Annotated in this window: 48 protein-coding genes and 1 other RNA gene (1 of these 49 cut by a window edge); 17 read left to right on the forward strand and 32 right to left on the reverse strand. The window is 69.9% G+C overall.

Annotated features, from left to right (window positions below; translation table 11 throughout):
- Positions 1–476: 476 nt before the first annotated feature.
- Positions 477–2,201, reverse strand: a complete 1,725-nt coding sequence (locus tag LXT21_RS23950) for an AgmX/PglI C-terminal domain-containing protein (RefSeq protein WP_254040503.1) — start codon at positions 2,199–2,201, stop codon at positions 477–479.
- 152 nt (positions 2,202–2,353) lie between these two features.
- Here LXT21_RS23950 and LXT21_RS23955 point away from each other — a divergent pair, with 152 nt between their 5' ends.
- The gene (locus tag LXT21_RS23955; RefSeq protein ID WP_254040504.1) at positions 2,354–2,644 is read left to right on the forward strand and encodes a TIGR02300 family protein; all 291 of its coding nucleotides are present in this window, start codon (positions 2,354–2,356) and stop codon (positions 2,642–2,644) included.
- 138 nt (positions 2,645–2,782) lie between these two features.
- Here LXT21_RS23955 and LXT21_RS23960 read toward each other — a convergent pair whose 3' ends face one another.
- Positions 2,783–2,947, reverse strand: coding sequence for a hypothetical protein (locus LXT21_RS23960; RefSeq protein WP_254040505.1), 165 nt, complete (start codon positions 2,945–2,947; stop codon positions 2,783–2,785).
- 153 nt (positions 2,948–3,100) lie between these two features.
- Positions 3,101–3,886, reverse strand: coding sequence for a cupredoxin domain-containing protein (locus LXT21_RS23965; RefSeq protein ID WP_254040506.1), 786 nt, complete (start codon positions 3,884–3,886; stop codon positions 3,101–3,103).
- Positions 3,887–4,049: 163 nt separating this feature from the next.
- Between LXT21_RS23965 and LXT21_RS23970 the strand changes: the two genes are divergently transcribed.
- From LXT21_RS23970 to rnpB, 4 genes are all read left to right on the forward strand, one after another.
- The gene (locus LXT21_RS23970) at positions 4,050–4,781 is read left to right on the forward strand and encodes a zinc ribbon domain-containing protein (RefSeq protein ID WP_254040507.1); all 732 of its coding nucleotides are present in this window, start codon (positions 4,050–4,052) and stop codon (positions 4,779–4,781) included.
- Between the two features lie 9 nt (positions 4,782–4,790).
- Complete coding sequence (locus tag LXT21_RS23975; RefSeq protein WP_254040508.1) at positions 4,791–5,411, forward strand: ribonuclease HI family protein; 621 nt, start codon at positions 4,791–4,793, stop codon at positions 5,409–5,411.
- 9 nt (positions 5,412–5,420) lie between these two features.
- Positions 5,421–5,900, forward strand: coding sequence for a WapI family immunity protein (locus tag LXT21_RS23980; RefSeq protein WP_254040509.1), 480 nt, complete (start codon positions 5,421–5,423; stop codon positions 5,898–5,900).
- A 55-nt stretch (positions 5,901–5,955) separates the two neighbouring features.
- Positions 5,956–6,351, forward strand: an RNA gene (rnpB, locus tag LXT21_RS23985) — RNase P RNA component class A.
- A 16-nt stretch (positions 6,352–6,367) separates the two neighbouring features.
- Here the strand turns inward: rnpB and LXT21_RS23990 are convergent.
- A complete protein-coding gene (locus LXT21_RS23990; protein WP_254040510.1) occupies positions 6,368–6,925 on the reverse strand; it encodes a hypothetical protein in 558 nt (185 codons plus the stop codon).
- Positions 6,926–6,994: 69 nt separating this feature from the next.
- Here LXT21_RS23990 and ftsY point away from each other — a divergent pair, with 69 nt between their 5' ends.
- Complete coding sequence (gene ftsY / locus LXT21_RS23995) at positions 6,995–8,563, forward strand: signal recognition particle-docking protein FtsY (RefSeq protein WP_254040511.1); 1,569 nt, start codon at positions 6,995–6,997, stop codon at positions 8,561–8,563.
- A 21-nt stretch (positions 8,564–8,584) separates the two neighbouring features.
- On the opposite strand, the gene LXT21_RS24000 is transcribed toward ftsY, so the two are convergent.
- Positions 8,585–10,366: a M1 family aminopeptidase gene (locus LXT21_RS24000; RefSeq protein ID WP_254040512.1), complete on the reverse strand. Its 1,782-nt coding sequence runs from the start codon at positions 10,364–10,366 to the stop codon at positions 8,585–8,587.
- A 53-nt stretch (positions 10,367–10,419) separates the two neighbouring features.
- Between LXT21_RS24000 and LXT21_RS24005 the strand changes: the two genes are divergently transcribed.
- The gene (locus LXT21_RS24005) at positions 10,420–11,010 is read left to right on the forward strand and encodes a hypothetical protein (protein ID WP_254040513.1); all 591 of its coding nucleotides are present in this window, start codon (positions 10,420–10,422) and stop codon (positions 11,008–11,010) included.
- Positions 11,011–11,065: 55 nt separating this feature from the next.
- Here the strand turns inward: LXT21_RS24005 and LXT21_RS24010 are convergent, their stop codons facing one another.
- Complete coding sequence (locus LXT21_RS24010; RefSeq protein WP_254040514.1) at positions 11,066–12,139, reverse strand: PEGA domain-containing protein; 1,074 nt, start codon at positions 12,137–12,139, stop codon at positions 11,066–11,068.
- An 83-nt stretch (positions 12,140–12,222) separates the two neighbouring features.
- Here LXT21_RS24010 and LXT21_RS24015 point away from each other — a divergent pair, with 83 nt between their 5' ends.
- A complete protein-coding gene (locus LXT21_RS24015; RefSeq protein WP_254040515.1) occupies positions 12,223–12,753 on the forward strand; it encodes a hypothetical protein in 531 nt (176 codons plus the stop codon).
- 70 nt (positions 12,754–12,823) lie between these two features.
- Here the strand turns inward: LXT21_RS24015 and LXT21_RS24020 are convergent, their stop codons facing one another.
- From LXT21_RS24020 to ftsE, 9 genes are all read right to left on the reverse strand, one after another.
- Complete coding sequence (locus tag LXT21_RS24020) at positions 12,824–14,347, reverse strand: cellulose synthase family protein (protein WP_254040516.1); 1,524 nt, start codon at positions 14,345–14,347, stop codon at positions 12,824–12,826.
- A gap of 329 nt (positions 14,348–14,676) precedes the next feature.
- Complete coding sequence (locus LXT21_RS24025; protein WP_254040517.1) at positions 14,677–15,657, reverse strand: D-alanine--D-alanine ligase; 981 nt, start codon at positions 15,655–15,657, stop codon at positions 14,677–14,679.
- Between the two features lie 218 nt (positions 15,658–15,875).
- Positions 15,876–16,169 (reverse strand): hypothetical protein, encoded by a 294-nt coding sequence (locus tag LXT21_RS24030; protein ID WP_254040518.1) that lies wholly within the window; start codon positions 16,167–16,169, stop codon positions 15,876–15,878.
- A 2-nt stretch (positions 16,170–16,171) separates the two neighbouring features.
- Complete coding sequence (locus tag LXT21_RS24035) at positions 16,172–18,055, reverse strand: PEGA domain-containing protein (RefSeq protein ID WP_254040519.1); 1,884 nt, start codon at positions 18,053–18,055, stop codon at positions 16,172–16,174.
- A 70-nt stretch (positions 18,056–18,125) separates the two neighbouring features.
- Positions 18,126–19,502 carry a S41 family peptidase gene (locus LXT21_RS24040; RefSeq protein WP_254040520.1) on the reverse strand — a complete coding sequence of 459 codons (1,377 nt, stop codon included), beginning with the start codon at positions 19,500–19,502 and terminating at the stop codon, positions 18,126–18,128.
- A gap of 58 nt (positions 19,503–19,560) precedes the next feature.
- Positions 19,561–20,421 carry an alpha/beta fold hydrolase gene (locus tag LXT21_RS24045; RefSeq protein ID WP_254040521.1) on the reverse strand — a complete coding sequence of 287 codons (861 nt, stop codon included), beginning with the start codon at positions 20,419–20,421 and terminating at the stop codon, positions 19,561–19,563.
- Between the two features lie 75 nt (positions 20,422–20,496).
- On the reverse strand, positions 20,497–21,621 hold the full coding sequence (locus tag LXT21_RS24050) for a murein hydrolase activator EnvC family protein (RefSeq protein WP_254040522.1): 1,125 nt from the start codon (positions 21,619–21,621) through the stop codon (positions 20,497–20,499).
- Complete coding sequence (locus tag LXT21_RS24055) at positions 21,618–22,520, reverse strand: cell division protein FtsX (RefSeq protein WP_254040523.1); 903 nt, start codon at positions 22,518–22,520, stop codon at positions 21,618–21,620. The genes LXT21_RS24050 and LXT21_RS24055 overlap by 4 nt, the downstream gene beginning before the upstream one ends.
- Positions 22,517–23,209: a cell division ATP-binding protein FtsE gene (gene ftsE / locus LXT21_RS24060; RefSeq protein WP_141323758.1), complete on the reverse strand. Its 693-nt coding sequence runs from the start codon at positions 23,207–23,209 to the stop codon at positions 22,517–22,519. The genes LXT21_RS24055 and ftsE overlap by 4 nt, the downstream gene beginning before the upstream one ends.
- Positions 23,210–23,376: 167 nt before the next feature.
- Here ftsE and LXT21_RS24065 point away from each other — a divergent pair, with 167 nt between their 5' ends.
- Positions 23,377–24,807: an SLC13 family permease gene (locus LXT21_RS24065; protein WP_254040524.1), complete on the forward strand. Its 1,431-nt coding sequence runs from the start codon at positions 23,377–23,379 to the stop codon at positions 24,805–24,807.
- A gap of 81 nt (positions 24,808–24,888) precedes the next feature.
- On the opposite strand, the gene LXT21_RS24070 is transcribed toward LXT21_RS24065, so the two are convergent.
- Positions 24,889–25,449 carry a hypothetical protein gene (locus tag LXT21_RS24070; RefSeq protein ID WP_254040525.1) on the reverse strand — a complete coding sequence of 187 codons (561 nt, stop codon included), beginning with the start codon at positions 25,447–25,449 and terminating at the stop codon, positions 24,889–24,891.
- Between the two features lie 246 nt (positions 25,450–25,695).
- Here LXT21_RS24070 and carF point away from each other — a divergent pair, with 246 nt between their 5' ends.
- Positions 25,696–26,565 carry a plasmanylethanolamine desaturase gene (gene carF, locus LXT21_RS24075; RefSeq protein ID WP_254040526.1) on the forward strand — a complete coding sequence of 290 codons (870 nt, stop codon included), beginning with the start codon at positions 25,696–25,698 and terminating at the stop codon, positions 26,563–26,565.
- 30 nt (positions 26,566–26,595) lie between these two features.
- Here carF and murI read toward each other — a convergent pair whose 3' ends face one another.
- Together murI and LXT21_RS24085 are read right to left on the reverse strand one after the other, a co-directional pair.
- On the reverse strand, positions 26,596–27,414 hold the full coding sequence (gene murI / locus LXT21_RS24080; RefSeq protein ID WP_254040527.1) for a glutamate racemase: 819 nt from the start codon (positions 27,412–27,414) through the stop codon (positions 26,596–26,598).
- A 114-nt stretch (positions 27,415–27,528) separates the two neighbouring features.
- Positions 27,529–28,809: a hypothetical protein gene (locus LXT21_RS24085; protein WP_254040528.1), complete on the reverse strand. Its 1,281-nt coding sequence runs from the start codon at positions 28,807–28,809 to the stop codon at positions 27,529–27,531.
- A 163-nt stretch (positions 28,810–28,972) separates the two neighbouring features.
- Here LXT21_RS24085 and LXT21_RS24090 point away from each other — a divergent pair, with 163 nt between their 5' ends.
- From LXT21_RS24090 to LXT21_RS24120, 7 genes are read left to right on the forward strand one after another with little or no spacing between them, the layout of a single operon-like run.
- Positions 28,973–29,683: a MotA/TolQ/ExbB proton channel family protein gene (locus tag LXT21_RS24090; RefSeq protein WP_046715628.1), complete on the forward strand. Its 711-nt coding sequence runs from the start codon at positions 28,973–28,975 to the stop codon at positions 29,681–29,683.
- Positions 29,684–29,696: 13 nt separating this feature from the next.
- Entirely contained in the window at positions 29,697–30,170 is a 474-nt protein-coding gene (gene tolR, locus LXT21_RS24095; RefSeq protein ID WP_254040529.1) for a protein TolR, read from the forward strand.
- A gap of 3 nt (positions 30,171–30,173) precedes the next feature.
- Positions 30,174–30,956 carry a TonB family protein gene (locus LXT21_RS24100; protein WP_254040530.1) on the forward strand — a complete coding sequence of 261 codons (783 nt, stop codon included), beginning with the start codon at positions 30,174–30,176 and terminating at the stop codon, positions 30,954–30,956.
- Positions 30,953–32,248, forward strand: coding sequence for an LpqB family beta-propeller domain-containing protein (locus LXT21_RS24105; protein WP_254040531.1), 1,296 nt, complete (start codon positions 30,953–30,955; stop codon positions 32,246–32,248). The genes LXT21_RS24100 and LXT21_RS24105 overlap by 4 nt, the downstream gene beginning before the upstream one ends.
- Positions 32,249–32,298: 50 nt before the next feature.
- A complete protein-coding gene (locus tag LXT21_RS24110) occupies positions 32,299–33,483 on the forward strand; it encodes an aminotransferase class V-fold PLP-dependent enzyme (RefSeq protein WP_254040532.1) in 1,185 nt (394 codons plus the stop codon).
- A 17-nt stretch (positions 33,484–33,500) separates the two neighbouring features.
- On the forward strand, positions 33,501–34,436 hold the full coding sequence (locus LXT21_RS24115; protein WP_254040533.1) for a Ppx/GppA phosphatase family protein: 936 nt from the start codon (positions 33,501–33,503) through the stop codon (positions 34,434–34,436).
- Positions 34,433–35,734, forward strand: a complete 1,302-nt coding sequence (locus tag LXT21_RS24120) for a spinster family MFS transporter (protein ID WP_254040534.1) — start codon at positions 34,433–34,435, stop codon at positions 35,732–35,734. Before LXT21_RS24115 ends, LXT21_RS24120 begins: the two co-directional genes overlap by 4 nt.
- Positions 35,735–35,816: 82 nt before the next feature.
- Here the strand turns inward: LXT21_RS24120 and LXT21_RS24125 are convergent, their stop codons facing one another.
- From LXT21_RS24125 to LXT21_RS24190, 14 genes are all read right to left on the reverse strand, one after another.
- Positions 35,817–37,133, reverse strand: coding sequence for a lysophospholipid acyltransferase family protein (locus LXT21_RS24125; protein ID WP_254040535.1), 1,317 nt, complete (start codon positions 37,131–37,133; stop codon positions 35,817–35,819).
- 35 nt (positions 37,134–37,168) lie between these two features.
- Positions 37,169–37,690 carry a hypothetical protein gene (locus tag LXT21_RS24130; RefSeq protein WP_254040536.1) on the reverse strand — a complete coding sequence of 174 codons (522 nt, stop codon included), beginning with the start codon at positions 37,688–37,690 and terminating at the stop codon, positions 37,169–37,171.
- The gene (locus LXT21_RS24135) at positions 37,690–40,776 is read right to left on the reverse strand and encodes a POTRA domain-containing protein (protein ID WP_254040537.1); all 3,087 of its coding nucleotides are present in this window, start codon (positions 40,774–40,776) and stop codon (positions 37,690–37,692) included. The genes LXT21_RS24130 and LXT21_RS24135 overlap by 1 nt, the downstream gene beginning before the upstream one ends.
- Positions 40,777–40,787: 11 nt before the next feature.
- The gene (locus tag LXT21_RS24140) at positions 40,788–44,720 is read right to left on the reverse strand and encodes a translocation/assembly module TamB domain-containing protein (RefSeq protein WP_254040538.1); all 3,933 of its coding nucleotides are present in this window, start codon (positions 44,718–44,720) and stop codon (positions 40,788–40,790) included.
- Between the two features lie 5 nt (positions 44,721–44,725).
- Positions 44,726–45,670 carry an ExeA family protein gene (locus LXT21_RS24145; protein WP_254040539.1) on the reverse strand — a complete coding sequence of 315 codons (945 nt, stop codon included), beginning with the start codon at positions 45,668–45,670 and terminating at the stop codon, positions 44,726–44,728.
- Between the two features lie 24 nt (positions 45,671–45,694).
- A complete protein-coding gene (sgmX, locus tag LXT21_RS24150; RefSeq protein ID WP_254040540.1) occupies positions 45,695–48,868 on the reverse strand; it encodes a type IV pili formation protein SgmX in 3,174 nt (1,057 codons plus the stop codon).
- 188 nt (positions 48,869–49,056) lie between these two features.
- Complete coding sequence (gene accC, locus LXT21_RS24155) at positions 49,057–50,442, reverse strand: acetyl-CoA carboxylase biotin carboxylase subunit (protein ID WP_254040541.1); 1,386 nt, start codon at positions 50,440–50,442, stop codon at positions 49,057–49,059.
- Between the two features lie 70 nt (positions 50,443–50,512).
- Entirely contained in the window at positions 50,513–51,109 is a 597-nt protein-coding gene (accB, locus tag LXT21_RS24160; RefSeq protein WP_254040542.1) for an acetyl-CoA carboxylase biotin carboxyl carrier protein, read from the reverse strand.
- A gap of 29 nt (positions 51,110–51,138) precedes the next feature.
- The gene (gene efp, locus LXT21_RS24165; protein ID WP_254040543.1) at positions 51,139–51,720 is read right to left on the reverse strand and encodes an elongation factor P; all 582 of its coding nucleotides are present in this window, start codon (positions 51,718–51,720) and stop codon (positions 51,139–51,141) included.
- A gap of 135 nt (positions 51,721–51,855) precedes the next feature.
- Positions 51,856–52,218 (reverse strand): roadblock/LC7 domain-containing protein, encoded by a 363-nt coding sequence (locus tag LXT21_RS24170; protein ID WP_046715644.1) that lies wholly within the window; start codon positions 52,216–52,218, stop codon positions 51,856–51,858.
- A 32-nt stretch (positions 52,219–52,250) separates the two neighbouring features.
- Positions 52,251–52,889, reverse strand: a complete 639-nt coding sequence (locus tag LXT21_RS24175) for a hypothetical protein (RefSeq protein WP_254040544.1) — start codon at positions 52,887–52,889, stop codon at positions 52,251–52,253.
- A 36-nt stretch (positions 52,890–52,925) separates the two neighbouring features.
- Positions 52,926–55,646, reverse strand: coding sequence for a type IV pilus secretin PilQ (gene pilQ / locus LXT21_RS24180; RefSeq protein WP_254040545.1), 2,721 nt, complete (start codon positions 55,644–55,646; stop codon positions 52,926–52,928).
- A gap of 56 nt (positions 55,647–55,702) precedes the next feature.
- Positions 55,703–56,275, reverse strand: a complete 573-nt coding sequence (locus tag LXT21_RS24185; RefSeq protein ID WP_254040546.1) for a pilus assembly protein PilP — start codon at positions 56,273–56,275, stop codon at positions 55,703–55,705.
- A 43-nt stretch (positions 56,276–56,318) separates the two neighbouring features.
- On the reverse strand, positions 56,319–56,767 hold the 3' portion of the coding sequence (locus LXT21_RS24190) for a type IV pilus inner membrane component PilO (RefSeq protein WP_254040547.1). 136 nt of this gene lie beyond the right edge of the window; only the last 449 of its 585 coding nucleotides appear in the window; the start codon falls outside the window, past its right edge — the gene reads right to left on this strand; it ends in the stop codon at positions 56,319–56,321.

Genomic DNA, 56,767 nt, shown 5'->3' on the forward strand with positions numbered 1-56,767 from the left:
AGGGCCCGCCAGGTTCGCCACGTCACTCCTCGACACGATGGCTCAGGCTTCACGTGTGCGCCCTTCGTCGACGAAGAGACCGCAAGGAGAGGAAGGGCCCGCCAGGTTCGCCACGTCACTCCTCGACGTGTGAGAGCGCGTAGCGGTGGCGTCCCTCCTCGACGGGCGAGGGCTCCGGGGCAGCAGCGTATGCGGGTGCGCGAGCCACGTCGACTGACGACCAAGGCACCTTCAATGGACGCCACCATGACGAGGAAGCAAGCCAGAGAGGTGCGACCCGTCAGGTGCAGCGTCACCGGTTGAAGGACGATGCACGAGCCCAGCGCCGCCGACGGTGCACATAGATGGCCCGATGAGCACCGCGCAACGCACGAGGAAGCCACGCAGCGGGAGCCAGCGCTCCAGTTCACCGTCCGCGGCTCGAAGCCCGTGGCCTCCTCCGAGCTGAGGAGGCCACCTGGGCCGAGACAGACGTGCTACCGACCGGAGAGGACCAGCGGAATCTCCAGCTCGATGTCCTCGCCGGAGAAGCTGGAGAAGCTCATGCGCCGGGCACGCTCACGGATGCACGAACCCACCGCGTTCGCGTTGCCGTTGAGCTCCTTGCGGTCGAACTTCGCCTCCTTCACCGCGCCGGACGTACCCACCGTGGCCGTGAGCGTCGCCTTGCCGCCCTTGTAGGCCGGGTTGCGCTTGAGCTCCTGCTCCACGCAGTCGCGGAACGAGGTCTGCGCCTGCTCCACCACGCGCTCCACCTCTTCGTCCGAAGGCCCCCCGACATCCTCCGAGTCCGCCGCCGCGACCTCCGCGCCCTCGCGAACCTCCGGCGCCACGTCCTTCTTCTCCGCGTCGTTGTAGACCGCCTTCACCTGCTCCTGCGTCGGAGCCGCCGCCCCTTCCGCGCCCGGCGTGGGCTCGGCCTTCGGCTCCGCCGCCTTGGGCTCGGTGGGGACCGGCGCGCCCTGAGGCGGCGCCTTTGGAACCGGAGCGACCGGCGGCGGAGGCGTATTGCCCAACAACTTGTCGCGCAGCGCACCCACGCCCGCGCCGGTGAAGACGGACTGCTCCACCGCCTGTCCCTGCGCGTCCACCGTGGTGACCCGCAGCGGCATCACCCCGAGCGCCTCCGACAACACGTAGGCGACGACCAGCGGCAGCAGGAGCACCAGCAGGACGACGGCGACGTACTTCATCGGCGAGTTGCGCCGCGTCACGCCCGCCTTCTTGGCCACCTGTCGCGTGTTCTCGCGAGGATCACGCTTCGCGGGCGCCTGGGTCTCCTCGCCCCCTTCCTCGCCCTGCGAGTCGTCGTACGGATTGCCGCCCGCATCGTCCTGCTCCCCACCCTTCTCGGGGAGGTCCAGGTCGGAGAACAGCTCGTTGAGCGGCGCGGCGGTCGCGGCCGGCGCGGCGCCCCGACGACCCGCGGGCTGCGGCTGGTTTCGAGGGTCCGGCTCACCGAAGTACGTCGTGTCCGGGTCCTCCTCCGGCACCCACTGACGCGCCGACTGCGGCTCCTCGGGCTCGGGCTGCTGGAAGGCCTGCGGCTCCGGCTCCTGCGGGAACTGCGGCTCCGGCTCGGAGAACACCGGATGCTGGGGCTCCGGCTCACGACGAGCCGGCGCGGCCTTCGCCGTGGCGCGCACGGGCGGCTCCGCCACGGGGGGCGGCGCAGGGGGCGGCGGGGGCGGCTCCGGTGCGGGAGGGGGAACGAACAGGCCGGCGAGCTCCGGCACGTCCGCGCCGCGCTTCCAGTCCGCCATGCCCTGCTGCCAGAAGAAGCTCCGGCCGCTGATGGTGCCCGTGGCGATGAGCTCACGCAGGGCGCCCTCGTCCAACGGGCCCTCCTGCTTGTTCTTCACCATCACGAACCAGGGCGAGCCCGTGGCGCGCAGCGGCGCGGCCCTCGTGGGCTCATCGTCCCAGGGCGTCTGGAGCGCCGCGGGCGGCGCCTTGGCCACGGGCGGCGCGGAGGCCGCCGGCGCGGGGACGCTGACGGATGGGTCGGCCAAGGAGCGCTCTTGCGCTCTGAGCCGCTCCACGTCCGCGAGCGACACCACGCGGGTGCTCTCTTCTTCGGCGGGTCCTTCGACGGTGATGACGTTCTGGCAGTTCTTGCAACGGACCTTGACCGTCTTGCCGCGGACTTTTTCGTCCGCAATGGAGTACCGCTTCTGGCAATTGTCGCAGGTGAAGTTCAAGGGGAGCGTCCGGCTCGCGGGGGGAAAACGAGGTCCCGGATGCTACCGCTAGAAATCTCCCGCGCAAACCAATCGGTTGACTCCGCCGTGCGGCCCAACTATGGAGCCCGCCTCTGCCCCTGTCTTCTCTCGCCTATTTCAGAAGGTGGCGAATGCCGGCGAAGGACCTCGGTTCAAAGTTCATCTGCTTCAAGTGTCAGACGAAGTTCTACGACATGAAGAAGCCTGACCCGCTGTGCCCGAAGTGTGGCGCGGACCAACGGGAAAGCCCTGCACTCAAGCCTCAGCCCGAGGGACGCCGTGGCCGTCTGGCCGCAGCCCCCAAGGTCATCGAGCCCGAGCCCGAGGAGCCAGCCGCCGCGAGCGAGGAGGAGGAGGAAGACCTCGACTCGTTCGACGACGACGAGAGCGCGACCGCCGAGTCTGAGGACGACGACGCCTGATTCAGGGGTGTGCGGGCTTCCTGGCGAGCGCCAGGAGGCCTGCGAGCCTCGGATGTCCTCACGAGGCGGATTGCGTGTACCCGGTGCGCCCTTCGCGGGGCGCGTCCCGGGCCTGCTTCACGACCGACGTGCTTCCGTTCAGGTCCCCGATGCCAGCGCCAGCTCCGTGAGCGCGCGGCGGATCTGCTCGTAGAGGCCGGGTCCCATCTCCTGCATCCCTACCGGACGCGGCTCCTTGCGGGGCGCCTCCACGGTCTGCATCGGGCTCGTCAGTGTGGTCCGCTTCTTGGGCTGCATCGTCATGCCCCCCTCTCGTGTTGAAACCCATCAGCAGTGTAGCAATTTTCCCGTCGCAGCGGAACTGAAATCCGGACGCACACGCCGCACCTCCTAGTACGTGCAGGGGCGAAAACCTTCCGCCCTTTCGCCAAGAAAGCTGGAAACGGCCGGTGCGGGCTACTGCTGGAGGTCCGTGACGGCCCAGTCCTGCTCCACCTGGACGCTCTCGCCGGCGCGGACATTCACCGTCTTCTCTGCCTGGGGCAGCCGCTCGTGCCAGAAGACGAGGGTGTGGGAGCCCTCGGGGACTTCCAGCCGGAAGCGCCCGTCCTGGGAGGTGGTGGCGAAATACAGATGGTCGAACGTCCTCACCACGGCCCGCATCCACGGGTGGATGTCGCAGCGGATGGGGACGACGCCCGGCTCCTCGGGCAGCGGCTTGCGCGTGGTCATCCCCTCCAAGGGCATGGCCACGTTGAAGAAGGAGCGCTTGGTGCTGGAGGAGGCGCGCACGTTGTGGACCAGCGGGTCCGAGTTGCGCAGCGACAGTTGCGAGCCGGCGCGGGCGGCGAGGACCGGTGGATCATAGAGGCACTTCTTCTGGTCCAGCACGGGCTCCGCGGGCGGCTGGGCCGGTGCGGGCAACGCGCTCGCCGACTTCAGGGCCACCACCGTGTAGGCCAGCGCCCCCTCGCTCCCCACGACGAGGGAGCGGTCCTCCGTCTGCTCGCCACACACCGACACCACGGTGCCAATGGTGGGAGACGAGGTGGGGGGCGGCGGGGTACCGGTGAGCCGGACGCGTCCCTCGATGACGCCCCACTTCACGTCGGCGGCGGGACGGGCGGAGACGGGGGCCTGCGCCTGAGGGGCCGCGGGTGGAGACGGGGGCGCGGACGACTCGCGGCAGGCGAAGGCGAGCGCGAACAGGGGCAGCGAGCGAAGAAAGGTGGCGCGGAGCACGTGTTCCCGTCTAACGGGTGCGTGAAGCTCTTTCAAATGGTGGATGGTGCCCCGAGCGCCCGGGGGATGACTCTGGGTCGATTTGGGCGTTGGACCCCCATCATCCTTGTTGGTACAAGAGCGCGCGGCCGTACACGGTGCGGCCCTGTGGGAGGCAGCAACTTTGCGGGAGAAATTGAAGGCGCTGGCGGAGCTTCAGAATGTGGACCTGGAGGTCGCATCGCTCCGGAAGGCCGCGGACATCCACCCCCGTCAGATTGCCGAGTTGGAGCGGGAGCTGGGTGTGGCTCGCAGCGCCATCGAGGCCGAGCGCGCACGGGTCGCCGACATGGAGCGGCAGAAGACCCAGGTCGAGCAGAACATCACGGACGAGAAGGACAAGGTGAAGAAGTGGGAGGCGCGCCTGGCAGAACAGCGCTCCACCCGCGAGTACTCCGCCCTGGCCCGTGAAATCGACATCGCCAAGAAGGCCAATCTGACGATGGCCGAGGAGCAGGTGGAGCTGACGAAGCAGCTCGGCCAGGCTCGCGAGGCGCTCAAGGGCAAGGAGGCGGAGTTCGCCACGAAGCAGCAGGGCCTGTCCGCGAGGATGGGTGAGCTGCGCGGCAAGCTGGGCGAGTCCGAGGCGCAGGTGAAGGCGCTCGAGGGCCGTCGCGCGGGTGTCTCGGAGGGCGTGGACGCCACGCTGCTGCGGCGCTACGAGGTGGTGCGCAAGAAGAAGCTGCCCGCGCTGGTCGGCGTGGTGGCTGGCACCTGCCAGGGCTGCAACATGAACGTGCCCCCGCAGCTGTACAACAACCTGCGCACCTCGCTCGGCACGGACATCTGCCCGTCCTGCAACCGCATCATCTACGCGGTGGAAGCGCTCCAGGAAACGCCCGCGGCGGCGAAGTAGGCCGCACGGATGCCCGCGCCGTCGTTGGTCGACATCCTCCGCCACATCGCGCGCGAGGAGCCGCTCTCGTCGACGGTGCGAGCCTTCCGCGGCCTCACGCGGGAGCACCTGGGTCAGCTCATCGACGAGGCCGCCACCCGCCTGGACCCGTCCCCGCCGCTCGGGGACGTGGTGGCGCGGGCGCCCGCCGCCGAGGCCGTGGCCCCTACCCCGCCCTCCGAGCCATTGCCCCACGTGCGCGTCTATTCAGACGGCGCCGCCAGGGGCAACCCCGGGCCCGCCGGCGCGGGCGCGGTGGTGACGGACGCCGAGGGACAGGTGGTCGCCCGGCTGGGCCGCTTCCTCGGAACGCAGACGAACAACCACGCCGAGTACATGGGCCTGTTGTTGGGCCTGAAGCACGCGAAGGTGCTGGGCGCGCGCGAGGTGGACGTCTTCGCGGACAGCGAGCTGCTCATCCGGCAGCTGGGCGGTCAGTACCAGGTGAAGAGCGCCACGCTGCGGCCGCTGTTCGACGAGGCGAAGAAGCTCCTGTCGGGCTTCGCCCGCGTGAAGCTGCACCACATCCCGCGCGCGAAGAACGCGGAAGCGGACGTCATGAGCAACCGGGCCATCGACGAGCGGATGTAGACTCTTGGGATGGTGCTCGAGCTGCGGAGCTCCCACGGCCACTCGCTTCGACTGGACATCGTCGGGTACCAGTACCCGGCTGGAACCGTCGACAGCCTGAACTGGCTGCTCATCCGCTTCACGGTCCAGGTGCCAGGACAGGCCCCCTGGACCAAGGTCGACCCCAGCCTCGAGACAGGGGAACTGCTCTCACTCGCACGCTGGTTCGAGGCCATGGGCAGTGTCGACATGCGGGGCCCTCGGCCCGCCTATTTCTTCCTCGAGCCCAACCTCTCCTTCTCCCTCGTGCCGGAGAAAGAGGGGAAGCGGCGGCTTCGCGTCCACTTCGATGCCGAGTCACGGCCCCCATGGGCACACCCACGTGGCCAAGGCGCATTCAGCAACGCCTGGGTTGAGTTCCCTCTCGAGGAGGTGGACCCGAAGGCCATGGCACAGTGGGCGCGTGAGGAGCACGCCCGCTTCCCTCCCAGGGAGCCCCCATGGAGCTGACCCTCGGCCCCTGGAGTGGACCGCCCTCCCGGGCCTGTTGTAAGGGGCAGGAGTCGGAGTGGTCCAGATGAACGCCGGCCACTGCATTCATGGGTGGCGGGAGGAAAGTCCGGGCTCCATAGGGCAGGGTGCTGGCTAACGGCCAGTCGAGGCGACTCGCAGGAAAGTGCCACAGAAAACAGACCGCCCGTTCCCGCAAGGGGCGGGTAAGGGTGAAACGGTGCGGTAAGAGCGCACCGCGTCCGGGGTGACTCGGACGGCTCGGTAAACCCCACCTGGAGCAAGAGCCAATAGGAGCGCGTCCCCGCTGTCCGGGGGACAGGGGTTGCCCGCCCCATGCGTTCGGGTTGCTCGCTGATGAGGCCCCTGGGCAACCAGGGCCCTAGATGAATGTTCATCGCCCGTCCCGAAAGGGGCGGGAACAGAACCCGGCTTACGGCCCACTCCGACGCTTTTTCCCCGCCGCCTCAGCGCGCCACGGGCACTTGCGCGACCAGCAGGCGGTTCTTCCCGTCGTTGCGCACCGCGTCCGGGTTGGTCAGCGTCAGGCGCGCGTCCGTGCGGGGGTCCCACAGCCCCAGCCAGATGTTGAGCGCCTTCGGGTTCGCGTCCGCGGGCAGGTAGATGGAGAACTCGTCCTTCACCGTCTCGCCCGGCTTCCACTGGGACGTGGGCAACAAGCCGTTGGCCGGCTTGTGGTCCAGGTTCATCCGCTCCATGCGGCCACCCGCGTCCTCGACGTGGACGAAGATGAGGTAGTCCTCGTCCATCGCCTCGAGCACCTTGAAGTAGAGGGTGACCTGGGCGCGCTCGCCGGGCGTCAGCCGCCCGGGTTGCACGGTGGCCGCCACCAGCTCCACCTTGCCCCCGAGGTTGGCGCCGTTGCGCACGGAGAGCGCTGGAATCTGCGTCACGGTGGCGGCCTTGCGCTGCTCGGCGCTGGCGCCGCCGGGAGCCTCGACGATGCAGGCGCTGGCCAGCAGGAGAACCGACGGGAGCACGACAGTGGGGAGATTGAGGCGCATGGCCCGCTGTTTCTACTCGGCCGGGGGCGCTGCATCCACCGGCGTGTTGGTGTATGCGGAGCCGCGCCCATGAAGACCCCCAATGCCCTCGACGCCCTGACCGCGCAGGTGCCGCCCGCCCCCTCCCCCGCCCCCACCCCGGGCGGGGAAACCACCCAGCCCGGGACGGGCGTGCCCCCCTCGGACGGCCTCACCACGGGCGACGTGGTGGGCATCAGCGGAGCCGCCCTCTTCGCCCTGCTGATGGTGCTGGCGGCCCGCAAGCTCTTCTTCAAGAAGCGCGCGCCCGAGCCCGGCAAGAAGCCCGGCATCCCCATCCCGCAGGACAAGCCCGCGCTGCCCGCCGAGCGGCCGGAGCTGCGCGTCGAGCTGCCGCCCTCGGAGAAGGAGGCCGCCCGGCTGCGCGAGGTGGACGAGGCCCACGTCCGCGCCCAGGAGCTGGCCCGTCAGCGCGAAGAGCTCACCCGCGCCGCCCGGACCACCACGGACGCCGCCGAGCGCGCCCGGCTGGAGGAGCAGGCCCGCGCCCTCAAGGAGCGCGAGGAGGAGGAGAAGCGCGTCGAGTACCGCGCGAAGAAGGCCGCGGACGACGAGGCTCGCGAGCGGCGCAAGCGCGAGCAGGCCGAGGGCCAGCGCCTGTTGGAGGAGGAGCGCGCCCGCGAGGCCGCCGCCGTCGAGGAGGCCCGCCGCGCCGAGGAGGCCGCCGCGCGCGCCAAGGTGGACGCGGAGGCCGGCCGCACGCTGGCCCAGGGCCTGGACAAGACGAAGAGCCAGGGCTTCATGGCCCGCCTCAACGGGCTGTTCGGCTCGCAGCGCCAGGTGGACGAGTCCGTGCTGGCGGAGCTGGAGGAGATTCTCTTCACCGCGGACATCGGCGTGCGCACCGCCAGCACGCTGGTGGACGTGGCGCGCGAGAAGCTCAAGCGCAGCGAACTGAAGGACTCCGAGCGCATCAAGGACCTCATCCGCACGGAGGTGGCGCGCATCGTCGACCTGCCCGTGCCCCGCTCGCTGGAGGGCGGAGGTCCCCCTCACGTCGTCATGGTGGTGGGCGTCAACGGCGCGGGGAAGACGACGACCATCGGCAAGCTGGCCGCGAAGCTCACGGGCGAGGGCAAGAAGGTGGTGCTGGCCGCGGGCGACACGTTCCGCGCGGCGGCCACCGAGCAGCTCGACGTGTGGGCCGAGCGCGCCAAGGCGCAGCTCGTGAAGGGCACCGAGGGCGGAGACCCGGGCTCCGTCATCTTCGACGCCATCAAGAAGGCCCAGGCCGAGGGCGCCGACGTCGTCATCGCCGACACGGCGGGCCGGCTCCACACCAAGGCGCCGCTCATGGAGGAGCTCAAGAAGGTCAAGCGCGTCATGGACAAGGCCATGCCCGGCACGCCGCACGAGGTGCTGCTGGTGCTCGACTCCACCAACGGTCAGAACGCCATCCAACAGGCCAAGCAGTTCCACGAGGCCGTGGGTGTCACCGCCATCGCCCTGACGAAGCTCGACGGCACCGCCAAGGGCGGCGTCATCATCGGCATCTGCGACGAGCTCAAGCTGCCCGTCGTCTGGGTGGGCGTGGGTGAGAAGGTCGCCGACCTGCGCCGCTTCGAGCCGCGCGAGTTCGTGCAAGCGCTCTTCGACTGAGCGACCCGGAGCGCCCTGCCCTCACTGTCCCAACAGCGAGGGCAACAGCTGCTCGAGCAGCTCCTTGGCCTGGGCGTCCAGCGCAGCCGCGTCCAGGCCACTTCCCGCCCCCAGCGTGTCCATCACCGAGTCCAGGTTGGGCAGGCCCAAATCATCGTCACCGCGCGCCTCCTGCCACCAACGCACGCGCAGCCGCTCGAGCGCCTTGGCGTTGCCGGGGCTCGCCTTGGCGAGCTCCTTGGTGAAGCACTCCTTGCACGTCCACTTGAAGCGGTACGTGTCCACGTAGGAGCGCAGGCCCTGGAAGAAGGCCGCGTCCCCCACCAGCTTGCGGGACGCGTGATGCAGCAGCGGCGCCTTGCCGTACACCAGCGCGCCGTACTCCATCTCCCCGTCGAACGCGCCCGTGGGCCGGTCCGCCCGAGCGTCCTCGCCGCCCGACATCCGGTACATGTGGTACGGCGCCACCAGCGCTTCCTTGCGCATCGACTCGGCGGCCTTCTTGCCGTGCTTCCACTCGATGTAGAGCAGCGCCGCGTACTGCGCCAACGACTCGTCCACCACGGGCGCGTTGATGGGGTCCGAGCCCACCAGCCCCGCGAAGTACTGGTGCGCCACCTCGTGCGCGACGGTGAACTCCAGCGTGCGCTCCAACGTCTCGCCCATCTGCGCCATCGGCGCGCCCGCGCCCAAGGGCCCCAGCGCCTCCATCACTTCCTTCAGCTGCTCCAGGTCCACGTGGCCCGCCACCATCTCCATCGGGTCCACCACACCGCGGTACAGCGCCGTCGCCACGGTGATGAGGCCGGGGAACTCCATCCCGCCCGCCCCTCCGGACAACGGCGCCTCCACCACGCGCAAGTGCGTGTACGGCAGGGGCCCCAGCCGCTTCTCGAACTCCGCCAGCGCGGACGTGGCGTACTTGAGCACGCGCTCACCCACGTCCTGGTTGCGCGCGGCGTAGTGACTCTCCACCGTGACGCCGTTCACGGTGGCCGTGGACACCGCGTAGCCCTTGGATACGAGGATGGGGAAGTCGCGCACCGCGGCCGCGGCGAAGGCGTAGCGCACGCGGCCGTCACGCTCGGGCACCTCGCCCATGGCCGCGCCCGTGGCATGCACCGCCCACCCCGACGGCACGGTGATGGACGCGAGGACATGGGCCGGCGCGTACAGCGCCAGATCTCCAATGCCCTGCGGCCCCGCCCACGGCTGGCCCTTGTCGTCCAGCGGCGGCACCTGGGGCACCACGCCCACCAGGCTCACGAAGTCCTCCGTGGCGGAGAAGGCGCCGTGGTCTCCAGGGCCCTTCTTCCCGCCACCCATGCCACCCAGGATTCCCCCGCCCCCCTTCTCTCCCCGGGGCACCACCGCGCGCACGGCCACGTCCAGCACCACCGCCATGCCCACGGGCATGGGCTCCGCGAGGCGGTGGCGGTACAGCGTGGGCTCCGGCTGCTCCAGGACGATGGGCGCGGTGTTCATCCGCGCGTCGGACAGCACCACCCGCTTGCCACCCAGGGCGTTGGGCGTCAGCCGCAGGTAGATTTCCTTGAGGGGCTGCTCACGCGCGAGCACCTCCACCTGCACCCGCCCGGTGACTTCACGCGTCGAGGGGTTCACGTCGAGCTGCACCCGGTAGCGCGGCAGCTCCTCCAGGGGGCCCAGGGCCTTCGCGGCGCGCTCGCGCTCGGCGGGCTTGAGGTGCTGGAGGCTCAACGCCACCTCCGGAGGGATTTCCGCCCGGGCCGGCTGTCCGAAGAGCAGGCACCACGAGAGCAGGCTGAGCAGGGCTGGGCGCATGACGCGCATGCTAATTGACCCGGGCCACCACGGCTCGTCTAGCCTTGCGGGACATGCACTCTCGAACGCTCCTGCTGGCCGCCACCCTGGGGTGGATGGCGTGCGCGCGCAACGTCCCCGCGCCCACCGCCGCCCCGACGACTCCCCGCGCCGTCCGCCTGGTCGCGGACACGCCGCCCCAGGAGACGGAGACCCTGGACAAGGTGCGCGAGGACGTGGAGGTGGACACGGACGAGGGCGAGCGCACGCCCCGCGTCGTCACCTTCGGCGAGACACCGGTGCTCCAGCGCGACGGCATGCGCGCTCGGCTCTACGGCGACGCGAAGGGCACGCTCGGCATCAGCGTGGACAACTTCCTGCTGTTCGAGGTGACGGACGCCAAGGGCCACGTGAAGCGCCGCGCCGTGGTGGGCTTCACCGAGAGCGTCCACCTGGGCAACGAGCAGGTGGACAACGTGGGGCGTCGGGCCTTCACCTTCGAGCCCGGAGAGGTGGACCTCACGGAGTTCCTGCCGGAGTCCGAGCCCTTCAAGGTGCGCACCACCGTGCTGGACACCTGGGGCGTGGGACGCGTGTCGGACGTGTACCTGGTCCTCTCCGCGCCCGAGGCCCGCGCCGTCGAGGACGACCTGCGCGGGGAGTGACACGAAACCTCCGGGGCCGCGCCTCCCGCCCGAGCAAACGCGGCCTCCCGGGAGGCTAGAAGCTCAGCCCGCCGACCGGGGCCAGCTTCTGCGCGCCACCGTTGCCGCGCACCTGGCGGACACCGCCCAGCGTGACGTCGCAGGGGCCGCCGCAAGCCGTCAAGGGGTCCGCCTTGGTGATGCCGGGGTCCTTGGTCGCCATCACCGCGCCCACGGTGCCCGCGGCCACGACAGCGCCCACGCCGGCCCAGACGTACCAACGGCCGTACCAGGGCTTGCTGGAGCCCTCCAGCTCGGCGTCCGGCGACTTCTCGTTGAAGGCCAGGGCCGGGTTGTAGTCATCGCCCTGCGAGGTCGTGGACGGGTCCAGCACCGGGTTGGTGGGCACGTCCTCGCGCGGCGTGTTGCTCGCCACCGCGGTGTCCACCAGGGGGCGCATCTTGCCGACGAGCTCGTAGTTGGTGCCAGCCAGCACGTTGATGCGCTGGATGTCGGGGCGGAAGCCCTCCGCGCGGAACTCGATTTCACGCGAGCCGGGCTTGAGCAGGATGTCGCTCAGGGGCACCGTGCCCAGCTCGACGTCGTCCACCAGGACCTTGGTGCCGGCCACGTCGGACATGGCGCGCGCGAAGCCCATGGTGGCCACCAGCGCGACCTTCACGTCCTGCGTCGAGCCCTCCTTCACCGTGAACCGGCGCGTGTAGTCCTCGTAGCCGGCCTTGCGCACCACGAGCAGGTGGTCGCCGGGCGCCACGGGCACCGTCATCGGCGCGGCCGACAGCGCGCCCGCGTCGCGACCGTCCAGCGTCAGCCGCGCGCCGCGCACGCCGCCGGCGATGGCCACCGCGAGTTCCGTCTTCACCGGGGCCAGGGGCGCCAGCAGGCTGTCATCCGGCGGCGGGATGTTCTTCTTCTTCGAGCCCTTGGCGGTGGCGGCCTTCGGTGGCTTCTTCGCCGCCGCGGCCTTCTCCGCCTTCTTCTTCTTCACCACCTTCGGCTTGGCCGGCTTCTTCGTCGCCGACTTCGACGGCGTGAGTGGAGCGAGCAGGTCGTCGGCCTGAGCGAGCGCGGAGGACGGTGCCGCCAGGACGGCCACCAGCGAAAAGAGGACGAGGCGTCGAATGCTCATGACGGTCCGAAGGTTAGAGAGTCGTCCAAGGGGAATCAAACGAAGTCCCGCTCGCACGTCCATTCAGCCAATATCCGCGCCCCATGCACCGCGCCCTGCCATCGCTGGCCCTCGGCTTCAGTGTTCTCTGCCTCACGGCGTGCCCCGCCAAGGCGCCTCCCACCCTGGAGACGCGCTCCCCACCTCCACCGCCCATCCGCGTGCCGCCCGGCTGTGAAGGCAGCCAGGCGGGCGAGTACCACCACGAGGAGAACCCCGCGTTCCGCTACCGGGGCGAGGAGGACGGAGGCACGCTGACGCTGGCCGTCGTGCGCGCGCTCACGGACACGGACGCGGGCACCCCGGCCAACGACTCGAGCGGGGCGAGCATCGTCCTGCAGCGCACACCGGGCGGCTTCGTCGGAGAGACGCGCGCCACGGGCTTCACGGGCTCGGGCGCCCCCTGCCCCGTCGCGTTCCCCACGGAGCTGGTGGCGTGTGACGACGCGGGCCTCACGCTGCGGGCGGTGGCCAGCACGTCCATCGACGAGGGCTGCCAGCCCTCCCGCACCGGACCTCCGCCGGTGCGCCTCAAGCAGGTGCTGCTGCGGGAGACGCCAGACGCGGGCCCCTGAAGGCCCAGCGGCGGGCTTCGATTCACGCCCCGGAGAGAAGGACTTCCCCCGGGGCGTGGACCGCGTCACCTCAGGCGGCGCGGCGCGCCTGCTCCTCGGCGCCGTTGACGGCGGGAGCGGCGTCACTGAGCTTCACGCGGCCCGCGAACCCCTGCATCAGGCTGGAGACGCCCACATACAGGAAGCCCGCCTGGAACAGGATGATGAAGGGCAGCGACGTGTAGATGCGCGCGTCGATGGCGAACCACAGCGCCCCGGTGAAGTACGCCGCGAAGAGCAGCTCCACCACCGGCATCAGCGTCTTGCTGCCGCGGTACGCCTTCTTCACCGCGACGACCTTCTTGCCCTCGGCGCCGGTCTTCGGCGTGCGGGCGAAGCCCGACTGCTGGTTGAGCAGCGCCTCCGCCACGGCCTTCGCGTTGTTGATGGCCAGGCCGATGCCCAGGCTCATCAGGAACGGCAGGTACTTCACCCGCTCCCAACCCTTCACGCCCCGCTCGCGCTGCGCGGCCACGTAGAAGAAGCACACGCTCGCGGTGGCGGACACGAAGAAGGGCAGGTCCAGGAACAGCGTGCCGTAGAGGCCGTGCTGGAAGCGCACCACCATGCTGATGGGCATCAGCACCGACAGCAGCACCATCAACAGATAGGCCATGTTGTTGGTGAGGTGGAAGAACGCCTCGCGCTTCACCACCAGGGGCAAATCACTCTTGAGGATGGTGGGCAGCAGCTTCTTCGCCGTCTGGATGGAGCCCTTGGCCCAGCGGTGCTGCTGGCTCTTGAAGGCGTTCATGTCCACCGGCACCTCCGCCGGGGAGATGACCTCCGGGAGGAACACGAACTGCCAGCCCTTGAGCTGGGCGCGGTAGCTCAGGTCCAGGTCCTCGGTCAGCGTGTCGTGCTGCCAGCCGCCCGCGTCCGCGATGGTGCCCCGGCGCCAGATGCCAGCGGTGCCATTGAAGTTGAAGAAGCAGCCGGAGCGGTTTCGCGCCGTGTGCTCGATGATGAAGTGGCCGTCGAGGAAGATGCTCTGGGCCTGCGTGAGGATGGAGAACTCACGGTTGAGGTGGCCCCAGCGCACCTGCACCATGCCCACCTTCGCGTCGGAGAAGAACGGCACCGTGCGCAGGAGGAAGTCGGGGCTGGGCACGAAGTCCGCGTCGAACACCGCGACGAACTCGCCGCGGGCCGACTTCAGGCCGTTCTCCAGCGCGCCCGCCTTGAACCCCTCGCGGTTGACGCGGTGGATGTAGACGATGTCATGGCCCTTCTGGCGGTGACGCTCCACGCACGCCCGGGCGATGCCACACGTCTCGTCCGTCGAATCGTCGAGGACCTGGATCTCCAGGTGGTCGCGCGGGTAGTCGATGCGGCACACCGACTCCACCAGGCGCTCCACGACGTACATCTCGTTGAAGATGGGCAGCTGGATGGTGACGCGAGGCAGCTCCTTCAGAGAGCCCTTGGGCGTCGGCAGCTTGAACTTGTGCCGGTAGTACAGGAACGCCATCCGGTACCTGTGCGAGCCGTAGACCGCCAGCACGCACAGGACGCTGAAATAGACGCCCAGGAAGATGATCTCGACGGTGGTCATCGGTGACGCTCAGCCCCTCCCGCACGGCCCCCGTGGCCCGCGGTCCTTCCATACGCGGCGGCTCCGGAATCCCGTCCTCACGCCGACCGCCGCCTCCTGGGTCCGCTGAGCCCCCGCCCCGTATGTGCCCGAAAAGACAAGGGTTTGACCTTCCGGGACTGATCGCGCCGGACAATAGGGAGGCGTCAAGGACGTGTCAAATTATTCCCCGAATTTGAACGTTCCGTTCAGGTCCATCGTGACCCACCGCGTCGGAGCGGGTCACGAGGGCCTGGAAGAACGCCCTGGGGAGCCGGGCGGGGGCCTGGGGGCTTCGAAGGCGTCGGGTCTCAGCTCACGGCGCGGCGGGGCTCGTCGACGACGGGGACAGGGGTGACTTCGGGCGCGTCGAGGATACCCGCCTCGTCGCGGGTCGCCAGCGCCAGGATGCGCTCGACGAGCTCCGGGAAGTCCAGGCCCGCGTGGCCGGCAATCTTGGACAGGAGGCTGGTGGGGGTGAAGCCGGGCAGCGTGTTGACCTCCAGCACCACGTCGTTGTCGGTGTCCGAGCACAGCAGGTCCACGCGCGCGTACCCCCGGCAGCCCAGGGCGCGGTACGCGGCGAGCGCCAGCGCCTCCACGTTGGCCACGCGCGTGGCGGACAGCCGGGGCGGCAGGAAGTAGCGGGCGCCCCCCTTGTACTTGGCCTCGAAGTCGAAGCCCTCGCGCGGCGTGGCCACCTCGCAGCTGCCCAGCACCGCGTCGCCGAGGATGCCCACCGTCACCTCGCGCCCGGACACGAAGCGCTCCACCAGCGCCTCGCCGCCGAAGCGGCACGCCTGGGCCACCGCGTGCACCAGCTCCTGGGGCTCACGCACCACGCTCAAGCCCACCGAGGAGCCACCACAGGCGGGCTTCACCACGCACGGGAAGCCCAAGTCCCCGTGCAGCTCCGCGGCGCGCCCGGCGTCGTCGCGACCCACGCGGTACCCTTGGGGCGTGGGGAGGTTGTGCAGCCGGAAGAGCTTCTTGGCGAAGGGCTTGTTCATCGCCAGCGCGGACGCCAGCACCCCCGAGCCGGTGTAAGGCAGCTCCTGCAGCTCCAGCAGGCCCTGCACGCGGCCGTCCTCGCCCATGCGCCCGTGCAGCGCGATGAAGGCCACGTCCAGCTCGGCGGCCCGCAGCGCGCGGTCCAGCCCGGGTCCCGCGAATATCCGGGTGACATGGTGGCCGCGGGACTCGAGCGCCGCCACCACGGCCTCCCCGCTCTTGAGCGAAATCTCCCGCTCCTCACCCCACCCGCCCATCAGCACTCCGACGCGCTTGCCCATGTCGATGAAACCCTCCGTGGGTTCTCGACAGAGCACGGCGGATGCCAACCCCTGCCCGGAGGGTGGGACACCGACGTCCAGGCCACGCTTCCCGAGTGGAGACGCGGGGTTGGGAGGACGAGGGGGCGGCCGGGGGAGCGTGTCCGCGCGGACGCGGCGCGGCAACCCGGCCACGCGACGCAAGGGGCTGTAGGAACTACCGCCCCTCGCGCCCGCGACTACAAGCCTCCGTCACCGGAGCCCGCGTCCACGGGGCCGGGGCCCGGGACAGGGCCGGCGTCGCCACCCGAGTCCGGGGTGCCGGCGTCCGTGCCCGCGTCGGTGCCACCGTCCGAGGGCCGGGGGGTGTCGTCCGCGGTGCAGCTGCCGTCCTTGCAGACGTAGTTCTCCAGGCACTGGTTGCGGTCATCGCAGGGCTGACCCTCCTCGTCGAAGTCGACCAGGAGGCTGCACGCGGACAGGCCCAGGCAGAGGGCCGCCATGGGGATGAGCAAACGAAGGGGACGTCGCATGGCTAGTAATTCCGGAGATCGTCGTCGTCGATGGACGGCCGCTTCTTCTTCTTCTCTTCTTCCTCGCGCTTGCGCTTGTCCTCTTCGTCGCGCTTGCGCTTGGCCTCCGCCTGACGCTCCGCCTCGGCCTCTTCCTGCTTGCGGCGCTCATCCAGCTCACGGCGCTGGCGCTCCACCTCTTCGCGGCGCTTCTTGAGCTCCTCCTCGCGCTGGGCGGCGTCCTCGTCGCGCGAGCGCTTCGAATCGCGCGCGGGGGGCGGCGGCGCCGGAGCCGGCTCGGGCGCGGGAGTCGTCTTGGCCGGCGGCGGGGTCGTCTTCGCCGGGGGCGGAGGCATGGGGAGCGGCTCGCTCACGGGCTTGGTGCCCTTGGGCGGAGGCGGCATGTCCAGCGACTCGCTCTTCGCGGGCGCGGCCTTGGACGGAGGGGGCGTGGCGCGCGAGCGGGCCGGCGGGGCCGACGCCTTGGGGGCGGGAGAGGAGCCGCCGCCGCCGCTGGCGAATGCGAAGTAGCTGCCCAGACCCGCGGAGACCAGGCCCGTCACCAGGCCGATGTCGGCCACCAGCGCGTACGTCTTGCCCGTGTCCTTGAAGTCCTTGGCGCGGGGGCTCGTCTGGGGCGCGCGGCGGAAGTCATCCTCCTTCGAGGAGGCCTCCATGCCGAAGTAGATGCCGCCCGCCAGCAGCGCGACGCCCGTGGCCATCAGCACGTAGCCCATCGTCTTGCGGTTGCTGCTGCCGCCGCTCGCGAAGTGCGTCACCGGCTTGTTGCCCGCCAGCCGCGCCGTGTCCGCGCCCACCAGCGAGGACAGGAACGTGTCGGAGCCCGTCGCCATGGCCTCGCCCACGGGCACCGAGCCCACCGCGTAGCCCAGGTTGTGGCCGTCCGTGACGTCCAGCCGCAGCCCCGTCACCTGCACGGGCGCGCTGCCCGTGCCGCCCTGGACCAGCAGCGCCAGCACCTGGGACACGCCGGCCAGCGCGCCCAGCTCGCGCAGGGCCACGTCCCGCTCGGCGCCGTCGGGCTTGCGCACGATGCGCTCGGAGATGGACTGCAGCGCGCGCTGCGAGGCCGAGGGCGTCAACGTGAGCGCCGTCTCCCCCTCGCGGGCGCGGCGCTGCTCGAGCTCGTAGCCCGGCGCCATCACCGTCACGAAGTGGTCCGCCGCCGTCAGGCCCGAGAGGGACACGGGGGACACACCGCGGAACTGGCCGTCCACGTACACCTGGGCGGGCACGGGCTCGGTGCGCACCGTCAGCGCGACGGTGGAGCCGGCGAGCGCCGCCTTGCGCTCCTTGTCCACGAAGGACATCTCGTCGGGCGGGAAGAAGTTGGACGAGAACTGCGCCCGCGGGTCCACCGCCAGCACCGCGCGAATCTCCAGCTGCGCGGCGGCGTTCTCACCGTTGGCCACCTGCGAGGCCGCCTTCATCACTCGGGCGCGGACGAAGTCGCCGAAGCCGCGCGACAGGTCTCCCGCCTCGAACGCCTTGGCGGCCACGTCGAAGCGCTCGAGCGCCTTCTGCGTGTCCAGCTCGTCGTACGCCGCCTGGCCGTCCTTCATGGCCTGGGCGCCCTCGGCGGCCTTCGCCTCGCGCTCGGCCTTGCCCTGCACATCCAGCGCTTCCGACAGCCGCACCAGCTCCAGTCGGCCCGAGCGCGCCACGGACTGCTCGGCCCAGTACGCCAGCCGCGCCGCCTCCGTGCGCGCCGTGGCATCCAGCGGGATGGCCACCACCGTCACGGAGGACGGAGAGGCGGAGGGGACTGCTCGGGGCGTCAGCCTGAGGGGGAGGCTCGACTGCGCGGCGGCGGGGCCCACGGCCAGCATGCCCACCAACCACCCGCTGAGGGCCGCGTGCATCGCGCGATTGCTCGAAGGTCGCATCACTCGTTCACCTTTGTCCGCCCGCCATCAAACGGAGGTCGCGGCGAAAAGCAAGGGGGAAGCAGTGTCTTCAGCGACCCTCGGCGCGCGCTGGAGGCCGTCCACCGGGGGTCGACAGCCCGTGGAGGTACTCGAGCGCGACCTTCAACGGAGGGTCCTTCAGCTGCGCGGCGACGTCCCAAGGCACCAGGTTCTCCGGAGGCCCCTTGAGCGTGGAGGACGGGGGCGAAGCCTCGTCCGAGCCCTCCGCGCGGAAGTGACGCTGCAGGTCCTTCTCGCGCGGCGCCTCGCGCCCGGGCTTCCCACCCTGCTCGTCCGGGACGACGTAGTCGGGGGTGATGCCGCGCTCCTGGATGCTGCGGCCCTTGGGTGTGTAATAGCGAGCAATCGTCAGCTTCAGGCCGGAGCCGTCCTCCAGCTCGATGACCGTCTGCACGCTGCCCTTGCCGAACGTCGGCGTGCCGATGAGCGTGGCGCGGCCGTGGTCCTGGAGCGCGCCGGCGACGATTTCCGACGCGGAGGCGCTGCCCGCGTTGACCAGCACGACGACGGGGTAGTTCTTCTCCGTGTCGCGGTCCTTGCTGCGCTCCTCGGTGGAGTTGCGCCCGTCGCGCCCCCGCGTGGAGACGATGGGCAGGTTGCCCGGCAGGAAGCGGTCGCTCACCGCCACCGCCTGGTCCAACAGGCCCCCGGGGTTGTTGCGCAGGTCCAGCACCAGCCCACGCAGCTCCTTGCCGCCGTTGAGGCCGCGCAGCCGGTCCAGCTCCTTGCGCAGGTACTGGTCCGTGCGCTCCTGGAAGTTCTTCACCTTGACGTGGCCGATGCCGCCGTACAGCGCGCCCTCCACGGAGATGATTCGGATGTGGTCCCGGATGATGGCGATTTCGCGCGGCGCGGTGAAACCCTGGCGCTGGATGGTGAGCAGGACGCGGCCACCGGCGGGCCCGCGCATCTTCTGCATCGCGCGGCCCACGTCCATGCCCCGCGTGCTCTCGCCGTCGATGCCCACCAGCTCATCGCCCGCCTTGAGCCCCGCGCGCGACGCCGGCGTGTCATCGATGGGCGCCACGACGATGATGCGGTCGTTCTTGCGCGCGATTTCGATGCCCAGCCCGCCCCACTCGCCCGAGGTGTCGATCTTCATCTCCCGGAACACGTCGGGCGGCATGAAGACGGTGTGCGGGTCCAGCGTGTCGAGCATCCCCTGGATGGCGCCGTAGACCAGCCGCTCCCGGTCCGGCGGCTCCACGTAGTTGTTCTCCACGTAGGAGAGCACGCGCGCGAAGGTCTCCAGCTGGCGATAGGTGGCGTCGTCCTTCTCCGCCCGCTCCGCCTTGCCCGGAGGTCTGCTCCCGCCCGCGTCCTTCTTCTCCTGTGCGGCCGAGGGCCCGGACACGAGGAGGAGCGCGGCCAGCGCCGCGCGCCATGGATGGGAGAGACGCGTCACGACGGTACGTCCTTTCGCGGAAGACAGCTCGAAGGGCGTCCCAGTCTATACCCGGCCCTCAGAGGCCCGACGCATCCGCGAAGCGCACCAGGTGCGACACCAGCTCGTCCGGACGCTCCATCTGAGGCACGTGGCCGAAGCCCTGCACCACCCTCACCTGTGCATGCGCCGGCAGGTGGGAGCGGAACCAGTCCAGCGAGCGGGAAGGCAACAGCCGCTCGCTGCCGCCCCACAGGAACAACACCGGCATGGCCAGCTTGCCCACCGCCTCCGGAGAGAGGCTCAGCCGAGACTCGAGCGCCTCGGCGGTGAGGGCCTTCACGGTGGGCGTGTCATAGAAGCGCCGCAGCTCGGTCGCCAAGAGCAGCGCCGGCAGCGGGGCTTGATGGAACAGGCGCCGGGTGAAGGCGCGGGCCTCCGCGGGCGTGCCCACCTTGAAGGCGTTGAGCAGCGCGGTGCTCTCCTCCACCGGCAGCTCCGCGCCCGCCGAAGCCACCAGCGCCAGCGCGCGCACCCACTGGGGAGACTCGGACGCCAGGTTCACCGACATGGCGCCGCCCAGCGAGTTGCCCACCACGTACGCGGGCTCCTTCACCTCCTGCTCGACGAAGTTGCGCAGCACCTCGAACTGGTTGCGCACGCACACCTGGCCGCCGCAGTACTGCACCGAGAAGCCATGGCCCGGCAGGTCCGGCGCCACCACGCGCGAGAAGCGCTTCGACAGGCCGAAGAACGTGCGGCCGAAGCCGTTCGCCGAGCCGCCCAGCCCGTGCACCAGCACCACCGGCGGCCCCTTCCCCTGCCCCTTGAGCGAGTAGAAGTGCACCGACTGTCCGCCGACCTCGACTGTCGAGGACTGAACACCCCGGGCCACCAGCACCCGTCGCATCACCTTCTGCATTCCGCCCATGAGGTCCATGCGCCTGCCCGCTCCTCTCGTGCTGAAATCCCTTCACCCAGGATAACAAGCCCGCCCGAAACGTGCCGCAACGCGTCAGGGCGTCGGAGCCAGCCAGGGTGCGGGGTCGACGGCCTGGCCTGCCTTGCGGACCTCGAAGTAGAGGTACGAGCCCTTGAGCGAGCCGGTGTCCCCCACCTCGCCCACCGGCTCTCCGGCGACGACGGGGGCGCCCACCTCCGGGGCGACGGCGGACAGGTGGGCCATGAGCGTGTGGTAGCCGTCCCCGTGGTCGAGGATGAGCAGGTTGCCGTAGCCGCGAAGCGAGCCGGCGTAGACGACGGTGCCATCGGCCACGGCGATGACGGGCGTGCCGGAGGCGGCGCGGATGTCGAGCCCCTTCTGCACGGTGACGGTGTTGAAGCGCGGGTTGACGACCTTGCCGAAGCCCACCTCGACGATGCCGCGCGTGGGCGGGGGCAGCTTGCCCTTGAGCGCGCCGAAGCCGTGCGTGGCGGGCGCCTCCTTCAGCTCGCGCACCACCTGGGAGAGCTCCGCGTCCGCCTGCTCCAGCTCCTTCACCGCGCGGCGCGCCAGCTCCGCCTCGCCCGCGAGCGAGCCCACCACCTCCTCGAGCGCCTCGTGCTGCGCGCGAGCCAACCGCTCCTGCTCCTGGAGGAACGTCACGCGCGTGGCGAGCGAGGACTGCAGCCGCTTCAGCTCCAGCGTGGACTGGCGCTGCAGGTGGGCCACGCGCTGCACGCCGCGCAGCAGGTCCAGGTCTCCGGCCATGCTCGCCTCCAGCGCGCGGGCCCGCCACACCAGCGCGGAGAAGTCCTCCGCGGACAGCAGCACCTCCAGCGGGCGGCGGCGCATGACGCGGTAGAGGGTGCGCAGCCGGGGAGACAGGCGGCGCAGTTGGACGCGCAGGGCCTCGCGCAGCAGCACCTCCTCGCGCTCGGCCAGGATGACGCGCTTGCGGAACAGGGCCAGGTCCGCCTCCAGCGCGCGCACGCGGCGACGCGAGAAGGCGACCATCTCCTCCATCAGCTCCAGGCCCTCGAGCACGGTGAGCTTCTTGGACTCCACCAGCGCCAGCGTCGCGCGCTGCGCGGCCAGCTTCTCGCGCAGGGCGGACTGCTCCGCCTCCTCCAGCTTCTGCGCGTGCGCGGGGAGACCGAGGAGCACCAGTCCGAGAGCGAGGACGAGGACGCGGCTCATACGCGCAGGAAGCGCCCCACCGCGACGAAGCTGCCGCCCAGGCCCAGGCCACAGCCCGCGCCCACCAGCTCCAGCACCAATCGCGGCTCCACCCACGGCGCCGCCACGCCCGGCCCCAGGAGGAACGCGAACAGCGAGCCCAGCGTGGGGCCCACCAGCTTGCCGAAGGCCCACAGTCCCAACAGCGCCACGCCCGCGCCGAGCAGCCCCTGCAGCAGGCCCTCCAGCAGGAAGGGCGCCTTGACGAAGCGGTCCGTGGCGCCCACCAGCTTCTGGATTTCAATCTCCTCGCGCCGCGAATAGATGGCGAGCTGGAGCGTGGCCGCGACGATGACGACGGTGGCGCCCAGCACCACCACGAAGGCCACCATGGCCCCGAAGCTCAGCGCGCGCGCAATCGCCGTCAGCCGCTCCACGGCCTGCTCGCCGTAGTCCACGCCGGACACGCCGGGCAGCCCACGCAGCTCTTTCGCCAGGGCCTGGAGCGCCTCGGGCGTGCGCTGCTCGGGCGGCACGCGCAGCTCCAGCGCCGCGGGCAGCGGGTTCTCGGGCAGCTCCGACAGGGCCTCGCCCAAATCGCCCAGCTCGGTGCGCAGCCGCGCCAGCGCCGCGTCCGGAGGCACCAGCGTCACCTGTCCCTGGCTGAGCGCCTCCACGCGGGCGCGCACGCCGTGCGCCTCGTCCTGGCCCAGTTCCGGCGCCAGGTACACCGTCACCTCCACCTCGCCGCCCAGGGAGGCCAGGAGGTTGTCGAGCACCCGGGCGCCGCCGCGCGCCAGCCCCGCGGAGAACAGGGCAATCGCGATGGTCGTCACCGCGATGAAGTGCACGAAGGGCGAGTGCTTGAGCCCCACCGCCGCCGAGCGCCAGAAGTACCGCGTCTTCGCCAGCGCGCTCATACCACCATCCGCCGCGCCGCCTTGACGCCGTCCTCGTCGGACACAATCTGCCCGCGCTCCAGGCGCACCGTGCGCTTCTGGTAGCGAGCCAGGAGCGTGGCGTCGTGCGTGGCCACCACCACCGTGGTGCCGCGGATGTTCACCTGCGTGAGCAGGTCCATGATTTCGACGGTGAGCGCCGGGTCCAGGTTGCCGGTGGGCTCGTCCGCCAGGAGGATGGTCGGGTCATTGACGAGCGCGCGCGCGATGACCACGCGCTGCTGCTCTCCACCCGACAGACGCAGGGGGAACGAGTCCGCCTTGTGCTCCAGCCCCACCAGCTTGAGCATCCGGCGCACCTTGTCGCGCGCCTGCGCCCTGGGCACGCCCAGCACGTCCAGCGTGAAGGACACGTTGTCCTCCACGGTGCGGTGCGGCAGCAGCTTGAAGTCCTGGAACACCACGCCGATGTTGCGGCGCAGGTAGGGCACGGCGGACTCGCGGATGCGGGCGATGTTGCGGCCGCCCACCAGAATCTGCCCCTTGGTGGCCTTCTCCGCGCAGAAGATGAGCTTGAGCAGCGTCGTCTTGCCCGCGCCCGAGGGGCCCGTGAGGAAGACGAACTCGCCCTTCTCCACGCTGAGGTTGATGTCCGAGAGCACCGGCGGATCGCCGGGATACGCCTTGTAGACGTGGAAGAATTGAATCATGGCGCGTCGCGGGAGGACGCCAACCTACCACGGCCGGGCGCCGGCGACCCACGCACCCCGGGCAGCAGGCCCGGCTTTCCCCTCCCACCCGCGGCGCCACCTGTGCGACGGTCCCGCGCCATATGAGCGAAGAGCCGGCCGCGCGGGGCGCGACGAGGGGACAGTGGGTGGGACGCTTCGCGGGGCCCCTGGCCGCCGCCCTCATCTACGGGGTTCCCTCCGGCCTGCACACCCTGCCTGGTCTGGACCACCGCCCCGCCGCCGCGGCGGCCGTGGCCGCGTGGATGGCCCTCTGGTGGTTCACCGAGGCCGTCCCCATGGCCTGGACGGCCGTGCTCCCGGTGGTGCTCTTCCCGCTGCTCGGCGTGTTCGACACGGACAGCGTCGCGGTGGCGGCGGGGCGCTCGGTGCTGCCGTTCCTGGACCCGTACATCTTCCTCTTCATGGGCGGAATGGCGCTGGGCGCGGGCATGGAGCAGTGGGGCCTGCACCGCCGAATCGCCCTGCTCATCATGCGCGCGGTGGGCACCGGCCCCCAGCGGCTCTTGTTCGGCATGCTCGCGGCCACCGCCGCCGTGTCGCTCTGGATTTCCAACACCGCCACCGCGGTGATGATGGTGCCCATCGGCATGGCGCTGCTCACCCAGCTGCGCGCGTCGGAGGGCCGCCCGCTGGAGCACTTCGGCGCGGCGCTGATGCTCGCGGTGGCCTACGGCTCCAACATCGGCGGCATCGGCACCAAGATTGGCAGCCCCACCAACTCCGTCTTCGCCGGCGTGGTGTCGCGACGGCTGGGCACCGACGTGGGCTTCGTCGAGTACATGGTCGCCGCCCTCCCCTTCGTCCTCATCTTCCTGCCCGTGACGTGGGCCGTGCTGTGGCGGTGGGCCCGGAAGGACCAGATGGGCCCGGGCCAGGGCGGGGACGTCATCGCCCGGGAGCTCGAGCAGCTGGGCCCCATGTCGCCCGGGGAGCGCACCGTGGGCGTCGTCTTCCTCGTGGCCGCGGTGCTGTGGATTCTCGGAGACCCGCTGCGTGACGCGCTCGCGCCCCTGGTGGCCCGCGCCACGGGCGGCTTCAAGCTGGGCGGCAAACACTACGAGGCCACGGTGGCCATCGTGGGCGCCGTGACGCTGCTGGTGCTGGGCCGGCTGTCGGTGGCCGCGCTGCGGCGGGTGCCCTGGGACACGCTGCTCCTGCTCGGCGGAGGCTTCGCGCTGGCGGCGGGCATCGAGGCCAGCGGGCTCGCCTCCTGGATGACCTCGCGCCTGTCGGAGCTGGAGTCGCTGCCGGGGCTCGTCCAGTACGGCACGGTGGCCAGCGCCACCATCCTGCTGTCGGCCATCGCCTCCAACACGGCCACGACGAACGTCATGCTGAACGTGCTGCCCGCCTCGCGGCCCTTGTTGGCGGTGAGCACCTTCGCGGCCTCATGCGACTTCGCCCTGCCCGCGGGCACGCCACCCAACGCCATCGTCTTCGGCAGCGGCGTGGTGCGCCTGCCGGTGATGATGCGCACGGGCATCCTGCTGGACGTCCTCGCCGCGCTGCTGCTCACCGTCTACGGCGTCACCTGGGTGCGGTGGGTGCTGCCCTAGCGACGCGGGAGGGAGTGTCGACTGGAGGACAGTCGACGCGCCCGGGGCAGCGAGGCCACCGGGGCGACGAACGGCGGGGGGCTACTGCTCGCCCTCTCCCGCCAGGTAGCTGAGGATGACCTCGTCGAGGCTCTTCTCGGAGATGAGGTCCTCGCCGAAGAGGGTCTCCACGCCGACCTCGTTGATCTTCGGCTTCTCCTTGAGGGCCCGAGCGGCGGCGACCTCCGGAGGCAGAACGGGCGCGACAGGCGCGACGGGAACCACCACCGGCTTGGGGGCCACCATCGGCTGGCCGGCCTGCAGCTTCGCCTGGGCCTGGTCGGCCTCCGTGGCGAGCTGGCCGGGCTGGTACGACCGGACGGCGGACTCGTAGTTGTCGTACACGCCGTTGATGAGGTTTCGCAGCATCTCCTTGTGCTGCTCCTCCATCAACTCGCGCACGACCTCCGCCAGGCTCTCCGCGTTGAGGATGTCCGAATAGGACGTCTTCTTCGACGCGAGGATGTTCCCGCCCACGAACAGGTGGGTGATGATGTGGGGATTGTTGACGCCCGAGTCCTCGGTCTGGACGTGGTAGACCTTCCCCTTGTGCTTGATGTTGTGGTTGAAGCCGGTGACGGCCTTCTCGAAGGTTTTCGTCATTGCCGAGGTGGCGGACCGTACCAGCCGCTTCCCCACGTCGCAAGGTAAGCCTCGCCCCCGCATGTCCGTCCGGCGCGCCTGCCCGCCGGGCATGACGCAAAACTTGCGGCGGGAGCCCGCCTGCCTTGCGACCCGGCCTTCGAGTGCGCCCGAGACTCCGGTCCGTTGAAAAGCCAAAAGCGGCTGGGGTACGTACAGGCTATGGGTGTGGTGCTCCACGACACCCCCGGCCCAGGGACGCCACGGATGAAGAAGACGAACGAGATCAAGAACAAGGTCCGCCTGCAGGACGCCCAGGTCCTGGCCGAGGGCTACTCCCCCGCCATCCGCGCCATGGAGATTGGCGCCATCGTCAGCTTCATGACGCTGGAGCTCCTCCTCGTCTATCGGCTCTACAACAACCCGCATGGCGGGCCGTGGCTGCTGCTCAGCGCGGTGCTGCTGGGCTACCTGGCCGCGGACTTCGTCTCCGGCTTCGTGCACTGGATGGGGGACACGTGGGGCTCCACGGAGATGCCCATCCTCGGCAAGGCGCTCATCCGCCCCTTCCGCGAGCACCACGTCGACGAGAAGGCCATCACCCGCCACGACTTCGTGGAGACCAACGGCAACAACTGCCTCATCTCGCTGCCGGTGGCCGTCGCCGCGGTGTGCATGCCGCTGTCCAGCTCCGGCTGGGTGTTCGTCTCCAGCTTCCTGGGCGCGATGATCTTCTGGGTGATGGCGACCAACCAGTTCCACAAGTGGTCGCACATGGACGCGCCGCCGGCCCTCATCGGCTTCCTGCAGCGCATCCACCTCATCCTGCCGCCGGCCCACCACCAGATCCACCACACGGCGCCCTTCAACAAGTACTACTGCATCACCGTGGGCTGGCTGAACTGGCCGCTGAACCTGGTGTCCTTCTTCCCGCTGATGGAGCGCCTCATCACCCGCGTCACCGGGCTGGTGCCGCGCGAGGACGACATCGGTGACGAGGCCGCCCGCGCGCTCGTGGAGGCCGAGGGCGCCGCCGAGCCTCCCGTGGTCCAGGCCGCCAAGGAGCTGCTCACCAAGGCCACCACCACGACGGAGGAGGCCGCGCCCGCCACCGTCACCACCCGCCCCTCCGCCTGAGCGACCTGGGCCCGGGGCGGACCCGGGCCGTCAGAACTTCAGGTCCACCTGCTCGGCGTGGGTGATGGGGCGCCCCAGGAAGCGCGCCCCCACCTCCATGAAGCGCTCGGGCACGTCGGTGACGAAGTAGTCGTGAGAAGGCGGCTTCTCCCCCATCGCGGGAGCCAGGAGCCCCTTCTGTTCCAGCAGCGCCGCGACGGCCTCCGCGGTGGCCTCCGCCGAGTCCACCAGCGCGACGTCCGGGCCCACCACCTCCGCGATGACGCCCTTGAGCAGCGGGTAGTGGGTGCAGCCCAGCACGAGCGTGTCCACGCCGTCCCGGGCGAAGTCCCCCAGGTACTCGCGCGCCGTCAACAGCGGTACGTCCCCGGTGGTCCACCCCTCCTCCGCCAGCGGCACGAAGAGCGGACAGGCGCGGGCCTTCACCCGCACCCGCGGCCCACCAGCCTCCAGGGCCCGCTGATAGGCGCCGGAGCGGATGGTGCCCGGCGTGCCGATGACGCCCACCCCGCCGCCCCGCGTGCGCGCCAGGGCCGTGGAGGCGCCCGGCTGGATGACGCCCACCACCGGTACCGGCAGCGAGGCCTCCAGCGCGGGCAGCGCGGCGGCGGAGGCCGTGTTGCAGGCCACCACCAGCAGCTTGATGCCGCGCTCCAGCAGGAACTCCGCGTTCTTCAGCGAGTAGCGCGTCACCACCTCGCCGGACTTGGTGCCGTAGGGCACGCGCGCGGTGTCGCCCAGGTACACCGTGCTCTCGTGGGGGAGGTGGGCCATCAGGGCCTTGAGGACCGTGAGCCCGCCGATGCCGGAATCGAATACGCCGATGGGGTTGTGGCTGCCTTGCCGCATGTCCCGTGTCCCTATCACGTTTGATGCCAGCGACAGGGCCCACCCCCGCAAGCACGAAGGGCCGAGGCACCTGGCCCCAGCCCTTCTGTTCACCCCACGAACGGGTGGGTCCGACTAGTTCGGGAACAGCGACACCAGCAGGGCATTGTTCGGGCCCGGGAACGAGTGGCCCACCACGTCCACGGTGACGCTGTTGGCGACCGAGCGGTACTCGGTGCCGTTGGTGGCCCGGGCGAACATCTCCACCTGGTAGCGGCCCGGACGCAGGAACTCGAAGACCACCGGCGCGTCGTTGCAGCCGTGCACGTCACCGACGATGCCGTACACGAGCTCCCCGGTGAAGACGTCGCGGAAGTTGATGGCCACGTCATTGATGCCCGCCTGCGAGCAGCTCAGCGCGGAGCCACCAGCGCGCAGCTCCCACTTGATGGACGCGCCGCCAATCACCCACAGCGAGGCCGTCACGTTCACCGCGCCACCCGACGGCACCGAGAACGAACCGGTGTAGTAGTACCAGGGGTTGTTCTGGGCATCGACCGCCACCAGCTGCAGGTCGTGGTTGCCCGCGCCCAGGTTGGTGTTGGTGATGGTGGCCCCCGCGCTGCCCGCCGAGCAGGAGAAGCGCTCCCACGGCCCACCGTCGATGCGAATCTCCACGTGCGTCACGCCGGCCTGGCCGCAGTTGAAGCGGCTCGGCCCATCCTGGAACTCCCAGCCCAGCGTCACGCCGGTGGCGCTGGAGCGCATCGAGCCGATGTACGAAGTCGGGGCGCCGTAGTGGGTGGTCAGCCGGCCGGAGTGCTCGTAGACGACGCGCAGCCGGGAGTCGAGCGCGACCATCTGCAGGGAGTGCTCACCCGGGTCCACGTACAGCGACTTGATGGCGTTGCCGTTGCTGCCGGCCTCGCAGTCGAAGCGGCCCCACTCGCTGTTGTCGATGCGCACGTCCACGTAGCGCACGCCCGCCGAGTTGCAGCTCGCGTTCCCCGGGAACTGCCACTCGAGATACGCGTAGGACGGCGGGACCCCCGGCGGCAGCAAGTCGATTTCCACCGTCTGGTCGCCGTTGATGCGGAAGGTGCCGCTGCCCTCGTACAGCACCTCGTTGACGTAGCTGACCGCCTCCATCTGGAAGCTGTAGGTGCCCGGCTGGAAGCGGTGCAGGACGATGCCGTCGAAGCCATTGGCGCGGCACGGGTAGCGACCATCGTTCTCCAGGCGCTCGCCCGGGATGTAGATGTTCACGCCCCGGACATCCGGGTCCTCGTCGCAGCGCAGCCCCGCGAGGGTCCAACGGAATGTCACGTCACCTTCGTAGGCGGGCTCGTCGTGGATGATACAGCCGGAAGAGACCGCCGCCAGGCAGAGGAATGCAACCAGCAGTCGGGAGTTCATGGGGGGCAACCTGTCTTGGGGTGATGAGGTGTTCGGCCCGTTTCAGTCACCTCGGACGACCCCTCCCGGGAATTATTCACCGGTACGGCCAACCCACTTCAAGCAGCCGGGCTTGCCCCGATTGTTTGACCCAGTTGTAGCGGAGTGTTACGCGCTCCACCCCATGACGCCCCACCTGCCCCTGGCGCTCGGCGCCATGAACTACGTGGAGATCATCCGCGACGCGTCCTTCATCGAGCTGGCGGTCCTGCTGCTCCTGATGGGCGTCTCCGTGGCTTCCTGGGCCCTCATCGCGATGAAGGCCACCCAGCTCGCCAAGGCTCGCGCACAGTCTCTCACCTTCCTCGACACCTTCTGGAAGGCCTCCAGGCTGGAGGCCATCTACCAGACGGCCCAGAAGCTGGACGCCTCGCCGCTCTCCAAGGTCTTCTGTGCGGGTTACGAGGAGCTGACCAAGCTGGCGCAGGCCAAGGAAGGCGGCGCCGAGGGCGCCATGGCGGAGCGGCTGGGCGGCATCGAGAACGTGGAGCGCGCGCTGATGCGGGCCTCCACGTCGCAGATCACCGAGCTGGAGGCGCGCGTGTCGTTCCTGGGCACGGTGGGCGCGGCGTCGCCCTTCGTCGGCCTGTTCGGCACCGTCATCGGCATCCTCAGCGCGTTCAACCAGATCGCCGAGCAGGGCAACGCCACGCTGGCCACGGTGGCGGCGCCGGTGGGCAACGCGCTGTTCGCCACGGCGGCGGGCCTGTTCGCGGCGATTCCGGCCGTCGTCGCGTACAACTCGTTCGTCAGCCGCATCAAGGTGTTCGACACGGAGATGTCCAACTTCTCCGCGGACTTCCTCAACATCATCAAGCGTCACTTCTTCCGTTAGGCGGACCTCGACCATGGGCATGGGCGGAGGCAATCGCGGCGGTGGCCGCACCACGATGAGCGAGATCAACGTCACGCCCATGGTGGACGTGATGCTGGTGCTGCTCATCATCTTCATGGTGACCGCGCCCCTCATCCAGCAGGGCGTGAAGGTGAACCTGCCGGAGACCAAGGCGGCCCCGGTGGAGGCGACGGAGAAGAAGGTCGTGCTCTCCATCGACGCGGGCAAGAAGGTCTACATCGGCGACGCCGAGGTGCCGCTCGAGGAGCTGGAGGCGAAGCTGGCCGCCAACGCCAAGGTGCAGGCCGACAAGGAGGTCTACCTCCACGCCGACCGGGACGTGCCCTACGGCACCGTCGTGGAGGTGATGGCGGCCGCCCAGCGCGCGGGCATCAACAACGTGGGGATGATCACGGACCCTTCCACGGGGGCCAAGACGTCCAACACGCAGTCGACCTCGAAGAAGCCCAAGGAGGCGAAGCGCTAGCCCATGCACTCCGCGGTGAGCCACAGCCTGCTCCTCGACAAGAGCTCACGGGTGTCGCCGTTCATCATCGCGTCGGTGGGGGGGCACGTGGCCCTGCTGCTGGCGGGGATGCTGTACGCCCACCTCAACGCCGGGCCCAAGGTGGACCTCACCGCGCAGCCCATCCGCGCCACGCTGGTGCGCCAGGGCAAGCCGCGCGACTCGAAGCTCTTGCCGCGCAAGGAAGCCCTGCCGCCGCCGCCCAAGCAGGTGGACGCGCCCAAGCCCGCGCCCGAGGCGCCGCCCGCGCCCTCCTCCGCCGCCGTCGCGGTGCCCATCCCCGGCGTCAAGCCGGAGCCCTCTTCCGCGCCCAAGCCCACGCCCGTGAAGGGTGAGAAGGAAGGCGAGGACCGACGCAAGCGGCTGTTCGGCGCGTTCGACAAGACGGCCAAGGCGTCCGAGGAGGAGCCCGAGGGCGCCGAGGACGGCGACCCGGATGGCGACTCCGCCACCGCCGAGGGCGAGCGCTACTTCGGCCTGCTGCAGGCGCAGGTGCGCCGCAACTACAGCGTCGCGGACACGATTCCGGAGTCCGAGCGACTGCACCTCAAGGCCCTCGTGGCGCTGCGGCTGGGGCGCGCGGGCGAGGTGCTGGACGTGAGCCTCACCAAGCCCAGTGGCAATGATTTGTTCGACGCGGCGGTCGTCACCGCCGTGCGCAAGGCCTCACCCTTCTCGCCTCCTCCCGACCACCTCCGAGACGCGCTGCAGAAGAACGGCGTCAACCTGATGTTCAACGCCCTATGAAAGCCCTGCTCCTCTCCCTCCTCCTCGTCCCGCTGGCGGCCTTCGCCCAGACGCCGACCATCGAAATCTCCGGCGCCAACTTCCGCCCGCTGCCGGTGGCGGTGGCCGCGCCCCTCACCCAGAACGAGGGCGCCAAGGGCACGGCGACCGCCTTCGACACCGCCTTCACCTTCGACCTCACCGCGTCCGGCATCCTCCAGGTGCTGGACCGCAAGAGCTTCACGGCCGACCCCAAGGAGGGCATGGCCGCGGGCACCATCACCTTCAGCCGCTGGGCGGACGTGGGCGCCGAGGCGCTGGTGAAGGTGTCGCTGGCGGACGACGCCGGCACGCTGCGCGGCGAGCTGCGCCTGTACAACGTGGGCACCGGCCGCGAGGACCTCAAGGTGACCAAGGACGCGCCGGTGAAGAACCCGTCGCTCCTGGCCCACCGGCTGGCGGACGCGCTCTACCGGCACTTCACCCGCGAGCCCAGCCCCTTCCTGTCGCGCATCACCTACGTGAAGAAGGCGGGCAACAACCGCGACATCGCCGTGGCGGACTGGGACGGCGGCAACCCCGTGACGCTCACCAAGGGCGGCATCAACATCCTGCCCTCGCTGAGCCAGGACGGCTCGCAGGTGGCGTACACGTCGTACCGCAAGAACCGGCCGGACCTCTGGGTGCAGCGCCCCGGTGGCGAGGCGCGCATCGTGGTCTCCGACGGGCAGATGATCACCGGCGGCGCGTTCTCTCCGGACGGCAAGCGCCTGGCGTACTCGCAGGCCGAGGGTGAGAGCGCTCAAATCTACGTGGCCAACGCGGACGGCTCGGGCGCGAAGGCCATCACCGACACGCCCTACGGCCTGAACACCAGCCCCACCTGGTCTCCCGACGGCAAGCGGATCGCCTTCGTGTCCAACCGCGGCGGCAGCCCTCAAATCTACGTCATGGGCGCGGACGGCTCGGGCGTGCGGCGGCTCACCTTCCAGGGCAACTACAACCAGACGCCGGACTGGTCTCCGCGCGGCGACCTCATCGTCTTCACCGCGCGCGACGAGCGCAACGCGTTCGACCTGTTCACCATCCACGTCGAGACGGGCAAGGTGACGCGCCTGACGCAGGACCAGGGCAACAACGAGGAGCCCGCGTTCTCGCCCAATGGCCGGCTGGTGCTGTTCTCCTCCACGCGCGCGGGCGGCACGCAGCTGTTCGTGATGACGGCGGACGGCAACAACCAGCTCCCCCTGCGGGCGGAGAAGGGCACGCTGTTGACGCCCGACTGGGCGCCGCTCGCCGACAGCCAGCCGTAGGACTCGCGGAGCGTTGACAGGGGGCGCGTGCTCGGGTCCAGTTCCCGCGCATGAGCGCCCCCTTCCGTTCCCACTGGGGATTGGACCCCCAGGTCCGTTTCCTCAATCACGGCTCCTACGGTGCGTGCCCCACCGCCGTGCTCCAGAAACAAGCGGAGCTGCGCGCGCGGATGGAGGCGGAGCCCGTCCGCTTCCTGCACCGTGAAATCGAACCCCTGCTGGACGAGGCCCGCGGTGTGCTCGCGGACTTCCTCGACGCGGACACCGAGGACGTGTCCTTCGTCACCAACGCCACCAGCGGTGTCACCACGGTGCTGCGCTCGCTGCGCTTCCAGCCGGGGGACGAGCTGCTCACCACGGACCACGAATACAACGCCAGCCGCAACGCGCTGGACTTCGTCGCCGAGCACACGGGCGCCAAGGCGGTGGTGGCGAAGCTGCCGTGGCCGGTGACGTCCGCGCAGTCCATCGTGGACACGGTGCTCGCGCACGTGACGCCGCGCACGCGGCTGTTCCTCGTGGACCATGTCTCCAGCCAGACGGCGCTGGTGATGCCGCTGGCGAAGCTCGTCTCGGCGCTACGCGCGCGTGGCGTGGAGACGCTGGTGGACGGCGCGCATGGGCCGGGGCAGGTGCCGCTGTCGCTGCGCTCGCTGGGCGCCGGCTACTACACGGGCAACTGTCACAAGTGGCTGTGCGCCCCCAAGGGCGCCGCCTTCCTCCACGTGCGCCGGGATTTGCAGCCAGGCCTGACGCCGCTGGCGGTGAGCCATGGGCGCAACTCGCCCCGCACGGACCGCTCGCGCTACCGGTTGTTGTTCGACTGGACGGGGACGCATGACCCGTCCGCGGTGCTCTGCGTGCCCGAGGCGCTGCGCGTGGTGGGTGGCCTGCTACCCGGCGGCTGGCCGGAGGTGATGGCGGCCAACCGGAGCAAGGCCCTGGCCGCGCGCGCCCTGCTGTGCGAGCGGCTGAGAGTCGCCCCCGCCTGCCCCGAGGACATGGTGGGCAGCATGGCGGTGGTGACGCTGCCACCGGGCTATCCGTTGGAGCCCGAACCTCCGCTCTACCTGGACCCGCTCCACCTGCGCCTGTTCGACGCGCACCGCATCGAGGTGCCCATCGTCGCGTGGCCCAAGCCACCCGAGCGGCACGTGAGACTGTCCGCGCAGCTCTACAACACCCCGGACGAGTACACCGCGCTGGCGGACGCTTTGGAAGCGCTGCTGCGTTGAGTAGGCTGGCTACACATATGCCGCGATTCGCCACCATCGACATCGGTACCAACTCCGTGCTGTTGCTGGTCGCGGAGCGCACCGAGGAAGGCCGCTTCGAAGCCGTCCTCGAGCGCGCTGAAATCACCCGCCTGGGACGTGGCGTGGACGCCACCCGCCGCCTGTCCCCCGAGGGCATGGAGGCCACGCTGTCGGTGCTCGAGGCCTTCGCGCGAGAGGCCCGTGAGCAGGGCGCGCAGGACATCGCCGTGTCCGCCACCAGCGCGGCGCGAGACGCGGTGAACGGCGCGGAGTTCCTCGAGGCCGCGAAGACGCGCGCGGGCGTCACGGTGGAGATCATCTCCGGGCAGTTGGAGGCGGAGCTGTCGTTCGCCGCGGTGAGCTCGGACTTCGCGGGAGAGGCGGCCGGGCCCCTGCTGGTACTGGACATCGGCGGCGGCTCCACCGAGTTCATCTACGGCAACCCCGCGGGCCACGTGGACTTCCGTCACAGCTTCGACGTGGGCGCGGTGCGGCTCACCGAGCGCTTCGTGAGTTCGGACCCGATGTCCTCCGAGGACCGCGCGCGCATCCAGGCGCATCTGCGCGACACGTTCAAGGCCTTGCCGCCTCCGCCTCCCGCCTCGGTGCTCGTGGGCGTGGCGGGTACGGTGACCACGGTGTACGCGGTGAAGCACGCCATCGACCCGTACGACGCGGCCCGGGTGCACGGCGGCACGCTGTCGGTGGGTGAGCTGGGCGCGCTGGTGGACCAGCTGTGTCAGCAGCCCCTGGAGGCGCGGCGCGCACTGCCGGGCATGCAGCCCAAGCGCGCGGACGTCATCCCCGCGGGTGCGCTCATCCTGCTGGAGGCGGTGAAGGCGCTGGGGCTGGATGGCTGCCGGGTGAGTGACCGGGGTTTGAGATGGGGACTGCTCGCGCACCGCTTCGGCGCGGGAGCTTCCCGTTCATGAGCGCGCCCTCCGTGAGCGTCTCTCCGACTCCGTCTCCGTCCCCCTCGCCCACCACCACGCCCGCGGCTCCGGCGGCGAACGCCGGCTACGCGCTGCTCATCCTCACGCTCATCAACCTGGTCAACTACCTCGACCGATACATCGTCGCGGTGGCGCTGCCGGGCATCCAGAAGGAGTTTGGCATCAACGACACCCAGTCGGGCCTGCTCGGCACCATGTTCATCGTGGTGTTCATGCTGGCCTCGCCGCTGGGTGGCTTTCTCGGTGACAGATATCCGCGCAGGCTGCTGGTCGCGGGCGGCGTGCTGTTGTGGAGTCTCGCCACGGGAGCCAGCGGGCTCGCCACGTCCTTCGTCGCGCTGCTCGTCGCTCGCGCGGTGATTGGCATCGGCGAGGCGGGCTATGGCGCGGTGGCGCCGAGCATCATCTCGGACCTCTACCCTCGTGAGCGGCGCACGCGGATGCTGGCGCTCTTCTACATCGCCATCCCGGTGGGAGCGGCCGCGGGTTATGGCCTGGGCGGGTGGCTGACGCAGAAGTATTCGTGGCACGTGGCCTTCTTCGCCGGAGGCGTGCCGGGCCTGATTCTGGGCGCGATGGCGTTCTTCATGCCGGAGCCCCAGCGCGGCGCCATGGACGGCCCGGACGCGCAGGTGAAGATGCCCTTCATGGTCGGCCTGAGAGGCCTGGGGCGCAACGCGGCCTTCTGGGCGGTGACGGCGGGCTACACGCTGATGACGTTCTCCATCGGCGGCCTGGGCTTCTGGATGCCGACGTACCTGGTGCGCGAGCGCGCCATGTCGGCGGACAGCTCCGGGTTCCTCTTCGGCGCGATTACCGCGGTGGCGGGCTTGTTGGGCACCGTGGCCGGTGGCTGGCTGGGCGACAAGTTGGACCGCAAGCGCGAGGGTGGCGGCCTGTGGATGTCGGGCATCGGCCTGCTGCTCGCGGCGCCGTGCATGTACCTGGCGGTGCATCTGAAGGACGTGGGGCCCACGTTCGCGGCCATCGGCGCCGCGCAGTTCCTCATCTTCCTCAACAGCGGCCCCATCAACGCGGCCATCGTCAACTGCGTACCGCCCGCGTTCCGCGCCTTCGCGATGGGGCTCAACGTGCTGTGCATCCACCTGCTCGGGGATGCGATTTCGCCCACGCTCATCGGCAACATCGCCGACGCGTCGAACCTGCGTACCGCCATCGCGGTGAACGCCCTGCCCGTACTGCTCGGCGGACTGGCGTTGCTGGTTGGCGCGCGGTTGTTCCGGGACGCGGTGCCTCGGGAGCGCGCTACCGCCTGACCCGCCAGCCGCTCCACCTCCATGGCCAGCCGCTCGCCACCCGCGAGCAGCAGCGCCTTGAGGCGCGCGGTTGCCTGGCGCGCTACCGCCTGACGGCGTCCACCTTCGGCCGGTACTCGTCCGCCAGTCGCTCCACCTCCGTGGCCAGCCGCTCGCCATCCGCGAGCAGCAGCGCCTTGAGGCGCGCGCGGTTGCCCAGCATGAAGAACACGTCCACGTCCCGCCGCAGCACATCCGAGCGTTCGGAGAAGTAGAGCGTGAAGAGCGCCAGCGGCGGCACCGCGACGAAGGTAAACAACGCGAGGAACGCCCCCCCCAGCACGCCCGCCGTCACGGTGAGCGCCGCCCACCAGACGAGCATCACGACGAAGCCCGTGAGGAACTTCACCGTGGCCTGCACATCGAGCTCCGCCTTGCGGCTGGCGGCCCGAGGCACCTGGTACGGCAGCCAGAAGAGCACGAGCCCCAATACGAACAGCGGCAGTCCGAACACGAGCGCGAGCAGGTTCTTCACGATGAACGACGTGACATTGCCCGGACGGTAGACGAGCGCCAGGTCCGACGGCCCTGTCGCGTGCACCAGGTCCAGCCGCCGCTTGAAGGACGTGAGCTGTGCACGCAAATCCTCGAAGCGCTCCGGCTCCTGCGTGCGGAACAACTGCACCCCACGCGCCCACAGGCGCAGTCGCTCCGCGTCCAGCGCCCCGCCCTGCTTGAACGCGAAGAGCTGCTCGGCGAGCTGAATCAACGGCAGGTCCGCCCACTGCTCCAGGTTGAGCGTCACCGCGCGCAGTCCCTCGGCGATGCGCTCGGTCAGAGCGCGCACCGACTCCTGCTCCGAAGCGGCATCCGCGGGCTGGAACGCAGTCGCATCAATGGCCGGCCCCACGTCGATGAGGACCTCGCTGCGGAAGACGTGCTTCTCCGCGTACGTGAGGCCCACGGGGACGATGCGCACCGGCGCGCCCTCGCGGACGGCACTCAGCGCGATGCGCGACGCCCCCGTCTTCAGCTCCGCGAGACCTGGCTCCGAGTGACTCTTGCCCTCGGGGAAGATGGTGATGGCGCGGCCCTGCACGAGCGCGCCCTTGGCGGCGTCGAGCGTGCCCTCGTTCCCCCCCATCTTCGTCGGGTCATCCTGCTTGCGATACACGGGCAGCGCGTCGAGCCCCTTCAGCAGCCAGCCGATGACGGGCATCCGGAACAGCGGCGCCTTCGCGAGGAAGGTCACCTTGCGGCGCGTGAGGATGAAGACGAGCCCCGGGTCGATGAGCCCATTGGGATGGTTGCCCACGAACAGCACGGGCCCCTCGGGCTCGGCGCCGGAGGCATTCACCTTCACCCGGTAGAACAGGCGCAGACACACCGCCACCACGGCACGGACACAGGCGTAGAACACACCAGGGACTGTACCTCACGCCGTGAGGCCAGCGCTCACGGGTACTTGTCCACCACCAGGATGACGCCCGTGTTGTCCTGCACCACGGAGAAACCCTTCATCGGGCTCGGGTAGGCAATCAACCCCTCGCCATCGCGGTCCCACCGCGCGTCGAGCAGGATTCCGCAGAACGGCACCGACATCGCGCCACTCTCCGGCAGGAACACGCGGTCATAGCGGCCGAACACGCGGTGCTTCGTCACGTAGAGCCGCCCGCCGATGCGCGCGCCGGGCAGCACCTTCTCCCCCTCGTCCCGGGGCAGCGCGATGACGAAGCTGTAGTTGTACCGAGCCGGGCCCGGGTGGTCCTGGATGGCGTCCACGATGACCGGGAGCTTGTCGCCGGGCTTCAGCCCCAACCGCTCCATCTGCACCAGCGCGCCCTTCGGACACGTCCCCTCCGGCGGCATCCACTTGGGACGCTCCGGCGCATCGGTGACGTCCTGCGTGTGGCGACACCCCACGCCCCAGAGGCTCGTCAGCAAGAGCGCCATCCACCCCGTGGACCTGAGCCTCATCAGAACGTCCCGATGCTGAAGTGGAACTGCGTGCGCGCCTCGTTCACTTCCTCATCCGGGTCCAGGTTGAAGCCCACGTCGAACGCGAGCGGCCCCACCGGCGTCATGTACCGCAGCCCCACGCCCGCCGCGTAGCGCAGCCGCTCCAGGTCCAACCGCGTCCTGTCCAGCCACAGGTTGCCCGCCTCGAAGAACAGGCCCAGATCCAGCGACGTCAGCGCCGGCAACCGCAGTTCCGCCTTGCCCAGCGTGAAGAGCTCACCGCCCTGACTCGCCGGCACCTGCCCCGCGAGCACCGCCTTCAGCTCGCCCGAGCACCCCGTCGGGCTGATGAGCGAACGACAGTCGCGCAGCCGCTGATGCAGCGCCTCGCGCACGTCCTCCGGCAGCACACCATCCTCACGGAAGCCGCGCAGGCTCGACGAGCCACCCAGGTAGAACAGCTTCGAGCCGATGGGCTGAGCCCCCGTCTCCATCGGGACGATGGTGCCCGCGCGCGCCGACAGCGCCAGGCTCGCCCTGCGCCCCAACGGGATGTAGCCACTGAGGCTGCTCGCCAGCTTCAGGCCGTTGATGGGGAACGCGGGCACGGCGTTGCCCGCCACGTCCGTGGGGCTCACGCTGATGCCGCGCGTGAGCTCCGCGCTGCTGATGAGCACCAGGCCGCGCCGGGGGTTCGTCGCGTCGTCACGGAAGTCGAGCGTGATTGCGGGCCGGAGCGAGTGCAGCACGAAGTCGCCGAACGGATAGCGCAGCCGCTCCTGGTCCGCGCGGTTGAGCAACTCCAGCACGCCAGCGCGAGAGCGCAGCCGGTTGTTCTCCACTTCGTACGACAGCGAGACGTTGAACCAGGACGCCACCGCCCAGTCCAGCGCCGCCGCCGCCGCGAGCCGCGAGGACACATACGAGGGCCGGTGCACGCGCTCGGCAATCAGGTCCAGTCGCGCGCCCACCTCGAAAGGCAACAGGAAGTACAGACGCGGCTGCGACAGCGCCAGGTTGCCACGGCCACCCAGTCCGCTCAGGCCCTGGAGCTCCACATCACAGCCCGCCGAGGCGGCGCCGCCCGACTGCTCACAGGCGATTCGCCGGTCCCTCGACAACGCCTCCGCGCTCCAGCCCGCGTAGTTCACCTTGCCGCGCGCCAGCAGGCTCAGGCCCAGTCCATCCAGGTTGCGGTACGCCGTATCCAGCGTGATTCGAGGACCGTCGACGAGGAAGTAGCCGCCGGACACCTGGCCATCCAGACGGGGCCGCTCGTGCACCGTCACCACCACGTCCTTGGACTCCTCGCGCCGCGTGGGGTCCGCGAGCGCCACGTCCACCTGACGGAACAAACCCAACCGCGCGAGCCTGCGCTGTCCCTCGGTGAGCGAGTCCATGGCCAGCGGCTCACCCTCCTTCAGGTTCAGGTTGGCCATGATGAGGTCAGGGTCCGTGCGCGTCAGGCCCTGCACCAGCACCTTGCCCACCTTCACCTGGGGCCCCGTGTCCGCATGGAACACCACCGTCGCGACGGTGTCCCCCTCCTCCAACGAGGACTTCGTGGTGACGCGGGCGAAGAGATAGCCCTGCGCGCCCAGTCCGCGCTCCAGCGCGACGCGCGACGCCTCCACCGCCTCGAAGCTCAGCGGCAGCCCCTTGTGCACGCCCAGGCCCGAGGCCGTGGCGCGCGCGGCCTGGTCATCCGGGAACCCCTGGGGGTCGACCTGCTTCACGCGCGTCTGCGGCCCCTCCACCACATCGAAGTCCGCCGCCGCCGTGCGCGTGCGCGCATCCACCGTCAGCCCCCGGAGCGTCACCACCACGGAGAGGAAGCCCCGCTCGCGGTACTGCTCCATCATCGACTCCGTGGCCTCCAGCCACGCGTCCTCGACGTACACCGTGGCCGGGTCCGGCACCGGCTCCGTGGCGTCAGGCCGACGGCCGTGACGGCCCTCGACGTCCAGCGGGTCGTCCTGGAGTCGCATGTCCAGCTCGGGCTGGAGCTCCCCGGCGCGGATGCGCTCCGCCAGCACCTCCCTCAACGTGCCCGAGCCCAACGACGCGTTGCCGTGGAAGCGGACGTCGCTGACACGCAGCGGCTGTCCCTCGTCCACGTCGAAGGCCAGCACCGCCACCTCACCATCCGCCCGCAGCACCTCGCGGGCACGCACGCGCGCGTCGTGGAACCCTCGGTGCCGGTAGAACGACTCCACCCGCCGCGCCAGCCGTCCGGCCACCACCTCGTCGAGCGGCTCGGCCACGTCGTACGCCAGCACCCGCTCCAGCACCTCGGCCGGGAAGCGGTGGTTGCCGTGGAAGCGCACGCTGTAGCGAGGCCCCGCCGACAGCGGCACCGACACCGACGCGGCGCTGCCCTCCACCAGCACCGCGGGCGTGCCCACCTGCGCGCGCCAGTGCCCCGCCTCGCGCAGCACCGTGCGCAGTTGGTCCAGCCCCGCGTCCAGCCGCACGCGGTCGAACACCTCGCCGGGTCGCATCGCGAGCGCCGCCAGCAAGCGAGGCAGCGGCAGGCCCGGACTGCCGGAGAAGTTCACCTGTCGCACCAGCGTCGGCTGGCCCTCGGTGACGTGCAGCGACACCTGGATGCCCAGGGGCAGCGGCTCCTGCGTGGCCGTCACGCGCACGGAGTCGTAGCCCTTGCGCTGGTACGCCTGCAGCACGCCGGACACGGCGCCCTCGAGCTCCTCCTGGTCCAGCGGGCCGCCCTCGAGCAGGCCGCTGGCGTCGAGCAACTCCCCGTCCGTCAGCACCTGGTTCCCGTCGAAGCGCAGGCGCGCCAGCCGCGACACGGGCGTGAGCTGGAACACCAGCCGCACCCCGCCACGCACTTCCTCCGCGCGCGCCACCACGTCCGAGAATCGCCCCGTGGCCCACAGCCGCTCCACCGAGCGGCGCACCAACGAGGGCATCAGCGACTGCCCCTTGCGCACCGCCACCAGCCCACTGAGCCCCTCGGCGTCCTCGCCGCCGGGCAGGTGCAGCTCCACGGCCACCACGTTCTGCCCCGCGGCGCGAGCCTCGGGCGTTTGGGCGTGCGCGGAGGCCGAGGCCAGGACGCACAGCCAGAGCCCCAGCGCCACCGCGGCGCGGGTTACTCGACCTCCCAGCTGAGCTTCAGCTCGAGCCCGAGGTTGCCAAACGAGGCTTCGCTGTTCTCGTTGTCCCACTGGGCCTGCGCGGAAAGTCTGTCGTCGAAGCGGTACTCGGCACGCGCCCGCGTTCCGCGCCCACTCACCGGTTGAGTCATCCCGATTTTAAGCTGCTCGCTGAGGAACTTCGACTCCAGTTGCGCGGTGGGCTCCGCTTGTCGGGTGGCGTCATTGTAGGTGGTGGATATCTGGAGGGACAAATCCCTCAGCACCGGATTGCTGGGAAGAAACCGCTGGACCTGCCGGTCCAGACCTGACGCGTTGAAGAGGGCCTCGGCCGCCAGCCCGGCCCCGGCCGACGCCGCGGTGTCCCGGTCCGACGAGGTGAACCCCAGGGTGAGCAGGGAGACGATGTCCCCTTCCACCAGCGCGGGCTCCGACGAGAGCAGAATCTGCGGGTCCGTGGGCTTGCCGAAGGCGTGCAGCTTCACCACGAACTCGCGCACCTGCGTCTGGGCCTGGACCTCGAAGACGGGCTCCAGGCTGGTGGCGTCCTGGAACTCCAGCTGCCCCTGGCTGATGGTGAAGGGGTTGTTGCGGAAGAACGCCTGGCTGCCCTCGGCCAGCTCCACCCGCCCCAACAGGCCCGGCCGCAGGTCCGTCCCCGTCAGCCGCACGTCCCCGAGCATCCGCGCCTTGGCCAGGTTGTTGTCCACGCGCACGTCCCCGAAGTGGACGTTCACATCCCAGATGACCCAGGGCTTCAACGCCTCGCCCAGGGCCGCCGACGGCGAGGGCGCCTGCACCGGAGCGCGCTTCTGCATGGACTTCAGCAGCGCCTCCACGTCCAGCGCCTTCTGGTAGCGCATCTTGACGATGTCGATGCCACCCGTGACGGTGAAGCCCTTGGGCGGCCCCACCACCTGGAGCAGGCCGGAGAACGTCGCCGGCAGGTCCTCGGTGAGTCGGTACGGCACCTCGTCCAACTGCACCGTGAGGCCCAGTCGCTGGGGCAAGAAGCGCGACAGTCGCACGTCGCCGCGCGCGGACACCTTGCCCTCGTTGACCACGCCTCGCAGGTGCTCCAGCAGCACGCGCTGGCCCGTCAGCTCCACGCGCCCGGACATGTTGCGGACGTTGATGGGCAGGTCCCTCATCGCCACACGCAGGTCCAACAGCTCCGCGCTCCCCACCACCGAGGGCGCATCCAGCGTCCCCGTCGCCTCCGCGTCCACGGTGAGCCGCCCCGTGGAGCGCTCCACCATCGACGGCAGCAGGGACTCCAGGAGGCGCAAATCCCCGCCTCCGCGCAGCGTCACGCCGATGCCGCCGCGCGTGGTCATCCAGCCGCCCATGTTCAGGTCCACGTACGGCCCGAGGAAGCGGAACGGCTGCACCTCCAGTCGCCCCTTCCCGAAGGCGAGCGAGATGGGCGCCGTGTTCTCCGCGCGCACGTCGTCACGCGACAGCGCCAGGCGGTCCACCGTCGCGCGCACCTGCGCGGCCTGGGGGTCCATCAACGGCCCCTTCGCCGTGAGCGAGCCGGACACCTGGCCGGACACGCCCGCCCACAGCGGCTCCGCCGGCAGCAGCGTGCGAATCTCCGGCAGCGCCAGCGTGAGCGACGCGTCGTAGGGCCACGTGTCCTGCACCTTCATCTTCACGCGGCCGTTGGCGTCCTGGAAGGGCCGGCCCCAGACCTCGAAGTCCTTGCCCACCAGTCGCCCCGTGAGGTCCATGGCGCCCAGGTTGCGACCGTCCAGGGCGATGCGCGGCGACTTCAGCGTGACGTCCACCACGGGGATGTCGGACGTGCCGGAGACGACGCCGTCCATCACCATCGTCCCCGTGAGCCCCACGCGCTCGGCCAGCTCCGGCCCCACGGTCTCCCCGAGCGCAAGCCCATCCCCACCGAAGCGGTAGTCCAGCCCGCCGGCGAACAGCAGCGTGCCCTCGGCCCAGGTGCGGCCCAACGGGCCCTTCAACTCCGTGCGCTCGAGCACCATGGCCTTGCCGTCCACGAAGCGCAGCCGCGCCGCGCCGTCACCCATGCGCCGCCCGTAGTACGTGGTGTCCTTCACGTCGAAGGCCACCAGCCCCTCCAGCTTCTCGATGGGGCTGTCCACCTCCACGCGTCCGGACGCCGTGCCGCCCAGCGTGCCCTGCATCACCGCCAGCGACGGCGTGAGCCCCGCGACCACGTCGACCAGGTCCTCGGTGCGCCCCTGCGGGACGTTCACCTCCAGCTTCAGGTTGAGCAGCCGGCCGAAGCCCACCGCCGCCTTGCCGTAGTACTGCGTGCGCCCCTTCTGGCCGGTGAACGAGGGGAAGGCCAGCACCCCGTCCGAGTAGCCCAACTTCCCCTGCAGCACGCCCAGGTTGAAGCCCCAGAAGACGAAGTCGCGGAAGGACAGGCCCGACTCCACCTTCACCTCGGAGACGGGGCCCGTAATCGAGTACGTGGCGTTGCCGCGCCCCGCCCACTTCAGCCCGGCGATGTGGCCGAAGTCCGACAGGTCCACGTCGCCCTGGCCATGGATGTCCAACCCCAGGCCATTGCCGATGAGCAGCCCCACGTCGGCCTGCACGCGCGAGCGGCCCACCTCCGCCTGGACGTGGTTGAAGGACACGCGGTCCGTCTGCAGCCGCACCTGCGCCTGCGCCCGCCCCTTGTCGAACTCCAGGATGTTGATGCCCTCGCTCGCGGGAGCGTCATAGGCACGCGTGGCCAACCGGAAGCGTCCGGTGCGCAAATCCAATGGCCCCGACAGCGAGAAGCGCGGCAGCAGGTTGCCGGAGAGCTGCGCGTCGAGCGACGCGGGGAAGTCCACCCACGAGCCCTTCACGCCCGCCTTGTCGAGGACGCGCGCGAGGGACGCATCCTCCGTCTTCAGGCGCACCTCCAGCGGGAGCAGCGGCGTCAGCAGCAGCTTGCCCGTGGCGCGCACCCGCCCCATGCCCACCGGCACCACCACTTCCTCCAACCGCACCTCGTCGCCCGCGTAGGACAGCCGCGCGGAGATGTTGGCGGGTCCGAAGCGCTCGTAGCCCAACCCGTTGCCGGACAGCTCCAGCGACACCGCGGGGGACTCCGGCTTGCCGGCGATGGACACGCGGCTCCACAGGTGCCCCGTGGCCGGCTTCGGCAACAGCTTCGCCTGGGACAGCGTGCGCAGCGGCAGGAAGATTTGCGCGTCCAGCGCCAGGTGCGGCTGGCAGAGCGAGTCCACCCGTCCCGACACCGTGGTGCTGATGTCATCCAGTGACACCTCGGCGCGCTCCAACTCCAGCAGCGCCTCGTCCGGGTCCACCGCGCCGGCGATGGCCAGCCGCTGCAGCGCCAGCTCCTGGCCTCCGGCCCCCAGGCGCACGAGTCCCCGGCGCGCCTCCACGTCCAACTCGATGACGCCCCAGCGCTCCGCCCAGCGGACATCCAGGTCCGCCACCTCCACGCGGCGTCCTTCCGGCAGCGCCACCCTCACCTCGGCGCCGACGATGTCCAGCCGCGCCACCCGCACCCGCTCCAGCGGGTCCAGGAAGCAGCCCTCCGACTTCGTCTCGGGACGCTCGCGAGGCTGGGACAGGTCCAGCGCCAGCCGCGGACGCACCGCGCGCACCGAGGCGAACGTCAGCCTTCCAGAGAGGGGCCGCAGGAAGCCGAACTGCACCTCCGCCAGGTCCGCCGCCAGCAGCGGCGTGTCCGCGCCCGGCTGAAAGAGCGAGAAGCCGTGCACCAGCACGCGCGAGCCGAGCGGATCCAACTCACACCGGCCGATGCCCACGTCCAAGCCGAGCACATCCGGCAGGTGCCGCCGCGCCACGGTGCAGGCCACGTCCCACGTGGCGGGCATGCGCAACGCGAACACACTCCCCGAGATGACGAGGAGCACGAGCAGCAGCGCTCGAAGCGCACCCTTGCGGCTCTGTGTGGCCAAAGCCCCTAGAGCTTACCCAGCCCTTCGAGGTAGCGGTCTATCTCCGCGAGGTCGAGCTTGTTGTTGGCCGCTCGGGGCAGGTTCGTGGCTGGCACGCTCGCCCTCTCGGCTGCTCCGGGAGCGGCCGAGTTGATGCCCTGCAGGCCCAGGTTCTTGCCGATGGTGTTCACCATGGCCGCGGACACGGTGTCCGCCCGGGCCAGGAAGGCCTCGAAGAGCGCGTTGTCGCACAGCGTGTTGATGACACGCGGCGAACCGGACGAGTGCTCGTGCACGGCCAGCAGCGCCTCGGGCGAGAACGGCATGCGCGGGCAGCCGGCGAGCCGCAGGCGGTGCTTGATGTACGCCTCGGTGGACTCGGCCGTGAAGGGCTCGAGCTTGTAGCGCATGGCCACGCGCTGCGCGAGCGGCGGGTCCAGCTTCAGGTTCTTCTCGATCTCCGGCAGGCCGAAGAACACGAAGGAGATGAGCTTGCGCTCCGGCACTTCCAGGTTGAGCAGCCCCCGGAACTCCTCCATCAGCTCCCGCGTCTCCAGCATCTGCGCCTCGTCGATGAGGACGACGGCCTTCTTGCCGGACTCATAGATTTGGAGGAGCCGCTGGTAGAGCTGCGACAGGAGCGCGAGCTTCTCCTGCGCGGGGTTCTCCACGCCCAGTTGCAGCGCGATGCGGCGCAAGAGCCAGTTGGCGGTGATGCCCGAGTGGATGATGACGAGCAGCGCGGCCTCGTACTCGGACTCGGGCAGCGAATCGAGCATGCGGCGCGCCAGCGTCGTCTTCCCCGCGCCGATGTCGCCGACGAGGATGGACAGGCCCTTCATGTAGCTGACGGCGTGCATCAGCCGGGTGAGCGCCTGCGAGTGCTGAGCCGAGTTGTAATAGAAGCGGCTCACCGGAGCGTTGGAGAAGGGCTCCTGGGTGAGGTCGAAGAAATCGAGGTAGGTCGTCATGGGCTCGCCGGACCTCGGGGGCAACTAAACGTAGCCGACCTTGCGCGCCTTGGGCGCGCCGGCGGCTGGCACAGGGGGATTGGCCACGGCCGCGGCTGCGGCGCCGCCAGGGCTCTTCGTGCCGTTGGCGGTGGCGACCGGCGCGGGCATGGGGAGAGGGTCGTCTTCCGGTGAGGTGCTGGCGGACAGCCGGGACACCTGCGAGCTCACGTCGCGGTACTTCGCGTCCATCGCCGCCACGCGCTGGTAGTGGTGCAGCGCCTTGCCCGGCTCGCCGTGCGCCTCCCAGGCCGTGGCCAGCTCGAAGCCCAGCGCCTTGGCGGCCTCGCCCGTGGCGTGGGGACTGGCGAGCCCCTCGCGGAAGGTGGCCACCGCGGACGCGCCGTCACCGCGCAGCAGGTGCAGCATGCCCATCATCGTGAGGCAGTCGAGCTCGCGCTTGGAGCCCATGGAGCCCTGACGCGCCACCTCGAACTCGTGCAGCGCGTCGTCCAAGAGGCCCATCTCCTTGTAGGCGATGCCCAGGTCGTAGTGCGTGTCCACGTCCTCGGGCTTCACCACCTTGGCCAGGCCCTTCTTGAACTCGGAGAACACCTCCTCCACCGAGTACTGGAAGTCCTCTTCCGCCGCGGGCGCCGCCGCCGTGTCGTCGCCCAGGTTGTCGATTTCGCCGGCCAGCTCCGCCGCCAGGTCGAACGCATCGCGCTCTCCCGCCGCCTCCGTCATCGGCAGCACGGTGGGCACCGACACGGGCTCCGGCGGCTCCTCCTCCGGCGGCACTCCGCCACTGGCCTCGAGCGCCTCCAGGCGCTCCATCAGCTCCGTGCCGCGCGCGTGGCCCGGGAAGGCGATGGTGACCGTCTCGAGGATTTCGCGGGCCTCTTCCAGCAGGCCCTGGTCCAGGAAGAACGCGGCCTCGTCGCACTCCTCGGCGGCGGGCTCCTCTTCCTCGGGCTCGCTGACGCTGTCGTCGGCGAACTCGGCGGCGGCCTCCTCCTGGGGGGGCTCCTCCACCGAACCGAAGTCCTGAGGCTCCTCCTCCACCGAGCCGAAGTCGGTCTCCGGCAGGGACTCGGGCTCGTCGAAGGGCGCGTCGTCCATCGCGACGATGGCGTGCGAGGCGGTGGGCTCCTCCTCCTCGAAGTCGCCCAGCGACGGCATGTCGGAGCCCGCGGGCTCCTCGAGGTCGTCGAGCATCGACGCATCCAGCGGCGCGATGCCCACGCGCGTGGGCATCTCGTCCACGTCGAGCGAGGCTTCCTCGACGAGCGTCGCCTGCTTGCGCGTATCGGGCGCGGCGTCCTGGAGGAGCTGACGCGTGGGCGCGCGCACCATCGTCGGCGGCGGCGCGTCGTCATCGTCGCCCAGCGACATGGCCGCCATCGTGGACGTGGCCTCGTCGTCCGGATCGCCCAGCGAGTAGCTCTCGTCATCGGAGAGCGGCGCGTCCAGGTCGGCCGACTCGACGAGCGGCTCGTCGTCCGTGGACGCGAGGCCGGGCTCGTCCGTCAGCACCATCCCGTCGTCGCCCGACACCAGCAGCTCGTCCTCGGCCGCCGCCGCCAGGTCCTCCGGCGCGGGGGAGTCGTAGACGTCGTGCTCGCCCGAGGTGATGGCCTCGCCGACGAGCGCCTCCTCGCTGACGACGGCGGCATCGTGCTCGTCGTCGATGACCTCGTCGGAATCGCTCGAGGGCAGCGTGGCCAGCGCCAGCTCGTCCCCCGGCGGATGCAGCAGTGCGTCCTCGGGCGGCGGCGCGACGAGCACCTCGTCGTCGCTGGAGTCCACCAGGATGGCGTCCTCGCCCACCGACTCCACCACCGTCGCGGACGGAGAGGCCGTCACCGGACCCTCCACGCGCAGCACCGACAGGAACGCCGGCACCTCCGGATGCGCGGGGTTCTCCTGGAGGATGGTCGCCAGGTACGGCTGCGCGCGCGTCGAGTCCGCGGCGCGCGTGCACAGGCGCAGCACGTTCAGCAGCTGCTCGCCCGCCTGCGCCGTGTTCCCCGACGCGACGTAGATTTGGTACGCCTTCTCGTGCGCGTCCAGGTTCTCCGGGTCGACGGAGAACACCTTGCGCAGGTGCTCCAGCGCTTTGTCGTGGAGCCCGTACTTCACGTAGACGTCCGTCTCCGTGAGCAGCTTCGCCAGCTGCTCGCGCGCCATCCCCGCCTGCGAGGGAGGCGGCGCCGCGACGGGCGCGGGCTGCGGCTGCGGAGCGGGCTGGGGCGCGGCGGCGCGGGCGGCCGGCTGGGGCGCGGCGGGCTGCTGCGGCTGAGCCACGGGCTGGGGCGCCGCGGGAGCCGGCGCGGGCGCGCGGCGCGCGAGCAGCTCCGGGTCCTGCGGATCCAACACTTCGATCTGCGTCCAGACGGCCTCGGCCTCGGTGAGACGGCCGCGCTCCTGGTGGATCTTCGCCAGCTCCTTGTAGACGGACACCGTCTTGGAGGTCTGCCCCAGCCCCTGGAACGCCTGGGCCAGGAGCGACAGCGTCTCCACGTCGCGGCCATCCGCCTTGAAGCACACCTGCAGCTTCGCGAGCGCGCGCTTCTGGTCACCGCGTTGCAGGTACGAGGACGCCAGCTCCTTGGCGAGCGGCAGGTTGTCCGGCTCGAGCGTGGACAGGCGCTCGGCCACGCGGGCCCAGTCGTCACCGCGGCCGTTGCGCTTGAGGTACTCGGCGGCGCGCTTGAACTCCTGCACCGCCTCGCGCGACATGTTCTCGCGCGCGTAGAGCTCCGCGAGCTTGATCTTCGACGCCACGTTCTCCGGGTCGAGGTCCACCATCTTCTTCAAGGTATCGAGCGACGACTTGGTGTCGCCCGCCTTGTCGTAGTGGTTCGCCACGATCTGGAAGTAGGCCATCGCCTCCGACATCAGCCCGAGCTGCTGGTGCAGCTCCGCCAGCTTGAGGTTCACCTCGAGCAGGTTCGGGTTGAGCTTGAGGACCTGCTTGTAGAGGGCGACGGCCTTGAGGAAGAAGCCGTCCGAGGAGTAGCTCTCCGCGACCTTGGTGAAGAAGTGCGCCGCCTGGGCGTTGTCGTTCTTCTTCTGGTACAGCTCCCCCATCTTCTGGAGCACCCGGATGTCCTTCGGGTCGACCTCCAGGACCTTCTGATACTCCTTGATGGCCTTGTCGTACGCGCCCTTCGCGACCAGCTTCGCGGCGGCTTCGATGATCTTGTTCTTGTCCATCGAGCGTGGGCTTCCGGCGAGCCGAAACCCCTTGGAACTTCGCGGGTTTCTATCTTCAAAAGGGGGAGAGTCGGAGGCTAACGGAATCCTCCGACGCGGGTCAAGAAACAGCCCGGCTCCCCCCAGGGCCAGCTCACCTGCTTGCACACCCGCCCATTAGACGGACGCGCCACGTAGGCGGACGTGCGCTACGGCGTCTCTTCCACGGCTTTCTTGAGTCGACGGGAACCCGTCTCGCTCGCGAGCAGCCGCTCCACGAAGCGCGTGTCGTAGTTGCCCTCCTGGAAGGACTCCTCGCCGAGCGCCGCGCGGTGGAACGGGATGTTGGTGCGGATGCCTTCCACCACGTACTCGCCGAGCGCGCGCTGCATCCGGCGGATGGCCGTCTCGCGGTCCTCCGCGTGCACGATGAGCTTGGCCAGCAGGCTGTCGTAGTACGGCAGCACCGTGTAGTTCTCGTAGGCCCCCGAGTCCACGCGCACCCCGTAGCCTCCCGGGACGCTGTAGCCGGTAATCTTGCCGGGCCACGGCGCGAAGGTGATGGGGTCCTCGGCGTTGACGCGGCACTCGATGGCGTGCCCGCGGATCTGGATGTCCTCCTGCTTGAAGCGCAGGGGGTGGCCGTAGGCCATGCGGATCTGCTCACGGACCAGGTCCACGCCCGTGACGAGCTCCGTCACCGGGTGCTCCACCTGGATGCGCGTGTTCATCTCCATGAAGTAGAACTCGCCGCGCTCGTCGAGCAGGTACTCGATGGTGCCGACGTTGTTGTAGCGCAGCTGCCGCATCGCCTCGACGGACACCCGGCCCATCCGCTCGCGCAGCTCCGGCGTGAGCGCCGGGGACGGAGCCTCCTCGATGAGCTTCTGGTGCCGACGCTGCACCGAGCACTCGCGCTCGTTGAGGTGGATGATGTTGCCGTGCTCGTCCGCGACAATCTGGATTTCGATGTGGCGCGGCTTCTCCACGTACCGCTCGATGTAGAGGTCGCCGTTGTTGAAGGACGCCACCGCCTCCGCCTGCGCGGTGGAGAACGCCTGCGCCAGCGCGCTCGGCTCGCGGACGATCTTCATCCCCTTGCCGCCGCCACCCGCGGCCGCCTTGAGGATGACGGGGAAGCCGATTTCGCGGGCGAACGCCTCCGCCTCGCGAGGGTCCTTCACGGTGCCGGGGCTGCCGGGGAGCAGGGGCATGCCCGCCTCCCGCGCCGCCTGCCGCGCCCGCACCTTGTTGCCCATCATCCGCAGCATCTCCGGGCGCGGACCGATGAAGCGAATCTTGCAGTTCTCGCAGACCTCGGCGAACTCGGCGTTCTCCGACAGGAAGCCGTAGCCAGGGTGGATGGCGTCCGCGCGGGTGATTTCGGCGGCGGACAAGAGCTGCGGGACGTTGAGGTAGCTCTCCTTGGACGACGGAGGGCCGATGCAGACGGCCTCGTCCGCGAAGCGCACATGGAGGGCGTTGGCGTCCGCCGTGGAGTGCACCGCCACGGTGGCGATGCCCAGCTCCCGACAGGCGCGGATGACCCGCAGGGCAATCTCCCCGCGGTTGGCGATCAGCACCTTCTTGAACACGGGGGTGTCTCCTGGAACGGTCGGCGTGGGGAGCGCGCCCGTCGTGGGGCGAAGGGCGCGCCCGCCCGCGTCAGGCCGGCTCGATGCGGAACAGGGACTGGCCGAACTCCACCGGCCGCCCGTTCTCCACGAGGATCTCCACCACGCGGCCGGAGACCTCGGACTCGATTTCGTTCATCAGCTTCATCGCCTCGATGATGCAGAGCACCTGGCCCTTCTTCACCACCGAGCCCACGTCCACGAACGCCGGCTGATCGGGCGCCGGCGTCCGGTAGAACGTGCCGACGAAGGGGCTGGTCACCACGTGGCCAGGCTTCTCCGGGGCCTTCTCGGCCGCGGGGGCCGCGGCGGCGACAGGCGCGGGCGAAGGAGCGGACGCGACGGCGCGCGGCGCGGGCGCCGCGTACTCCACCGCCGGGCCCACCGGGACGGCCGACGGGGCCGCGTGGTGGACGATGGTCGTCTCCGGGGCGTGGCCGCGGCGGATGAAGAGCTTCTCCTCCCCGCGCTTCCACACCAGCCTCGTCACGTCCGAGGCCTCCAGGATGTTGACGATTTCCCGCAGGGCATCCACGTCCAGCGACGTGTTGCCAGCGTGGGCCGCGTTCGCCGGAGCGGACGCGCTGGCGGGCGTGGAGGCCCGGGTCGACTTGCGCTTCGTTGCCATGCTCGCGTCCCCTCCTCGGGCGTCCTGGACTAGCCCGCGGTGGCGACGCGGGTCAGGTACTTGCCACCGTCGCGCGTGTCGATCTTGAGGACATCACCCTCGTTGATGAAGAGGGGGACGTTGACCTCGAAGCCGGTCTCCAGCGTGGCGGGCTTCAGCGCGCCGGACACCGTGTCGCCGCGAACGCCCGGGTCGCACTTGATGACCTTCAGGTCCACCGAGTTCGGCAGCGTCACGCTGATGGCCTTCCCGTTCCAGAACAGGATGGTCGCGTCGGTGTTCTCCTTCAGGAAGTTCTTCGCTTCGCCGAGTGCCTTCTCGCTGATGAAGGTCTGCTCGAAGTCGCGCTTGTCCATGAAGTAATAGTCGTCGCCCTGGACATACAGGTACTGCATGTCCTTCTCTTCGATGTCCGGGCGGTCCACCTTGTCACCGGACTTCAGCGTCGGCTGCAGGACGCGGCCCGTGGTGAGGCTGCGGATCTTGGTGCGGACGAAGGCGGAACCCTTGCCGGGCTTCACGTGCTGGAACTCGACGATGACGAACGGCTCACCGTCGATTTCGATCTTCATACCGTTGTGAAACTCGGACGTATCGATGACACCGGCCATGGGGACCGACTCCTTCAGACTCGAAAATACGGAAGCTTGAAAAGTCGGGGGTGTCTAGCCCATGCCCCCTCCCATGGGAAGGGGAAACCTGCGGAGCGCCGCGTCGTCCGGACGACTGCTTTACAGAGGGCGCGGCTACAGCTCCGCGCTCACCTTGGGGGCCGTCACGCGCAGCACATAGCGGCCCTTGCCGTAGTTGCCATCCGCGCGCAACGCGAGCACGAGGAAGTACTCCGGCGACACCAGCCGCATCAGCGTGAGGACCTTGTCGCTGTTGACGCTGACCTCGCTCACCGCGCCCGTCTTGAGCGTCTCCGCGGCGTGGCGCAGCTGCGTGAGGAGGTTGGCGTACTCCACCCAGGCCCCGCCCAGGTCCAGCTCGCTCGCCTCATCGCGCTGGTAGGTGTCCACGGAGATGCCGTCGAAGCCCATCACGCTGCAGGCGAGGGCTCCATCCACCTGGTTGACGACTGACTCGAGGTGCGTGCGAAAGGACATGGGCTCAGGGGTTCCTGGGTGGCAGACGAAGCTCAGGGAGCCTCGCACTCCGGGACGACGCCATTCAGACCCCGCAGGTCGCAGGCCTCGGAGCGTGGCGACGGGACTTCACCCGGCTTGGGGCAGACAAACCCCACGTTGGTGACCACGAGCGGGAAGGTGAACTCGTTCACTTCCACCTTGCTTCCGGTAGCGGTCTCGCCCCGGAAGCGCATGGTGACGAGCGTGTCGACGATGCCGCCTCCCGTTGTCGCCGCGAGGAGCGCGGCCTGGGCGTCCCGCGTGAGCAACCCCAGCAGCAGGCTGCTGTCCTGATTCGGGCGGAACCCTCCGAAGAGAGGGACGTTCGCATCCTCGATGCCCAGGTCCGGCTCGGTCCGATACGACACATCCACGGACCTGATGTAGATGGCTTGGGAATCCGGGTCGGACACCTGGCCCCCTTCTCCTACGAGGATGGGGGTATCGGTGAGGTTGGAGGTGATGATCAGCCCCAGGAGGAAGTCTCCAGCCAGCCCCAGGTTCAGAGATCCCCTCAGAATCGCCTCGTCCTCCGGAATCGTGCAATCCGGATCCGGAAGGGCAGCATGAAGGACCTGCAACTTCGGGGTGTTGTCGACGCAAGACACCGAGCCGAACGCCATCAGCGCGGCGAGATAGATGGGCTTCATGAGCGTACTCTCTCCTCGGAGAAGAGGCGCGATGCCTTAAAGGCTCTGCGCAATGGTCTGCCGGTTGAGGATGCGGGGCGTGATGAAGATGAGCAGCTCCTGCCGATCATCCGTATCGTTCGTCTGCCGGAAGAAGAACCCGAGCACCGGAATCTTCGACAGGAAGGGCACCGAGTTCGTCCGCGTGGAGCCACGGCGCACGTAGATGCCGCCGATGACCGTGGTGTCTCCGTCCTTCACCAGCACCTGGGTGACGGCCTCCTTGCGCTGGATGGAGGGCTGACCGTTGGCACCGGTGTTACCCGGGTCCGGCTGGTTGTTGGAGGCGTTGATGGCCATCAGGATGCTGCCGTCCTGGGTGATGTGCGGCGTCACCTCGAGCGACAGACGGGCCTCGATGAAGGTCGTGTTCACGCCGGCCGCGGACGTCTGGCTGAACGGGATGGACACACCCTGGCTGATGCGCGCGGTGTTGTTGTCCAGCGTCGTCACGCGGGGCGCGGAGATGGTCTTGATGGTGCCCTCGGTCTCCGCCGCGGACAGGCGCAGGTTGAGCTGCAGCGCGCCACCGGCCGAGCCGAAGACGAAGCCGAGCGCACCACCGGCGTTCTCACCGACCGGCGCCGGCAGGTTCACCGCGAAGTTCGGCACCGCCGGCAGACCCGCGGCGCCGATGCTCGGCGAACCACCCGTCACGGCGACGTTGTTCGGGAAGATGAGGCCCGTCGAGTTGCCCGTGGCGGCGGCGGCGCGAGCCTGACCACCCCACTGCACGCCGAGGTTGCGGCTGAAGGTCGTGCTCGCCTCGACGATGCGGCTCTCGATGAGGACCTGCGGCGTCTGCGTGTCCAGGCTGCGCACCAGCGAGCGGGCCTTCTCCGTGTTGGAGCGCACGTCCTTGACGATGAGCACGTTGGTGCGCGTGTCCACCGTCACCGTGCCGCGCTCGCTCAGGACATCCTTCACGCGGGCGGACATGTCCGCGGCCACCGCGTAGTTCACCGGGATGAGGTTGACCAGCAGGTCCTCCTGCTGCTGGAGCGACTTCTTGCGCTCCTGGCGCAGCCGGGCCTCCTCCTCCAGCGTCTTGAGCGGGGCGATGCGGATGATGTTGCCGAACTCCTCCTTGCCCAGCTGCTTGGTGCGCAGGATGAGGTCCAGCGCCTGGTCCCAGGGCACGTTGCGCAGGCGGATGGTGACCCGGCCGCTCACGTCGTCCGCGACGACCACGTTCTTCTTGGAGATCTCCGCGATGACGCGCAGGAGGTTCTGGATGTCGATGTCCTTGAACTCGAAGGACACGCGCTTGCCACGGTAGCGGGCCTGCTGCGGCGCGCCCTCGGCGGCGTACGCGGGGGCCTCGGCGGTGAAGCCGGCGGTGCGCTGCGCGACCGACACCTCGTCCGTCTTCACGCCCTTGACGTCCAGGCGCCACGACAGGGTGTTGCCGCTCTGGCTGACCTTCTCCTCGATGGCGCCGTCGGCGGCGACCACCACGCGCACCTTGCGGCCCTCACCCGGGACGCTGAAGGCGCTGATCATCTTCACCGGCGTCTCCAGCGCGCTGGTGTCCAGGCTGCGCTCGAGCTTCTTGGGCAGCCGGGCGTTGTCCAGCGTCAGCACCGCGCTGCGCGGGTCGGGACGGTCCACCTTCCAGCCCGCCGTGCCGGACAGCTTCAGCACCACGCGGCCACCCGCCCCACCCTCCTGGAACGACAGGTCCTTCACCTCGACCACGGAGGTGGAGGCCGGAGCCTCCACGACCACCGGGGCCGGACGCAGGGGCTCCACCTCGGCGACCGAGGCGATGACCTCTTGCGGCGCGGGCGACGGCGCGGCCTTGCGGGCCACCGCGCCACCGAGCACCACCTCGAGGCCCTTGTCCGCGCGGTCCACGCGGTAGGCCGGCATCTTGCCGCGCACGTCGAGCACCAGCCGGACCTTGTCCGAGTGGGCGCCCACGCGCACTTCCTTCAGGGTCGCGCCGTTGATGCGGGGCGCGCGGGCCGCCAGGCCCACCCCGTAGAGGTCCACCGCGAGCCTGGGCGGGTCCGCCAGCTCCAGCACCTCGTAGCGCGCGATGTCGCCGTCCGCGCGGATGCGCAGGGTGTCATCGGCGTACGCCAGCTGGGTGATGCGCTGGGCGGGCTGCGCCACCTCGCGCTCGTCGGCCTCGGCGGCGACGACGTTCTCCGGCAGCGCGGGCTTCGCGGGCGCCTCCTGCTTCACGGGAGCCTCCGCGACGACGGCGGCCAGCTTCACCTCTGCGGAGGGCGCGGGCGTCGTCGGGGCGGCGGGGGCCGTCGCGACGGTCGCGGGCGCGGCGGGCTTCGCCTCGGGGGCGGAGACCACGCCATCCACGGAGATGACCACGCGGTTTCCATCCGCGCGCACGTCGTACTGGGACGCCTTGTCGAGCGCCAGCAGCACCCGGCCGACGCTCGCGCGCTCGTCCGAGAACTGCGACGCCACGACGCCGGACACCGGTCCGGAGCCGTCATGGTGGCCCTTGATACCCGTCGCATCCGCCGACGAAAGGTCCACCACCAACCGCTCCGGCCCACTGAGCCGGAAGACGGTGAAGGTGGGGGGCCGGGTTCCGGTCACCACCACCTGGGCGCCCGAGCCGGTACGGGACACATCCAGGTCCCGAAGCGTATTCAGTTCGGCGCCGCTACTGCTGGCGCCCGCAAGGACGACCGCGAATGCAGTCGCCAACATCCACTTGCCCCTCGTCACAGCGCTCCTCTCGAGCATGCGTCCCCTCACCAAGTTGGAAGCGGGCTGCCGCCCGCGGGCGCGCCACGGGGGCGCTACTCCCCGTAGTTTTTGCCCGTCATTAAATTGTAGCTCGGGTCCTGCCGATCATCGGGCTTGAGCTGCAGGGTCACCGGATTCTTGATGATCTCTCCGTTGCCCGAGAACACCTCGGTCACCGTCAGCGAATCACGGAGGATCTGCGTGACCTTGCCGCCCTGGCGCCCCACGCGGGTGTTGCGGCGCACGATGTGGCCTCGACCCAGCGGGTCTTCGACCATGGCAAGTGGATTGGCGTCGCCCGTGACGACCGCGACCAGCTTGAGCTGGTCCAGGTCGAACGCGCACAGCGGCTCCAGACAGGTGGACGCCACGATGTTGGGGTTCACCGGCCCCAGCTCCTCCAGCGGGCTGCGGAACGGGTCGCGCTTGCCCACCGGGTTGTACGAGTAGACGTACGGCGCCGCCGCCGCGGCGTCGACCGCGGCCGGAGCCGTCTCCGCCGGCGCGGCGGGAGCGGGCTTCGCGGGAGCCGCCGCCACCGGCGGAGGAGGCGGGGGCGCGTCCTCGCAGGCGGCGAGCGTCAGCGCGAGCGCGGCAGTCGTCATGGTGGCCTTGAACATCTTCATCCTCAATCCCCTTGTCGCCCTACTTCCCGGACGGATCAAGTTTCTAGTTCTTCTGGGTCTCGACGAACCGGAAGGTCGTCGCCAGGAAGCTGCTCTGCAGAACGACCTTCTCGTTCTTCAGCGTCGGCTGCCCCAGGTTGATGTTGTTGACGTTCACGATGCGGCGCATGTTCGCCATCTCCTGAAGGAACATGGCGATCTCGTGGTAGTTGCCGCTCACCGTCATGCGGATGGGGATGCGCGCGAAGAACTCACCGCCGCCCACGTATTCACGGTCCGGCTGCACCAGGGCGATCTCCAGGCCGCTCTTCTTGCCGATGTCGTTGATCTGCGCGAGCAGCTCCTCGACGTCCTTCTTCTCCGGCAGCTCCGTGAGGGCCTCGGCGAGCTTCTGCTCCAGCACGTCCATCTCGCGCCGGCGCTCGTTGAGGTTCTGGGCGATCTCGCTCTTCTCGGCCAGCTCCAGGTCCAGCGTGCGCCGCTCGGACATCT

It is taken from the genome of Myxococcus guangdongensis (assembly GCF_024198255.1).
GTDB classification, from domain to species: domain Bacteria; phylum Myxococcota; class Myxococcia; order Myxococcales; family Myxococcaceae; genus Myxococcus; species Myxococcus guangdongensis.

Excerpts from the sequence above, each read along its gene's own strand:
- LXT21_RS23955 (WP_254040504.1), top strand. The coding sequence starts at position 2,354 with ATGCCGGCGAAGGACCTCGGTTCAAAGTTCATCTGCTTCAAGTGTCAG.
- LXT21_RS23960 (WP_254040505.1), bottom strand. The coding sequence starts at position 2,947 with ATGACGATGCAGCCCAAGAAGCGGACCACACTGACGAGCCCGATGCAG.
- LXT21_RS23975 (WP_254040508.1), top strand. The coding sequence starts at position 4,791 with ATGCCCGCGCCGTCGTTGGTCGACATCCTCCGCCACATCGCGCGCGAG.
- LXT21_RS23980 (WP_254040509.1), top strand. The coding sequence starts at position 5,421 with ATGGTGCTCGAGCTGCGGAGCTCCCACGGCCACTCGCTTCGACTGGAC.
- LXT21_RS23990 (WP_254040510.1), bottom strand. The coding sequence starts at position 6,925 with ATGCGCCTCAATCTCCCCACTGTCGTGCTCCCGTCGGTTCTCCTGCTG.
- ftsY (WP_254040511.1), top strand. The coding sequence starts at position 6,995 with ATGAAGACCCCCAATGCCCTCGACGCCCTGACCGCGCAGGTGCCGCCC.
- LXT21_RS24000 (WP_254040512.1), bottom strand. The coding sequence starts at position 10,366 with ATGCGCCCAGCCCTGCTCAGCCTGCTCTCGTGGTGCCTGCTCTTCGGA.
- LXT21_RS24005 (WP_254040513.1), top strand. The coding sequence starts at position 10,420 with ATGCACTCTCGAACGCTCCTGCTGGCCGCCACCCTGGGGTGGATGGCG.
- LXT21_RS24010 (WP_254040514.1), bottom strand. The coding sequence starts at position 12,139 with ATGAGCATTCGACGCCTCGTCCTCTTTTCGCTGGTGGCCGTCCTGGCG.
- LXT21_RS24015 (WP_254040515.1), top strand. The coding sequence starts at position 12,223 with ATGCACCGCGCCCTGCCATCGCTGGCCCTCGGCTTCAGTGTTCTCTGC.
- LXT21_RS24020 (WP_254040516.1), bottom strand. The coding sequence starts at position 14,347 with ATGACCACCGTCGAGATCATCTTCCTGGGCGTCTATTTCAGCGTCCTG.
- LXT21_RS24025 (WP_254040517.1), bottom strand. The coding sequence starts at position 15,657 with ATGGGCAAGCGCGTCGGAGTGCTGATGGGCGGGTGGGGTGAGGAGCGG.
- LXT21_RS24030 (WP_254040518.1), bottom strand. The coding sequence starts at position 16,169 with ATGCGACGTCCCCTTCGTTTGCTCATCCCCATGGCGGCCCTCTGCCTG.
- LXT21_RS24035 (WP_254040519.1), bottom strand. The coding sequence starts at position 18,055 with ATGCGACCTTCGAGCAATCGCGCGATGCACGCGGCCCTCAGCGGGTGG.
- LXT21_RS24045 (WP_254040521.1), bottom strand. The coding sequence starts at position 20,421 with ATGGACCTCATGGGCGGAATGCAGAAGGTGATGCGACGGGTGCTGGTG.
- LXT21_RS24050 (WP_254040522.1), bottom strand. The coding sequence starts at position 21,621 with ATGAGCCGCGTCCTCGTCCTCGCTCTCGGACTGGTGCTCCTCGGTCTC.
- LXT21_RS24055 (WP_254040523.1), bottom strand. The coding sequence starts at position 22,520 with ATGAGCGCGCTGGCGAAGACGCGGTACTTCTGGCGCTCGGCGGCGGTG.
- ftsE (WP_141323758.1), bottom strand. The coding sequence starts at position 23,209 with ATGATTCAATTCTTCCACGTCTACAAGGCGTATCCCGGCGATCCGCCG.
- LXT21_RS24070 (WP_254040525.1), bottom strand. The coding sequence starts at position 25,449 with ATGACGAAAACCTTCGAGAAGGCCGTCACCGGCTTCAACCACAACATC.
- carF (WP_254040526.1), top strand. The coding sequence starts at position 25,696 with ATGAAGAAGACGAACGAGATCAAGAACAAGGTCCGCCTGCAGGACGCC.
- murI (WP_254040527.1), bottom strand. The coding sequence starts at position 27,414 with ATGCGGCAAGGCAGCCACAACCCCATCGGCGTATTCGATTCCGGCATC.
- LXT21_RS24085 (WP_254040528.1), bottom strand. The coding sequence starts at position 28,809 with ATGAACTCCCGACTGCTGGTTGCATTCCTCTGCCTGGCGGCGGTCTCT.
- LXT21_RS24090 (WP_046715628.1), top strand. The coding sequence starts at position 28,973 with ATGACGCCCCACCTGCCCCTGGCGCTCGGCGCCATGAACTACGTGGAG.
- tolR (WP_254040529.1), top strand. The coding sequence starts at position 29,697 with ATGGGCATGGGCGGAGGCAATCGCGGCGGTGGCCGCACCACGATGAGC.
- LXT21_RS24100 (WP_254040530.1), top strand. The coding sequence starts at position 30,174 with ATGCACTCCGCGGTGAGCCACAGCCTGCTCCTCGACAAGAGCTCACGG.
- LXT21_RS24105 (WP_254040531.1), top strand. The coding sequence starts at position 30,953 with ATGAAAGCCCTGCTCCTCTCCCTCCTCCTCGTCCCGCTGGCGGCCTTC.
- LXT21_RS24110 (WP_254040532.1), top strand. The coding sequence starts at position 32,299 with ATGAGCGCCCCCTTCCGTTCCCACTGGGGATTGGACCCCCAGGTCCGT.
- LXT21_RS24115 (WP_254040533.1), top strand. The coding sequence starts at position 33,501 with ATGCCGCGATTCGCCACCATCGACATCGGTACCAACTCCGTGCTGTTG.
- LXT21_RS24120 (WP_254040534.1), top strand. The coding sequence starts at position 34,433 with ATGAGCGCGCCCTCCGTGAGCGTCTCTCCGACTCCGTCTCCGTCCCCC.
- LXT21_RS24130 (WP_254040536.1), bottom strand. The coding sequence starts at position 37,690 with ATGAGGCTCAGGTCCACGGGGTGGATGGCGCTCTTGCTGACGAGCCTC.
- LXT21_RS24145 (WP_254040539.1), bottom strand. The coding sequence starts at position 45,670 with ATGACGACCTACCTCGATTTCTTCGACCTCACCCAGGAGCCCTTCTCC.
- sgmX (WP_254040540.1), bottom strand. The coding sequence starts at position 48,868 with ATGGACAAGAACAAGATCATCGAAGCCGCCGCGAAGCTGGTCGCGAAG.
- accB (WP_254040542.1), bottom strand. The coding sequence starts at position 51,109 with ATGGCAACGAAGCGCAAGTCGACCCGGGCCTCCACGCCCGCCAGCGCG.
- efp (WP_254040543.1), bottom strand. The coding sequence starts at position 51,720 with ATGGCCGGTGTCATCGATACGTCCGAGTTTCACAACGGTATGAAGATC.
- LXT21_RS24170 (WP_046715644.1), bottom strand. The coding sequence starts at position 52,218 with ATGTCCTTTCGCACGCACCTCGAGTCAGTCGTCAACCAGGTGGATGGA.
- LXT21_RS24175 (WP_254040544.1), bottom strand. The coding sequence starts at position 52,889 with ATGAAGCCCATCTATCTCGCCGCGCTGATGGCGTTCGGCTCGGTGTCT.
- pilQ (WP_254040545.1), bottom strand. The coding sequence starts at position 55,646 with ATGCTCGAGAGGAGCGCTGTGACGAGGGGCAAGTGGATGTTGGCGACT.
- LXT21_RS24185 (WP_254040546.1), bottom strand. The coding sequence starts at position 56,275 with ATGAAGATGTTCAAGGCCACCATGACGACTGCCGCGCTCGCGCTGACG.